Source organism: Stenotrophomonas sp. STK17_22, from assembly GCF_051983905.1.
Classification (GTDB): Bacteria; Pseudomonadota; Gammaproteobacteria; order Xanthomonadales; family Xanthomonadaceae; genus Stenotrophomonas; species Stenotrophomonas maltophilia_A.
This window is the reverse complement of sequence record NZ_CP197010.1, coordinates 4839353-4895992: the sequence shown is the minus strand read 5'-3', so window position 1 is coordinate 4895992 and position 56640 is coordinate 4839353. Positions and strand designations below refer to the sequence as shown.

General features: G+C 61.9%; 47 protein-coding genes and 4 pseudogenes (1 of these 51 running past the window's edge). 29 read left to right on the top strand and 22 right to left on the bottom strand.

Features of this window, described 5'->3' with window-relative positions; genetic code table 11:
- Window positions 1-832 precede the first annotated feature (832 nt).
- The 3 genes and pseudogenes from ACSYS9_RS22795 to ACSYS9_RS22785 all read left to right on the top strand — a co-directional run bounded on the left by ACSYS9_RS22795 (window position 833) and on the right by ACSYS9_RS22785 (window position 1741).
- Complete coding sequence (locus tag ACSYS9_RS22795; protein ID WP_071227721.1) at window positions 833-1111, top strand: helix-turn-helix domain-containing protein; 279 nt, start codon at window positions 833-835, stop codon at window positions 1109-1111.
- Window positions 1112-1285: 174 nt separating this feature from the next.
- A pseudogene (locus ACSYS9_RS22790) lies at window positions 1286-1417 on the top strand (IS3 family transposase); the annotation flags it as partial.
- Window positions 1418-1504: 87 nt separating this feature from the next.
- Entirely contained in the window at window positions 1505-1741 is a 237-nt protein-coding gene (locus tag ACSYS9_RS22785) for a hypothetical protein (RefSeq protein ID WP_143048167.1), read from the top strand.
- A 34-nt stretch (window positions 1742-1775) separates the two neighbouring features.
- Here ACSYS9_RS22785 and istB read toward each other — a convergent pair whose 3' ends face one another.
- A complete protein-coding gene (gene istB / locus ACSYS9_RS22780; protein ID WP_003097544.1) occupies window positions 1776-2567 on the bottom strand; it encodes an IS21-like element ISPa36 family helper ATPase IstB in 792 nt (263 codons plus the stop codon).
- The gene (gene istA / locus ACSYS9_RS22775) at window positions 2554-4053 is read right to left on the bottom strand and encodes an IS21-like element ISPa36 family transposase (RefSeq protein WP_003097546.1); all 1500 of its coding nucleotides are present in this window, start codon (window positions 4051-4053) and stop codon (window positions 2554-2556) included. Before istA ends, istB begins: the two co-directional genes overlap by 14 nt.
- Window positions 4054-4107: 54 nt before the next feature.
- On the opposite strand from istA, the gene ACSYS9_RS22770 reads away from it, so the two are divergent.
- Entirely contained in the window at window positions 4108-4590 is a 483-nt protein-coding gene (locus ACSYS9_RS22770) for a hypothetical protein (RefSeq protein WP_177179487.1), read from the top strand.
- A 144-nt stretch (window positions 4591-4734) separates the two neighbouring features.
- On the opposite strand, the gene ACSYS9_RS22765 is transcribed toward ACSYS9_RS22770, so the two are convergent.
- Window positions 4735-5094 (bottom strand): hypothetical protein, encoded by a 360-nt coding sequence (locus ACSYS9_RS22765; protein ID WP_071227703.1) that lies wholly within the window; start codon window positions 5092-5094, stop codon window positions 4735-4737.
- A 611-nt stretch (window positions 5095-5705) separates the two neighbouring features.
- Here ACSYS9_RS22765 and ACSYS9_RS22760 point away from each other — a divergent pair.
- The 4 genes from ACSYS9_RS22760 to ACSYS9_RS22745 all read left to right on the top strand — a co-directional run bounded on the left by ACSYS9_RS22760 (window position 5706) and on the right by ACSYS9_RS22745 (window position 11787).
- Complete coding sequence (locus tag ACSYS9_RS22760; RefSeq protein ID WP_143048166.1) at window positions 5706-7013, top strand: HEPN domain-containing protein; 1308 nt, start codon at window positions 5706-5708, stop codon at window positions 7011-7013.
- A gap of 327 nt (window positions 7014-7340) precedes the next feature.
- Window positions 7341-8501 (top strand): MBL fold metallo-hydrolase, encoded by a 1161-nt coding sequence (locus ACSYS9_RS22755; protein ID WP_071227700.1) that lies wholly within the window; start codon window positions 7341-7343, stop codon window positions 8499-8501.
- Window positions 8498-10738: a ThiF family adenylyltransferase gene (locus tag ACSYS9_RS22750; protein WP_164145931.1), complete on the top strand. Its 2241-nt coding sequence runs from the start codon at window positions 8498-8500 to the stop codon at window positions 10736-10738. Before ACSYS9_RS22755 ends, ACSYS9_RS22750 begins: the two co-directional genes overlap by 4 nt.
- 47 nt (window positions 10739-10785) lie before the next feature.
- Window positions 10786-11787, top strand: coding sequence for a patatin-like phospholipase family protein (locus ACSYS9_RS22745; protein ID WP_071227697.1), 1002 nt, complete (start codon window positions 10786-10788; stop codon window positions 11785-11787).
- Between the two features lie 116 nt (window positions 11788-11903).
- Here the strand turns inward: ACSYS9_RS22745 and ACSYS9_RS22740 are convergent.
- Window positions 11904-12929: pseudogene (locus ACSYS9_RS22740) on the bottom strand (YifB family Mg chelatase-like AAA ATPase); the annotation flags it as partial.
- 413 nt (window positions 12930-13342) lie between these two features.
- Between ACSYS9_RS22740 and ACSYS9_RS22735 the strand changes: the two are divergent.
- The 7 genes from ACSYS9_RS22735 to ACSYS9_RS22705 all read left to right on the top strand — a co-directional run bounded on the left by ACSYS9_RS22735 (window position 13343) and on the right by ACSYS9_RS22705 (window position 21717).
- Entirely contained in the window at window positions 13343-13711 is a 369-nt protein-coding gene (locus ACSYS9_RS22735; protein ID WP_440568613.1) for a hypothetical protein, read from the top strand.
- 282 nt (window positions 13712-13993) lie between these two features.
- The gene (locus tag ACSYS9_RS22730; RefSeq protein ID WP_197573011.1) at window positions 13994-14116 is read left to right on the top strand and encodes a class III lanthipeptide; all 123 of its coding nucleotides are present in this window, start codon (window positions 13994-13996) and stop codon (window positions 14114-14116) included.
- Window positions 14117-14544: 428 nt separating this feature from the next.
- Window positions 14545-14667, top strand: coding sequence for a class III lanthipeptide (locus ACSYS9_RS22725; RefSeq protein WP_197573012.1), 123 nt, complete (start codon window positions 14545-14547; stop codon window positions 14665-14667).
- Window positions 14668-14773: 106 nt separating this feature from the next.
- Window positions 14774-17515 (top strand): class III lanthionine synthetase LanKC, encoded by a 2742-nt coding sequence (gene lanKC, locus ACSYS9_RS22720; RefSeq protein ID WP_081352253.1) that lies wholly within the window; start codon window positions 14774-14776, stop codon window positions 17513-17515.
- The gene (locus ACSYS9_RS22715; protein ID WP_071227696.1) at window positions 17512-19116 is read left to right on the top strand and encodes an ABC transporter transmembrane domain-containing protein; all 1605 of its coding nucleotides are present in this window, start codon (window positions 17512-17514) and stop codon (window positions 19114-19116) included. Before lanKC ends, ACSYS9_RS22715 begins: the two co-directional genes overlap by 4 nt.
- 55 nt (window positions 19117-19171) lie before the next feature.
- Entirely contained in the window at window positions 19172-20491 is a 1320-nt protein-coding gene (locus tag ACSYS9_RS22710; RefSeq protein WP_071227695.1) for an ABC transporter permease, read from the top strand.
- 11 nt (window positions 20492-20502) lie between these two features.
- A complete protein-coding gene (locus ACSYS9_RS22705) occupies window positions 20503-21717 on the top strand; it encodes an ABC transporter permease (protein WP_071227694.1) in 1215 nt (404 codons plus the stop codon).
- A gap of 57 nt (window positions 21718-21774) precedes the next feature.
- On the opposite strand, the pseudogene ACSYS9_RS22700 reads toward ACSYS9_RS22705, so the two are convergent.
- The 4 genes and pseudogenes from ACSYS9_RS22700 to ACSYS9_RS22685 all read right to left on the bottom strand — a co-directional run.
- Window positions 21775-21987: pseudogene (locus tag ACSYS9_RS22700) on the bottom strand (magnesium chelatase domain-containing protein); the annotation flags it as partial.
- Window positions 21988-22193: 206 nt separating this feature from the next.
- Window positions 22194-24869: an XVIPCD domain-containing protein gene (locus tag ACSYS9_RS22695; protein WP_081352260.1), complete on the bottom strand. Its 2676-nt coding sequence runs from the start codon at window positions 24867-24869 to the stop codon at window positions 22194-22196.
- Window positions 24870-24910: 41 nt separating this feature from the next.
- On the bottom strand, window positions 24911-25573 hold the full coding sequence (locus ACSYS9_RS22690) for an imm11 family protein (RefSeq protein ID WP_071227692.1): 663 nt from the start codon (window positions 25571-25573) through the stop codon (window positions 24911-24913).
- 199 nt (window positions 25574-25772) lie between these two features.
- Window positions 25773-26129 (bottom strand): hypothetical protein, encoded by a 357-nt coding sequence (locus ACSYS9_RS22685; protein WP_071227691.1) that lies wholly within the window; start codon window positions 26127-26129, stop codon window positions 25773-25775.
- A gap of 641 nt (window positions 26130-26770) precedes the next feature.
- On the opposite strand from ACSYS9_RS22685, the gene ACSYS9_RS22680 reads away from it, so the two are divergent.
- The 3 genes from ACSYS9_RS22680 (at window position 26771) to ACSYS9_RS22670 (ending at window position 29856) form a co-directional block, all read left to right on the top strand.
- Complete coding sequence (locus ACSYS9_RS22680) at window positions 26771-27853, top strand: hypothetical protein (protein ID WP_143048165.1); 1083 nt, start codon at window positions 26771-26773, stop codon at window positions 27851-27853.
- Window positions 27854-28058: 205 nt separating this feature from the next.
- Complete coding sequence (locus tag ACSYS9_RS22675) at window positions 28059-29225, top strand: TIR domain-containing protein (RefSeq protein ID WP_071227690.1); 1167 nt, start codon at window positions 28059-28061, stop codon at window positions 29223-29225.
- Window positions 29226-29412: 187 nt separating this feature from the next.
- Window positions 29413-29856, top strand: coding sequence for a DUF4279 domain-containing protein (locus ACSYS9_RS22670; protein ID WP_071227689.1), 444 nt, complete (start codon window positions 29413-29415; stop codon window positions 29854-29856).
- Here ACSYS9_RS22670 and arr read toward each other — a convergent pair.
- Both arr and ubiK read right to left on the bottom strand, forming a co-directional pair.
- Complete coding sequence (gene arr / locus ACSYS9_RS22665) at window positions 29849-30283, bottom strand: NAD(+)--rifampin ADP-ribosyltransferase (RefSeq protein WP_071227688.1); 435 nt, start codon at window positions 30281-30283, stop codon at window positions 29849-29851. The genes ACSYS9_RS22670 and arr overlap by 8 nt on opposite strands.
- 125 nt (window positions 30284-30408) lie before the next feature.
- Entirely contained in the window at window positions 30409-30660 is a 252-nt protein-coding gene (ubiK, locus tag ACSYS9_RS22660; protein WP_049456468.1) for a ubiquinone biosynthesis accessory factor UbiK, read from the bottom strand.
- A gap of 155 nt (window positions 30661-30815) precedes the next feature.
- Between ubiK and ACSYS9_RS22655 the strand changes: the two genes are divergently transcribed.
- Window positions 30816-31154 (top strand): P-II family nitrogen regulator, encoded by a 339-nt coding sequence (locus ACSYS9_RS22655; protein WP_071227687.1) that lies wholly within the window; start codon window positions 30816-30818, stop codon window positions 31152-31154.
- A gap of 71 nt (window positions 31155-31225) precedes the next feature.
- Here the strand turns inward: ACSYS9_RS22655 and ACSYS9_RS22650 are convergent, their stop codons facing one another.
- Together ACSYS9_RS22650 and ACSYS9_RS22645 are read right to left on the bottom strand one after the other, a co-directional pair.
- Complete coding sequence (locus ACSYS9_RS22650; protein ID WP_228355044.1) at window positions 31226-32188, bottom strand: IS110 family transposase; 963 nt, start codon at window positions 32186-32188, stop codon at window positions 31226-31228.
- 322 nt (window positions 32189-32510) lie between these two features.
- On the bottom strand, window positions 32511-33170 hold the full coding sequence (locus ACSYS9_RS22645; protein WP_032127129.1) for an RIO1 family regulatory kinase/ATPase domain-containing protein: 660 nt from the start codon (window positions 33168-33170) through the stop codon (window positions 32511-32513).
- Between the two features lie 436 nt (window positions 33171-33606).
- Here ACSYS9_RS22645 and ACSYS9_RS22640 point away from each other — a divergent pair, with 436 nt between their 5' ends.
- On the top strand, window positions 33607-34512 hold the full coding sequence (locus ACSYS9_RS22640; RefSeq protein ID WP_029550749.1) for an aspartyl/asparaginyl beta-hydroxylase domain-containing protein: 906 nt from the start codon (window positions 33607-33609) through the stop codon (window positions 34510-34512).
- A gap of 118 nt (window positions 34513-34630) precedes the next feature.
- On the opposite strand, the gene speE is transcribed toward ACSYS9_RS22640, so the two are convergent.
- Complete coding sequence (gene speE, locus ACSYS9_RS22635) at window positions 34631-35482, bottom strand: polyamine aminopropyltransferase (RefSeq protein WP_005411371.1); 852 nt, start codon at window positions 35480-35482, stop codon at window positions 34631-34633.
- A 191-nt stretch (window positions 35483-35673) separates the two neighbouring features.
- Between speE and speA the strand changes: the two genes are divergently transcribed.
- The gene (gene speA / locus ACSYS9_RS22630) at window positions 35674-37563 is read left to right on the top strand and encodes an arginine decarboxylase (protein ID WP_012512349.1); all 1890 of its coding nucleotides are present in this window, start codon (window positions 35674-35676) and stop codon (window positions 37561-37563) included.
- 43 nt (window positions 37564-37606) lie between these two features.
- Window positions 37607-37927 carry a DUF6122 family protein gene (locus tag ACSYS9_RS22625; protein WP_005411369.1) on the top strand — a complete coding sequence of 107 codons (321 nt, stop codon included), beginning with the start codon at window positions 37607-37609 and terminating at the stop codon, window positions 37925-37927.
- Window positions 37928-38497: 570 nt separating this feature from the next.
- On the opposite strand, the gene ACSYS9_RS22620 is transcribed toward ACSYS9_RS22625, so the two are convergent.
- The 3 genes from ACSYS9_RS22620 to ACSYS9_RS22610 are packed head-to-tail and all read right to left on the bottom strand — an operon-like array spanning window position 38498 to window position 40763.
- Window positions 38498-39817 (bottom strand): sensor histidine kinase, encoded by a 1320-nt coding sequence (locus ACSYS9_RS22620; RefSeq protein WP_071227686.1) that lies wholly within the window; start codon window positions 39815-39817, stop codon window positions 38498-38500.
- Window positions 39814-40473: a response regulator transcription factor gene (locus ACSYS9_RS22615; protein WP_071227685.1), complete on the bottom strand. Its 660-nt coding sequence runs from the start codon at window positions 40471-40473 to the stop codon at window positions 39814-39816. Before ACSYS9_RS22615 ends, ACSYS9_RS22620 begins: the two co-directional genes overlap by 4 nt.
- Entirely contained in the window at window positions 40473-40763 is a 291-nt protein-coding gene (locus ACSYS9_RS22610; RefSeq protein ID WP_071227684.1) for a PepSY domain-containing protein, read from the bottom strand. The genes ACSYS9_RS22615 and ACSYS9_RS22610 overlap by 1 nt, the downstream gene beginning before the upstream one ends.
- Before the next feature lie 151 nt (window positions 40764-40914).
- Here ACSYS9_RS22610 and ACSYS9_RS22605 point away from each other — a divergent pair, with 151 nt between their 5' ends.
- A complete protein-coding gene (locus tag ACSYS9_RS22605) occupies window positions 40915-41349 on the top strand; it encodes a PepSY domain-containing protein (RefSeq protein WP_032127132.1) in 435 nt (144 codons plus the stop codon).
- Window positions 41350-41476: 127 nt separating this feature from the next.
- Here ACSYS9_RS22605 and ACSYS9_RS22600 read toward each other — a convergent pair whose 3' ends face one another.
- From ACSYS9_RS22600 to ACSYS9_RS22590, 3 genes are all read right to left on the bottom strand, one after another.
- Window positions 41477-41959 carry a hypothetical protein gene (locus ACSYS9_RS22600; RefSeq protein ID WP_049400799.1) on the bottom strand — a complete coding sequence of 161 codons (483 nt, stop codon included), beginning with the start codon at window positions 41957-41959 and terminating at the stop codon, window positions 41477-41479.
- A 126-nt stretch (window positions 41960-42085) separates the two neighbouring features.
- Window positions 42086-43291: an NAD(P)/FAD-dependent oxidoreductase gene (locus ACSYS9_RS22595; protein WP_071227683.1), complete on the bottom strand. Its 1206-nt coding sequence runs from the start codon at window positions 43289-43291 to the stop codon at window positions 42086-42088.
- A 13-nt stretch (window positions 43292-43304) separates the two neighbouring features.
- The gene (locus ACSYS9_RS22590; RefSeq protein ID WP_071227682.1) at window positions 43305-43799 is read right to left on the bottom strand and encodes a lipocalin family protein; all 495 of its coding nucleotides are present in this window, start codon (window positions 43797-43799) and stop codon (window positions 43305-43307) included.
- A 182-nt stretch (window positions 43800-43981) separates the two neighbouring features.
- On the opposite strand from ACSYS9_RS22590, the gene ACSYS9_RS22585 reads away from it, so the two are divergent.
- Both ACSYS9_RS22585 and ACSYS9_RS22580 read left to right on the top strand, forming a co-directional pair.
- The gene (locus ACSYS9_RS22585; RefSeq protein ID WP_049422925.1) at window positions 43982-44230 is read left to right on the top strand and encodes a hypothetical protein; all 249 of its coding nucleotides are present in this window, start codon (window positions 43982-43984) and stop codon (window positions 44228-44230) included.
- A gap of 87 nt (window positions 44231-44317) precedes the next feature.
- On the top strand, window positions 44318-46747 hold the full coding sequence (locus ACSYS9_RS22580; protein ID WP_071227681.1) for a DUF3772 domain-containing protein: 2430 nt from the start codon (window positions 44318-44320) through the stop codon (window positions 46745-46747).
- 687 nt (window positions 46748-47434) lie between these two features.
- Here the strand turns inward: ACSYS9_RS22580 and ACSYS9_RS22575 are convergent.
- Both ACSYS9_RS22575 and ACSYS9_RS22570 read right to left on the bottom strand, forming a co-directional pair.
- Window positions 47435-49540 carry a phosphoglycerol transferase I gene (locus tag ACSYS9_RS22575; RefSeq protein WP_071227719.1) on the bottom strand — a complete coding sequence of 702 codons (2106 nt, stop codon included), beginning with the start codon at window positions 49538-49540 and terminating at the stop codon, window positions 47435-47437.
- 244 nt (window positions 49541-49784) lie between these two features.
- A pseudogene (locus ACSYS9_RS22570) lies at window positions 49785-51431 on the bottom strand (ABC1 kinase family protein); the annotation flags it as partial.
- A gap of 207 nt (window positions 51432-51638) precedes the next feature.
- Here ACSYS9_RS22570 and ACSYS9_RS22565 point away from each other — a divergent pair.
- A complete protein-coding gene (locus ACSYS9_RS22565; RefSeq protein WP_071227679.1) occupies window positions 51639-52565 on the top strand; it encodes a DUF808 domain-containing protein in 927 nt (308 codons plus the stop codon).
- 687 nt (window positions 52566-53252) lie between these two features.
- Here the strand turns inward: ACSYS9_RS22565 and ACSYS9_RS22560 are convergent.
- Complete coding sequence (locus tag ACSYS9_RS22560) at window positions 53253-54791, bottom strand: GGDEF domain-containing protein (protein ID WP_071227678.1); 1539 nt, start codon at window positions 54789-54791, stop codon at window positions 53253-53255.
- Between the two features lie 105 nt (window positions 54792-54896).
- On the opposite strand from ACSYS9_RS22560, the gene ACSYS9_RS22555 reads away from it, so the two are divergent.
- The 3 genes from ACSYS9_RS22555 to ACSYS9_RS22545 all read left to right on the top strand — a co-directional run.
- Window positions 54897-55532: an NAD-dependent dehydratase gene (locus ACSYS9_RS22555; RefSeq protein ID WP_071227718.1), complete on the top strand. Its 636-nt coding sequence runs from the start codon at window positions 54897-54899 to the stop codon at window positions 55530-55532.
- Complete coding sequence (locus ACSYS9_RS22550) at window positions 55532-56239, top strand: helix-turn-helix transcriptional regulator (RefSeq protein WP_059035658.1); 708 nt, start codon at window positions 55532-55534, stop codon at window positions 56237-56239. Before ACSYS9_RS22555 ends, ACSYS9_RS22550 begins: the two co-directional genes overlap by 1 nt.
- A gap of 282 nt (window positions 56240-56521) precedes the next feature.
- On the top strand, window positions 56522-56640 hold the beginning of the coding sequence (locus ACSYS9_RS22545; RefSeq protein ID WP_071227677.1) for a VOC family protein. 268 nt of this gene lie beyond the right edge of the window; only the first 119 of its 387 coding nucleotides appear in the window; the start codon lies at window positions 56522-56524; the stop codon falls past the right edge of the window.

Below are 56640 nucleotides of genomic sequence, written 5' to 3'. Positions count from 1 at the left end.
GCGCGACATCGACCATCAGCGGTCGCCGCCATGCAGGGTCCGGCAGAAAGCAGTAGTCAGACTTGCTTAGCGTTCCTGATGCTTGCTTGCGAGATAGCCAATCTGCTCGACTGCGTATCTCGCGGCTCAGCACGGTCAATGCTGCGGATTCGTCGCCGCCGGTGCTTAAGAACTCACTCGCAGCTCCCCGGACTGACGACCAAAGCACGTATCGCTTGCGTCCCAAACTCAGCTCACGCCATTCTCTTTCCTGTACACATAGGATCTCCTCGGCGTGTTGAGTACGGATCCGATGCTTGCGTAGCAATGACACGAGATAGGCAGCAGCTTCGCGGTCGGAAAGCTGACGCCAGAGCCACTGTCGGTCCTGTGCTCCAAGCGAGGGGCGCCATGCTCTAAGTGCATGGGTTAGTGAACTACTCAGGTCGTCAGGCAGCTGACTGCTCTCCCGATAGCTCCAGCTAATAGGGTCGTAAAGAGATCGCCTTGTAGAGCCATTTGACGAGCTCGTCTCAGCTAGGACCCCCGCTGTCTGAAGGAACAGCAGCAAGTGCTGCGCAACTGCTGTGTCAGCGGCCACAGGTGCGGAAATCGAAGTGGAGCGCTCGAGCGCACACCACGCGCACGCGTAGAACGGCCCAAGCGATACTAGCAGCGCATCGAGGTCTGGCCACGGAGGGATGAGGGTCTGTTGGTCACGACCATAGATCACTCGATCCCCGGCAGTTCAACCGGCTCTGATGCTAGCAAGCCACCGGAAAGTCGTCTACACAATTTTCATGTAGTGCCCGGCTCGGCCATAGATTTCGTTCCGCTCCTCCAGGCGGACCTGATGGCTACCAAGACGATCTACCAAAGTGCGTACCTTCGGTTGGTCGGTCTGCTCCGCGAGCGACGTGAGTCGTTGGGTATCAGTCAAACCCGGCTAGCCGCTCATCTGGGGTGGCCTCAGCAGCGAGTCTCTTCCGTTGAGTCTGGGGCCCGACGCTTGGACGTATTGGAGTTCTGCCTCATCGCTGCTGCCTTGGGGTTCTCTCCGGCTGAGGTATCTGATCAGGTCATGAAGATGCTACAGAGCGTGCGCGGCAGCCAGATTAAGGGCCGGCACTAGCGAGCGACGGTGGCGATCGCGTCAAGCCAGATGATTCATGTGGGCTCTTTCTGGGGGTGCCACCTGTGAAGCGGAGAACCTTCTTTGGTTGAGCTGCTGCCAACGTTCGGCCTTGTCTGATCAATGACTGTTCTGGTTTGAGTTGCCTCATGGAGTACTTGCGCGGTTACGCCCAGACTGTGCGAACTGCACGAAGACAGCCGCGGCACATTGAGGGCTGGTCGCATGCGCGAAAACCTGGTTGAGGGGGGCGAAAGTGCCTGCCTGAGCCGGGTTGCGCGCCTGATGGCAGCAAAAGGCCTGCAACCTAGGAGTTAGATGACGCAAGTCCTCCGTCCAGCCGTTCAGGGCCGTTGATAGAATGCGGAACCAACATTGACGCGGGCGGCCCTCATGAATTTCACAGAAGCCATTACGATTGGAACGGTAGTATTTGCCGGAGTTTCAGCCATCGGCTCTGCGATTACAGCGGTTATCACTGCCAGTTCAATCCGAGGAACCCGGCGGGACCAGGAGAGCAAGCAGATGCTGGAGCAGGCCGTCCTTTCCTTGGAACGTGCCTATGAAGCCCTTGCCAAGGATGCCAAGCCTGTTGGCGCGCACTTAAAACTGACCCAGGCTGCGCGTTGAACTTTGACCCACCCGGTGTACGGGGCTGAGGGTATCAGTTGGTGGTCTGGGTGGTGGCCTCCTTTGCCCTGATTCTGGCTTTGGTCTTGTTGGCGGCGGTGCTGTTGCGCAGCCGCCAGGAGTCGTTGCCGGTCTCCAGGATGTGGCAGTGGTGGGTGATGCGATCCAGCAGCGCGGTGGTCATCTTGGCGTCGCCGAACACCTGACCCCATTCGGAGAAGGCCAAGTTGGTGGTGATGGCGAGGCTGGTGCGCTCGTAGAGCTTGCTGATCAGGTGGAACAGCAGCGCGCCGCCTGAGGGGGTGAACGGCAGGTAGCCCAGTTCATCGAGGATGACCAGGTCGGCATAGGTCAGGCGCAGGGCGATCTGCCCGGCCTTGCCCTGGGCCTGTTCCTTCTCCAGCGCATTGACCAGTTCGATGGTGGAGAAGAAGCGCACGCGCAGGCGATGCTGGCGCACGGCCTGGATGCCGATGGCGGTGGCCAGGTGGGTCTTGCCGGTGCCCGGTCCACCGACAAGGACGACGTTCTCGGGGGTGTGGATGAAGTCACCCTGGTGGAGTCGTTCGACCAGTGCGCGATCAACGGGACTGGCCGCGAAGTCGAACCCGAGCAGGTCACGATGGACGGGGAAACGTGCGGCCTTCATCTGGTTGGCCTGGGCACGAACCTGCCGTTCGGCGGACTCGGCCTGCAGCAGTTCGGCCATCCAGTGTTCGGGCTCCATGGTGTGCAGGCGCATCTTGGCCAGCAGTTCGGGCCACTGGCTGGCCATGCCGTGCAGCTTGAGCTGCTGCATGCGCAGCGGCAGGTCAGGCGTCGACATGATCTGCCTCCCGCAGGGCGTCGTAGCGGGCCGGATCGGACACCGGCGGATGACGCAGCGTCACTCGCGAGGCGACCGTCTCGATCGTGCGGTCCGGATGCTGCAATCGCCCCAGCACGTTGAGCACGTGGTCGGCGCGCACCAGGCCGGACTCGAGTGCCAGTTCCACCGCCACCAGTACCGCTTCGAGCCCGTGCACGGGTACGGCGGCCAGCACCTGGGCCATGGCGCGGTCGCCGTGAGGCTGGCGCAGCAACACCTGCTGCAGCTTGCGCAGCGGATCGGGCATGGACAGGAACGGCGCGCCGTCACGCAGTGCCCCCGGCTTGCGCTGGACCAGGGCGATGTAGTGCTGCCAGTCGTAGTGGACCCGATCACGCTCGAAGCTGCGCCGGTGGCGGGCGACCTCGGCCTCGCCGACCACCACGGCCAGTTCGAAGGGATACACGCGCAGGCTGGCGACGGCGTGGGCGTGTTCGCACGGCACGCTGTAGCGGTTGCGCTGGAAGCTGACCAGCGCGGTCGAACTGACCCGCACCGGCCGCTCGATGTAGCCGTCGAAGGGCGCGGGCATCGGCATCAGGTGGGGCTGTTCGTCCTCCAGAGCTTCGGCCACGGTGATGTCGGAGGCATCCGGATGCGCCTGCATCGGCCAAGCGGCGCGGCACTCGCTGGCGAGCCAGGCATTGAGGGTGTCCAGATCTGGCCAGTGGCGGGCCCCGGCCTCGATCCAGATCTGTCGGCGCCGGTCCTGCACGTTCTTCTCGACCCGCCCCTTCTCCCAACCCGCGGCGCGGTTGCAGAACTCCGCGGCGAACAGGTAGTGGCTGGTCATGGCGTGGAAGCGGGCGTTGACCCGCCGTTCCCGGTGCTGGCCGATCCCGTCCACCGCCGTCTTCATGTTGTCGTAGATGCCGCGGCGCGGCACGCCACCGAAGGCGGTAAACGCCTGGGTATGAGCATCGAACAGCATCTCGTGGCTCTGGGTGGGATAGGCCACCAACCAGAAGGCGCGGCTGCAGGCCAGCTTCACGTGGGCGAGATCCAGCGGCATCTTGGCGTGGCTGCCGACGAAGGCGTACTCGCGGCTCCAGTCGAACTGGAAGGCTTCACCCGGAGGAAAGTGCAACGGCACGAAGGCCGGGCGGCGGCTGGCGCCGCCGGCCGCCTTCCACTGGCGGATGAAGGCCGTCACCCGGGTGTAGGTGCCCGGATAGCCGATCGCCTGCAACTGCGAGAACAGCACCTTGGCGGTGCGTTGTTCCCGCCGGGGACGATGGCTGTCGGCACGCAGCCACGTCTCCAACTGGGACCGGTAGGGATCGAGCCGGGAGGGCGAGGCTCGCCTGGGATAGACCGGCTCGGACTGGCCGCTGCGCAGCCATCGCCGGATGGTATTGCGGGATAGGCCCGTGCGCTTGGCGATCTCGCGCAGCGGCAGGCCATCGCGGAAATGCATCCGCCGGATCTTGGCCAACATGACCATGGTGATCACTCCTGAAATCCCCCGAGCAAAAGATGCTCAGGATGTGGGCTTCAGGTGGGTCAGTTTTACCCGCGCATCACCGCCGAAAGTGGGTCAGTTCTGGATGCGCGCCAACATGCCAAGCCCTACAATCCACCTGAACCAGATCGCATCGCCTGGCTTAGTGCTGCACGCCTACTTACCCAGTATCAGTGGATCAAGAAACGGGTGACTTCCGTCCCGCATAAGCTTGTTCTGGAGGAACAGGAAGAACATTGGCGGCATCGCTTCTATCTACTCCTGCAGCCCCTCATTGGTGTCCGCGGAGTGGGGTACTACAGCGGCGGTCCTTCCTTGGCAGAAAAAGAAGAGCTCATTGAACCGATGTCGGCAGTGGTCATTCATACTTTTGCAAAATGGCCGGAAGGCAAAGTGGATCCGCTCGCCGCTCTTCAGCCCGATAGCATCGACCCTAATGCCGAGTTCCTCAAGGGCAACATGGGTTTGCAGCGCTACCTAGGCGGTCGCGGATTCATTAGATCCACTGGCCCGGAGTGATCCTGCTCAATGCGTCGAATCACCAGAGCGCCGTTGTGGGCATTGGCAATGGTGCGCTGGGTCTCTGCGGGAGACCCACTCTTCTTCCTGCCAACAAGGCCCGAGCAGTCAGGCTTACCAAGCGCCCGGGCTTGCCGAACGGCATCAGGAGGCCGAACCCTGCTGCTGGTGTGCCGACTCGGAAGGCTCTTCTGATTCCTCGTCAATGATCTGCTCTGAGTCGTCGGCTTCGCTATCCGAGGATGCCTCCTCCGCATCTTCTAGGTGTTTGTTCGTCGCCCTTGCGACCTCTTCCCGGCTAAGGGTCTTCTCGACCACCATTTTAAGCACGACGAGGATCTGGTCCACGACTTCGTCCTCAGTCTTCGCATCAACAAGAACCCCTCTACCCCTACCGTCCACTGTTAGCCTTGCGGACGAGCCGATCCTATGCACCCAGACTAGATAGTGGCAATTGTCCGCCAGGTCCTCGCATTCGGCCACGAACCAAAGTTCCTCTTTCATCACTACTCCTATCTGACCATTGTGTGTTGGTTGATATCGGTACGGGAATTCAGGCCTGTAGGGTGACTTGCCGCATTCCCCAGCAATGAGACGGTTGCGAGCCGAATTTGCGACGTCGGTCAACATACATCATCAATTAAAGAGGCCAGGTGCCGCTAATGTTGGTGATGCACTCCAGCAACATCAGGCATGACTGACCTCACCTTCTTCCCCGACGGCGATCAAATCTGGGTAATCGATGGCTATGTCAAACCCCACAAGGGAACTGAGTCGACCTCGGTTCTTTGTTATCTCACATCGATCCCAGCTGACATCGGCGATGATCCGTCAAAGCTGAGCAAGTCTCAGATCGCGACGATCTTTGGACGGGAGAATTCTGCCTCATTCACTACAGCTATCTTCGCGGGTTCCCTACCCAGCTACGCGGTGGGCTTCGCGTTTCAATGTGAAAGATACGTGGGATGCAAGCACTCACCTACTGTGGCCTCTCTGGCTGGATGCAGGATGAAAGAGTAAGTGTCACAGCGGCGGCATCGCAAGGATGCGGAGACGCTATAGTGAAGGTCTAAGAACTCATTCACACCATCTGACCACACGGACGCGTAGCCAACATGTCACTGAGTACAACGCCTGGAATCGACATCGGTGCGGTTGAGCGGGTCATGAGATCCGTTCTGCCCCAGTTGAAGGCGCTGCGTAAGAGAAATGAGTTGGATGAGGATGAGGAAGCCAAGCTCATCTACGCGAACCAGAAGTTGGGAGCCGCCTTCTATAAGTCGGAGTACACACGTAGTCACATAGGTTGGGAGCACGCGCTCGATTTAATCTATGCAGTGCTGAATGCTGGCGATCTCGACGATGCCCGAGCGTTTGCAACGCGGCTTGATGCTGCGCTGAAACAAACAGCGGTGCATCTCGACTATATTGCCGTCATCCCTTTAGGGTTCTTTCAGCCCATAGCTTTCGCTTCGAAGAGGCAGAGCGTTTTTCGCCCATTCCAAGTTGGTCCATTTACACTAGTGCCAGCTGCAGCCACGAGCGAAGCGCTGAACAAGCGCATCAAGATGTTTAACTCCAAAGCTGTGCCGGACGACTTATTCGAACATCAGCAACGGCAGACTGACCAGGCACTGAGCAGCAATCCTTTGTTGCTCCTGCCAACCCATGGGTCTTCGGATTCCCTACGCCATCAGACACGTGCAGCTGCTCGCCGCGTGATCGGATTAATTGAATTGTTTGGTCGAGTTTTCGGCGTAAAGAAGCCGGTGCTGGGGAAGGAGGCCACACCAAGCTATTTGTTCCTCATCAACAAGCGTACGGGGTGGCTTGATCGGGTTATGGCGATGCGCCCGTTGACTGTGTCCATTTCGCTGGAGAGAAAGCTTCTTCAAGTAATGAAGCGGCCCGACGTACCAATTGCCCTCAAGCTGCTCTCCTTGGGTGAGGAAAAAACCTTGAATGCACAGCTTAGGAACGCGCTGGAATTCTTTGGTCGAGCCGTGGGCGAGAAGGATAGCGTGGCGCGATTCATATTCTTTGTCATATCAATGGAGGCAATTTTCTCTCGCGATAAGCACGCGCCCATCAAGATTACTCTGGCTGACTACGCGTCACTACTTTGCTTTAAGGGCGAGGACCGAAGGCGCGTCCATGCGGATCTTGGAAAAATTTACGATGCTCGATCAGAAATTGTGCATACAGGTGTAACTAGCGTCAAACATACGTTGCTGATAAAAGCCGAAGCGCTAGCGGCAAGAGCGTTGTACTGTAGTTTGATGCTTGCCATTCATCTCGATGATGGTCAAGGGGATCTTCAAAATAAATTCTTCGATTTGCTCAAGGGCATGAAGATCGGTGTCGAACTCAATCCAATTAAGCTGCCCGCTTGGCAGGGCTATGGCCCGGATGCAGGCGAATAGTTGAAACGTCGAAGTGCGTGTATCTGATCGATCTTGCCGAGATGGAGCAGCTCTCAGTGACGTACCTGGGCTCGTGGCCTCGAGACACCATCCCTTCAAACAAGCCGGCGCACAATTCGACGGCTTGTTATGTTATTGATTTTAAAGGCCTCGGCCCTTCTTCTCCAAACACAAAAGAAAATTCCGCCCGGCCCTTGAAAAGAGTGATGGTCATCACAAAATAGACGCTTGGCTGAACAGAAACAGCCGGCTGCACGCGGTCTCATGCCTCGAGACGGCAGGGCGGCAATCTGAGATTGATGGATCAACTTTCAGGGGGATGTCGAGATGGCGACTAAGCACCAAGTGATTTTCTACCCGGTTGGTAACGGGGACACGACGCAGATCATTCTTGATAATGGAAAACGAGTTCTCTTCGACTTCCGTCACAAACAGTGCGCGGAAGAAGAGTCGACACCAGAGATTGATCTGAAGGCAGCTCTCAAGAAAGACCTTGCCGACGCAGGCAAGGAAAGCTTCGACGTCGTTGCATTCACCCACGCAGACAATGATCACATCGAGGGAAGCACTGACTTCTTCTGGCTGGAGCATGCAAAGGTCTATCATGGCGACGGTCGGATCAAGATCGACCAGTTGTGGGTCCCCGCAGCAATGCTCTTGGAGGAGGCCACCCAAGAACAGCAGAGCGAAGAGTTCGTGCTTCTGAGGCAAGAGGCGCGCCACCGTCTGCTGGAAGGAAAAGGCATTCTGGTCTTCTCACAGCCAGAGGCGCTGATGGAGTGGCTGGAGCCCAAGTTGGAAGCACGCGGCGAAGCATTGACGGCCCGGGATCACCTGTTTGTCGACGCTGGCACTGTCGTTCCGGGTTTCACCTTGCAAGAAGACAACGTGGAGTTCTTCTGCCACTCGCCCTTCGTCGAACATTGCGACGATGGGGACATCATCCGCAACTCAGCAGCCTTGGTGTTCAACGTGAGGCTCCAGGCAGACGGCCGCACCTACGACTACCTGGAAGTTGGTGATGCCGACTACTGCGACCTGGAGAGAATTGTCGACATTACGAAGTATCACGGCAATGAAGACCGTCTTGCCTGGGACCTCTTCAACATTCCCCATCACTGCAGCTACAAGGCACTCGGGGCAGAAAAGGGGGAGAAGGACACTGTTCCCTGCGAAAAGGTCGCTGAACTTCTCATGATGGGAAAGAAGGACTCGTACATCGTCGCTTGCTGCAAACCTGTGCCCGACATTAAAGAGTCCTACGAGCAGGTCCAGCCACCCCACATTCAAGCCCGCAGAACCTACGCGTCCTATCTTGAGAAGGTTGGTGGAAGATCCTTCCTCGTCACCATGGAAGAGCCTAACGCCAACAAGCCCAAGCCAATTGTCTTTGAGGTGGCTGCCGCAGGCGTCACATGGACGAAAGCAGCGTCGTCATTTGGCTCTGCGGCCATCGTTGCCTCCCGCCCAGCCAGGGCAGGAGCATGAGCTCGGAGTACTTTGCGCATACATTGACTGCTCTCGACGATCTAGCGGCAGTCACATCGCGTACAAGCGCGATGATCGCAGCTGTCAATGCTCACCGTGACTTCAAGCTCATTGAGGTGATGCGTAGCGCCAAGGTAGATGAGCTGGAGACCGTCTACCTAATGGTGGACGTTGAATGCCACGGTGTGCCCACCCACAATGAATACGGGCTCCGCTTTCGGGAGCGCATGCTTATACATGTACCTCAGGACGATGCGAAGGCAACGGTCGTTTGGTCAATGCGAAAGGACTTTCCGAGGCTTGCACACCAAAACAGCGTGACGTCGCAGGGCCCAGCTCAGCTCTGCTTGTATTTCGAACCGCCCCCCGTTGTCGCTCGCACCTGGACTCCTTCGTCATTTCTTGCTCGGATCCAGTGGTGGATGGAGAAGAATGCCAAGGGCGAGCTGCATCTGGCCGATCAGCCTTTGGACATGCTGTTCTTTGAGTCTCGGCATGAACTGCTGATCCCTTGGGATCTTGACCAACTGGCGGCAAGGGGGAAGCTCAGTGTCATCGCTGCAGCTGCGCGTAAGGACGATGGCTGGACACTGCGCATCGTTGATCAACTGCCTGCCAACAAGTCTCTCCACGCTACTCTGGTCAAGGTAGATCTTGAGCCCATTGAAGGCGGGATGATTGAATGGGATCCGCATACTCTCGGACAGTTGAATGAGCTTTTGGCACGGCGAGGAGCGGACCTGCTTCCGCTTGTAACAGCAGCTATCCAGGCAGCGACGCCTTCAGGCGGACTCACTCGCCAGGATGAGGTTCCGAGCACGCTTGTGCTGCTCTCTGTTCCCATCAAGCGTGCGTCGACTGGCGAGGTCGAAGGAATCACCTATCGCGCCTTCTTCCTTGATGGTGGGGCACTGAAGATCGGAACTATGCTCGGTGCCCTTATCCCGCATGACGGTCGGTACTTCAGCTCAGTTGGTGTTGTTGGAAATCAGCCGCAGGAAGGTTGGGAGTCTATCGGGCTTGATCCAGTCACCGTTCTTTGGGAGAACAGCCCTGAACGTGCACGCACCCAGTCAGGCTTCAGCGATGCAGGGCCGCAAGGCGTATTGATCGGCGTTGGATCTTTGGGAAGTGCTTTGTTGGACCTATGGGTTCGATCTGGCTGGGGTCGGTGGACTGTAGTGGATAAGGATCATGTCCGACCGCACAATCTGTCACGCCACACTGCATTCAATAGACAGATTGGGCTACCCAAGGTTCTGGCAGTCTCCGCGAATGCCAGGGAGGTCACGCGTAACGGTTCGGCTGTGACTCCTCTCGAGGAAGACGTCCTTACCAGTACATCGCCAGAGCTGGCGCAGGCCCTCAGGAGCGCAAACTTGGTCGTAGATGCAACTGCAGACCTAGGGTACCCGCGGGCGTCAGCAGTCGTGGATGATCGATCACGGCATGTGAGCGTGTTCGTAACTCCCACCGGTCGGTCGGGAGTCATGATGCTTGAGGACGTCGCCAAGGAACGGTGCTTGCGTACGATTGAAGCTCAGTACTACCGCGCCATCATCAATTCCGATTGGGGAAGGGCCCATCTTGAGGGCCATCGCGGAGCGTTTTGGAGCGGAGCATCGTGCCGTGACATCTCAATGGTCCTACCGTACTCGAGTGTGATGATTCATGCCTGTCAGTTTGCCGAGAGCATCCCAGTCCATATTGCCAACCCCCAGGCCGCCGCGTTGATCTGGCAGCGAGATTTGAGCGGTCAAACGGAAGCGATAGAGATCCCACTGTCTGATAGGCGGATACACCAAGCAGCTAATGGTCTCTGCATCTACATGGATGAAGGCCTACACGAACATCTGCATGCTCTGCGCGGCAATAGTCTTCCCAACGAGACGGGGGGCATCCTCCTTGGTTACCACGACTTCACGCAGAACCTGCTCGTCGTTGTAGATGCGCTCCCGGCGCCAGCCGACAGTAAGGGTACGCCCGCTTCGTTTGAGCGCGGCGTTGCCGGAATGCCAGAGGCTGTCGCAGAGGCACAGAACCGCACTGCTGGAATCGTTGGATACGTTGGAGAGTGGCACAGCCACCCAGACGGCTGTCCTCCAGAGCCAAGCCGAGCTGATCTTGTGCAGCTGGTCGAGCTCGCTATGGGAATGCACGAAGAAGGCCTTCCGGTAATCCAAGTCATCGTTGGAAGCCATGACATTCGTGTTGTCCAGGCGGAGGTTCAGCCTTGAAAGATCGCCAGATCGATCTAGTGCTGTCCGGTGGAGGCATCAGAGCAATGACCTTCCACTTGGGGGTCATGCGGGCGCTGGCAAGGGCTGGTTGTTTGGAGTCAGTGTCTCGGATATCCAGCGTGTCGGGAGGGAGCCTTATCACCGGACTTGTGCTGCATCGCTCTGGCATGGCATGGCCGACTTCAGAGCGGTTTCTCGAACAGATCTACCCGGCACTCCGCGATGAACTCACCTCACGCAGCCTCCAGTGGGATGCACTCCGCGAATTGTCGAGCCTCTCGAATCTCCGGTTCTTGTTGAGCCGCTCGAATCTCTTGGCAGCTGCACTGCGCCGCCGGTGGGGCATTGAGAACAGGCTTTGCGATCTTCCCGCGACACCTGATTGGTCAATCAATGGGACCAATGCTGAGAACGGACGCCGCTTTCGGTTCAAGCGTGCAGACTTGGGAGATTACCTCACGGGCTACGCAGCTGCGGGCAACTTCCCCCTGGCCAGCGCAATGGCTGTCTCGGCCGCCTTCCCAGGCGGCTTTGGTCCGCTTCGCCTCAGGGCGGACAAATTCAGGTGGAAGCGTCGAGCGAACTGGAGCGGGCCTGCACACGAAACCGTAGACTCCCAGCCGGGCTCTGTAATCCATCTCTACGACGGTGGCGTATACGACAACCTTGGACTTGAGCCCTTCTTTGATGCGGGTAGTGGAGAGCCGAAGGAGCCGAACGGCCACTTCATCCTGGTGTCAGATGCAGGAAGGCCCTTGGATATGGGCTTCAGCAAATACTCTCTGAATCCATTCCGGATCAAGCGCGTGGCCGACATCATGTCTGACCAGTCACATGCACTGAGGGTTCGCTCCTTTCACCACTACCTCTCTAAGAGTGCCAATAGGGGAGCAATGATCTACATCGGCAGTCCAACCAGTGCGGACTCTGCAGATGAGGAGGAGGCAAACTTCGTAGCGAGATTCCCAACAAGCCTTATCAAGCTCACCGCAGCCGACTTCGACAGAATTGCGATCCACGGTGAAAGGCTTACACGCTTGCTCTAGCAGAGCCCAAGGCCTCCATTTCCCTAGAATAGACCCCGTCTGCCGTGAAGAATTTGGTCGGCTCGTTCTGTCACCCCTGACGACCTAAATGCTTACATGGTGGGATTTCTCACAAAAGCCGCCACCAGTTGGAACCGCGCGGGATACTGCACGCTGCGCGCCGCACGGGCGATGCGGATGTGTCCGGACTCCAGTGGCTCGCGCAGGGTTTCCAGCGCGCTGCGGTTCCACTCTGGAAGCTCATCGAGGAAGAGGACTCCATGGTGGGCCAGCGAGATTTCACCGGGGCAGGGCGGATTGCCGCCACCCACCAGCGCCGCCGCGCTGGCGCTGTGATGTGGTGCCCGAAAAGGCCGCTGCCGCCAACGCCGCGGATCCAGCCCTTCGCCACTCACAGAGGCAATAGCGGCCAGCTGCAGCGCCTCAGTCTCTTCGGTATCCGGCAACAGGCTGGGCAGGCGCGAGGCCAACAGCGTCTTGCCGCAGCCAGGGCTGCCGATCAACAGCAGATGGTGTCCACCCGCGGCGGCAACTTCCAATGCGCGTCGTGCATGCGCCTGCCCGCGCACGTCGGCCAGATCGGGCAGCGGTAACGGCGTCGTGTCCACGCGCTCCACGGGTGGCAGCAGGCGCGGATTGCCAAGCCCCGCGCAGCATTCCAGCAGGGTACGGGCCACCCGCACATCAGCATGCTCGGCCAAAGCTGCCTCTGCGGCATTGCCCGGCGGCACCACCAGAATGCGCCCGGCTTCTGCCGCCGCAATCGCCGCCGGCAGCGCTCCGGCTACCGGCCGCAGTTCACCGGTCAGGCCAAGCTCACCCAGGAACTCGTACTGCAGCAGCGACTGCGGATCGACCTGGCCGCTGGCCGCCAGAATGCCCAGCGCAATCGCCAGGTCGTAACGCCCACCTTCCTTGGGCAGGTCGGCGGGCGCGAGGTTCAAAGTGATGCGCCGCTGCGGGAAGTCGAAGCGCGCGCAGAGCAGGGCGGCACGGACGCGCTCGCGCGATTCGCGCACACTGGTCTCGGCCAAGCCCACGATCTGAGTGACAGGAAGGCCGCCAGAGAGATGCACTTCCACCCGCACCAGCGGGGCATCGACCCCGGCGCGGGCACGGCTGTAGACCAGCGCCAGGCCCATGTGTGGTTTCCCGTTTAGAGACATTGAATAGTGCAACAGCAATCGGCGGTCAGCCATCGGGGACTGCATCAGACGCGGCTAGGAAATGCCCTAACGTTGAATGAAAGTTGTGATGGGCAACGCAGCGACGCCCGTCACTTTGGACATTGAAGCAGGCGTTGATCGAGATGTGGGAAGTTGGAGTCAGTAGTCGGGTCCCGGGCAAGCCCGAATCATCGTGTACGAACGCACAGGCGAATCTTCTTTGGTTGATGGAACATCATGGATTCGGGGAATTCCAAGTACCGGCTCTAAAGCGTTGCCTCATAGAAACGGGTCCACGTGACCAAAAGACGAGTAGCGCTAATCGTCAACCGTTGTTCCCGCCAAAGTGACGCATATGGCTGAAAATTAGATGTCCCAATGCGCGGCTGATGGGTGAATATGAAATTCAAGATCTGACCAAAACCCTTTACATCACGGTGTTTGCAAGTCTGCGAGAAAGGAATGGAGCGTCGATAGGAAGAATCAATTGTCATTTCATTGATGTCGGTGAAAGAAGAGTATCCAACACTGAGTCCATCGTGATCCGGAGAAGAACGGTAGAAATCCAAAAGTTCGATGCCTTGTTCTTATCTGCCTATCAGGGAGATTGCGACAGTAATGTCGGTGCGGCGTCTGGCAATTGGATGCCGCTGGTATGCAGTATCTCTGGCGGGCCGAAAGTAAGTCGCTCGTTCCACATGTTGAGAAATTGGTTCTCAGCCTGTGAGTCTCTAAGGATCAGTTTCCGGTTCTGGTGAGTACATGTGGAGCAATGATGTGTGCTGCCATTCCCTGCCGTTGGCGGTGCACGATGAAAATTATGAGAGGAATTTCTATGGCGAAGAAGTGATGGAGTGAGTTCAGAGGCTCAATTGCCCCATCTCCTGGGATCAGGAACATTTCTCCCCGGGGTGGTCTTATCCATCCTTCTCCGCGTACCAATCTGCGCGTCTGATCATTCAGATGCGCAGTGTGCCGCCGATTACCCAACCTTTGGCTGGGGTTGATCGGAAATTCGTAGTCAACCAAGGAGGAATGTCATGAATCGTGTACTGAATCTGCAGCGTTTGGCCTTCGATACCAATGTCAGCCTGATGGGCAATAGCTGCAGCAGCTCCACACACAGCTGCTGTGATGGCAGCGTAGAGGATCCGCGGCTGTAATAGCTGTTGCTGCATGACGTGTCGCCGCCGGCTTCCCAGGTGTCCCGGCTACACCACATGTATTGCCACACCAATCTGATCGATCTACCGCAAGGGATTCATCATCGACGCTATCGACCCAGCGACATGGCCGAGAGTGACTCATCGGCGAATCTCCTATCAGAAAGAGGATCTTTCATTGAATCGAGTTCTCAACTTGCAGAGACTGCTTGTGGAAAACACCGTGTCTGCGCTTGCCAACAGCTGTACCAGCTCCCAGCACAGCTGCTGCGCCACGCCTGTGGAAGGAGAGCGTTAACACAAGAGTCGTCAGCTGATCGTGTGATCCGCCAGCTGTCGTGAGTAAGTGCCAACTCAGGGGGCGCGCTCATCCAGGGACGATGAGCCAAGGAGAGTGACGCTACCTTGAGTCACTAAGGAGAGAAAGAATGAATCGTGTACTGAATCTGCAGCGCCTGTCTCTGGATACCTCGTTAAGCCTGATGGGCAACAGCTCTACCAGTTCGACCCATTCATGCTGCGGCCCCACGGAGGAGCAGAAACTGCAGTAGTTGACCTAAAGGAGGGCGCCGGATATCTGGCGCCCTCCCATGACAATGCCGGCTGCCAGTGCTCGGTTGGAGACTGCGGGCCGATCATCTCCAAGGATAGCGTGTGATGTCTTCCAGAAAACCTACGCTGCGCGAGCTGCGGCATGTTGACAAGGTCAACTTCATCAGCAGCGACGAGCGCTTCTACGAGCCGAACTACGAGCATTACAGGCCGAGCGATGAGCTAGTGTCGATTGTTGATCAGCTTCTAGTGGCGCATGGGCAAGGCTGGGGCATTCGCCGGATCGGAGTGTGGTCCCATGTCTTGCCACTCGCGAGGTCTGGCTCGCGGTCGCTTCCAGCTCAGGGTTGGAAGATCCATTTGTCAGCAATCGAAGATAACTGCAAGCAGATTCTTCAGCGTGTTGCTGAGCTTCTGCTTCAGCGTGATGTGGAGTTTAAGTTCGCCAACGACCGCCGCACGATGAGGATGATGACATCCAAGCGTTGGCCCCGAGGTGGATCTGGGAAGTTCATTACGGTCTACCCGCATACGGAGACTGAGTTCAAAGAACTCATCGAGCTGATGTACCAAGAGGTGGGGGCGAATGTCGGATCTTACATCCTGTCCGACAAGCGCTACAAAGACAGCCGCTGTATCTACTACCGGTACGGCGGCATCATCCAAGTGAACCGTCTGGACTTCATGGGAAGAATGATCCCGATGCTTGTTTCACCGTCAGGAGACCATGTCCCTGATCATCGGACCCCGTACTTCGAGACTCCTGAGTGGGCTCAGGACCCCTTCCCTGCCGAGGAAGAGGAAACAGGGGAGATGGTCTTGAACAACGGTCGCTACTTGATCGAGAGCGCGCTGGGCTTCTCGAACACTGGTGGAGTGTACCTGTCAAAGGACACTCTCACCGGTCGCCAAGTCGTCATCAAGGAGGCCAGGCCCCATGTGGAGCTCTATGAAAATGGCGGAGATGCAACCACCCGCCTGGAAAGAGAGATGTCGAATCTGAGCATCCTCAGTCCGCTGGGAGTCGCCCCTGCAGTCTTGGACTCGTTCTGGGATTGGGAGAATTTCTACCTCGTTGAGGAGCATTTCGATGCTCTCGACATGCGGCAGGTCATGCTCCAGTTCTCGCCGCTGATGACGGTGCGCCCAACGGTGGCAGACAGTGAGAAGTTCTATGGGATGTATCGAACGATCTTCATTAATCTCTTCAGAGTCGTTGATCTGGCGCATAGGGCAGGAATGGTTATTGGCGATCTGTCACCCCCAAATATTCTGGTTAAGAAGGAATCCCTGGAGGTGCGGTTGATTGACCTGGAAGCTGCATTCCGACCGTCTCATGGAGAATCCGACGACATCCATACACCTGGATTCAGAAGCAAGATGAAGAGCAGGACAAAGGTAAGCAGCATCGAGGATGACCTGTACGCAGTTTCGGCGATCATGATGTACTCCATGTTTCCGATCGTGGCGATGGCGTATGTCAGAGACGACCTCTTCGACAACGTCCTTCCCATTCTCGTCCAGGATATCGGCTGGGAAGGGACCCCGGTGCTCGATGTGATTCGTGGTCTCGCGCAGGGACGGATCGATCTTCGCGAGGCCGAAGAAAGGCTACAGGTAGGAGCCTCAATAGATGAGCCGTACGGTATGCGCGAGGCTTCTTCTGAGCCAGTGGAGCACTTGATAGAACGGTTGTCTAGGTTCGTTCTGATGAACTATCGACTGAATTCGAAGTACACGCTGTTTCCTTGTGACCCCTTTGCTCTCTCCACAAATGCAACTAGCTTGGGATTTGGTTCCTCCGGCGTAATCTACGCACTCACACGCGCCGGTGCCGAGGTGGCCAATGAAGTACTCGAGCGGCACTTTTCGGATGCAGGACGTCTTCATGAGGCGAACACAGCGCCCGGTGTGCTGACGGGGCTGGCGGGAATCGGATGGGCCCATTTGGCCATGGGCTACGATTCTGTCGGGCTTGGCTTCATTGACATGGCCAACAGAAGTTCAGTTTCGAAGGGCCAGATCTCGTTCTACTACGGAGCAGCCGGCATCGGAATGGCGAATCTGGCAGCCTTTCTTGCCTCGCAAGTCACGAACTATCTGGAAACTGCCTTAGAGCTCGGTCTGCAGCTGAAATCATCTGCGGTTCGTACGGAGAACGGAATCTATTGGGAGGACGACGGCGTCATTCGAGTAGGACTCGGCTATGGTCAATCCGGAGTGGCGCTTTTCTTCCTCCGGCTGTCTCAAGTGACCGGCGATTCTAAGTGGAGGGCGATAGGAGAGTTGGCACTGGCCTACGACCTGTCGAAGGGAAACGAGCTGGAGGCAGGTATCACCACGTTTGCCGCCGCACCTACTGGCCTAACCACCTACGAACCCTACGTGGAGCAGGGTACCGCAGGCATTATAAAAGTCGCCATCAGGTACGGTCTCTGGGATGTAGTTGAATCTCTGGCCTTGGATCTCTACCGCAAGTATTCCGGATTTCCGGGTCTTATTTACGGCCTTGCCGGATTGATAGACACTCTGGTAGATGCCTATGTGTATTCAGGAGATGCAAAGTACCTGAATCTGGCCAATCGCCCTTATGAGGGGCTGACCGACATCTATGTTTTTGGCGACGATGACACAGCGGCGATACCGGGAGAGAACCTGTTTCGCATTTCCTGTGACTACGCCACAGGTGTTGCTGGGGCTATCCGGGCCTTGCATCGACTGAGTTCGCCGTATCCCGATGAATTCTGTCTGGACATCTTGGACGCCCCCTTCTTGAAGGTGCAGGCAGGCCATCAGCTGGGCCCTACCCTCATGGAAGGGCCTGAGTGGGGAATAGGGCAAGAATGAGTACGCCGAGCGGCAGCACTGCGGTGGATCCTGGCCGCGGCCACACACCATGGCGTGACTTCTCGCGTTTGCTAGGCGAGAACCGGAATGAGTACGTGGCGGTGACGATCACCTCCTGTGCAATTGGTGCATTTGAAGGTCTGATACCTCCCCTCCTGATCAAGGCGATTCTTGATGAGGCGTCGTTGAGGGGCGATTTTTCGCGTTTGATGTACCTGATCCTTGGCTATCTTGCGCTAGGTGTGTCGCTCAACGTGGGTGCCTACGTGACTTCGCTTTGGCAGCAGCGATTGGACAATCGCATTGTGAGGCGAGTCAGTGAGGAACTTCTGCGCGTCTTCTACAGTGAACGCTACGAAGACTTCCTGCGAAACGGAGTGGGATACTACATTTCGCGGATCAGATCTGACGTAAAGGATGGTCTGGTACCAATGCTTGCCTTGGTCAGAGGAGTTGCAGTCAAGATCTCCATGCTTGTGGCCTTGGTCATAGCACTGCTCTACATCTCATGGAAGGCCTTCGCAGTTCTTGCCGCGATCATCCCAATTGCCACGATTGTCAGCTTGGTGGTCGGCAAACGCATCAGTGCTTTGACATCTACGGAGCGGGAAAAGGAAGCCCAGGTTCTGGTTGTCCTTGCCAGAGCTGTTGGAAGCCTGAAGATGGTGGGGACGTTCGGATTGACAAGCAAGACGTTGAGTTCGTTCGATAGAGGCATGCACGGCCTCTTGGATGCAGGCTACAGTCGATTCAAGGTGGTGCGCACACTTCAAGGCGCAAGTGATCTGACGATGGTTCTGTCGGATGTCTGCTCGATATTCGTTGGTGCGATATTTGTCTTTCAGAAGAAGATGACATTTGGTTCGTTCATTGCATTCATGAACGCATTCTGGCGTGCGGCTACAACCCTAATTGCCATCTTCAAGAACTGGGCAGATCTGAAGAGCTACGGCGCCACGGTTCATCGAGTTTCAGGGTTTCTTGAGTTGCGAAAATCGTCTGAATTTAAGTATTCAGAAAGTGTCATAGCCGATCGCTTGTCCTTTAGCTTCGGCCAAACCAGCGTTCTTCGAAATGTATCCACAGTCATTGATCGGGGGCAGAGGGTTCTCGTCACTGGTGACAACGGCTCTGGAAAGACCACACTTGCCAACATCCTCGCGAGGCACCTGCTGCCCACAGCAGGTAGTCTTTCACTGCCTGCACGAATCAGCTCATCCACTCTGCCGCTCGCATTTCCTCCTCTCGCCATAAAGGACCTTGGGGTTGACGTAGAGCTTCTGAAAACACTGGCTGTATTTTCTTCAGAGATTCTTGAGGCCTATCCTGACCAGCTGTCTGCGGGTCAGCAACAGAAGGTTGCCTTGGCCATGGCACTTAGCAAGAGGGCCGATCTCTATGTATTGGACGAGCCACTTGCGAACCTGGACGCCGGCATCCAACGTATCGCCATGGATATGATCATGACGATCACGAAAGGCAAAATACTGATAATGATCATGCACGGCGGAATCGAGTACCGAAATCTGTTTGATACAACTCTTGCGCTTGAGTCAGAGAGTGCTGGGACTATGGATGAGAACGCAGTCCAGCAGGCTTAGTCGGACCCCATGGGCCGGCGCAGAACAGGTGGGACAGCACAGGAGGGTTGCTTAGATGTTTGGCTATTACGTGAAAGTTGCGCTGCATAACGCCGCAAGGAACAAGGTCATCACTGGATTGGTGATTCTGGCGATATCGGTTGGCATCGGAGCGAGCATGACAACCCTCACAGTCATGCACATCCTGTCTGGAGACCCTCTTCCAGGCAAGAGCGGGCACATCTATTACCCTCAAGTTGATGTGAACCCAGAGTCCAAAGGACGTGAGCCCTATGATGTAATGGATTACCGCACCGCATTTGACCTATGGTCGGCCAAGCAGGCGGACAGCCAGGCGATGGTGGTATCCAATCCCGTCAAGGTTAGGTCAGAGCTTCCTAGCGGAGTACCGCTGATGATCTCTTCGATCTCAACAACTTCAGAATTCTTTACGATGTTCGACGTGCCGCTACAGTACGGGCGCGCTTGGGGTGCTGAGGATGACGCGCGTCGCAGCCGTGTCGCAGTGATCTCAGATCGACTCAACCAGCAGTTGTTCGGCGGCCGCAACAGTGTCGGTCAGAGCTTAAGAGTCAAAGATACGAATCTTCAGATCATCGGTGTTCTAGGCCCATGGCGTCCTTCCCCACTGTTCTACAAGATCAGAGGTGGGCGCTTCTCTGGTGGTGAGACATCCGGCTTCTACGGTGTAGCGGACGATGTGTTTCTTCCTCTCTCAGCTAGCCTCGAGATCAACGAGGGCGACTTCCAACCGTTTACCTGTTGGGCTACCCCAGATCGTCCTGGTGTTCTCGAGAGCTCGCCCTGTGTCGCGGTCGCGCTATGGGTAAAGTTGAGTGGTCCGGAGCGCGTTCAGGGATACGATCGCTTCCTCCGTAACTATGCAGCTGAGCAGAAGCGCCTTGGACGTATCAAGCACGACGACAACACCCGGTTGAGGTCTCTGATGGAATGGCTGGACTTCAATCAGGTAGTTCCCAGCGACGTAAAAGTGCAGACGGTTTTGGCCTTCGCGTTCCTTCTGATCTGCCTCGCAAACGTAGTCGGCTTGCTGCTTGCGAAGTTCATGAGACACGGCGGAGAGATCGGCCTGCGTCGCGCGTTGGGAGCGAGCAGAGTCGCTATCTTCACGCAGTGTCTGGTCGAGGCCGGTCTAATCGGTGCTTTGGGCGGCGTGCTTGGCTTGTTCCTAACGTTACTTGGCTTGTGGATGATACGCATCCAGCCAGTAGCATACGCAGATCTGGTGCACCTGGACATCGCAATGTTTCTGGTCACAGTCATTCTATCTTTGCTCACAAGCCTCTTGGCGGGTGCGATTCCCGCGTATCGAGCGAGTTTTATCCAGCCGGTTACCCAGCTGAAGCTGCTTTGAAGGAGTGTGCCATGCAAGTTGGAATCATCGTGGCGGCGCTGAAGAAGCACAAACTGGCCACATTCTTGATCACCATTGAGATAGCCTTAGCGTGTGCAGTTCTATGCAACGCAATCTTCATGTTCATGGAGAAGAGTCGAGCGCTCAACCTTGATAGTGGCGTTCAGGAGTCGTCACTTGGGATCGTCCAGCTCTCCGGATTCAGCGCAGAAGACGCACATGACATCAACGCCCGTGTGATGAACGCTATCCGGGCTATTCCAGGTGTGGAGGCTGTGGGCGCCATTAGTGCTGTTCCCTTTGGCGATCCTGGAGTCCGTGCCGGTGTGAACACTGACGAAGCGCTTGAGCGCTCTGGCGGTGTTCTGGATTTCTACCTTGGGGATGCTGTGGCGCTGAAGTTGCTCGGTTTGAATGTGGTGTCTGGTCGTATGCCGGAGCCGGCCGAGTATGCGCCCATCGAGCAGTACGTCCCATCCAACGCCCCGGTGCTGGTGACTCGGCAGTTAGCCGATCGCTATTGGCCGGGGCAAAGCGCAATCGGCCAAAGCATTTGGGCCATGGATACCCGATTCACGGTAATAGGTACCGTCGACCACCTTGCTGTCTCTCAACCGGGATTGGGAGAGGCATTGGGCAATGACTGGTCGCTCATCGTTCCAGCATTGGCCGGGCCTCGGCTCGCTGGCAGATACCTGGTGCGAGCCAATCCGGAAGATCTTCCGCAGATCTTTGGCCAAGTAGGGAGGGCTATATCGGCGGCTGCACCTGATGTGGTTTTTGACCATTCTGCCAGTCGCCCGGTCTCCGAACTCAGGTCAGACCACTTTCGCGGTGCCAAGGTCATGATGGGGTTGCTTGCCGCAGTGATCATTGCCCTTCTTGGGGCCACTGCATTGGGAATTGTGGGCTTGGCCAGCTATTGGGTAGAGCAGCGCCGGAAGCAGATCGGCATTCGTCGTGCTTTAGGGGCCACGCGATCGGATATTCTGCGTTACTTCCAGATCGAGAATTTTCTGATCGTCAGTCTCGGCATTGCGGTTGGACTGGTCCTTTCCTACGCGATGAATATTGGCCTAATGCGGTTCTACGAGTTGCCAAGGCTACCGGCAGCCTACTTGCCGGTGAGTGCTATAGCATTGTGGTTGCTAGGCCAAGCAGCGGTCCTGGTTCCGGCACTGAAGGCCTCAGCAATCACGCCCCTAGAGGCGATCCGCTCGCTCTGACCCATTTTAGGTGAAGCCGAGCCCGCAGCCCGACGACGCCAAGGTGCGACATGCTCGAGGCGCGATGTTCAACGTGATGCGCCGCTGCGGAAAGTCGAAGCGCGCGCAGAGCAGGGCGGCTCGCACGCGCTCGCGTGATTCGCGCACACTGGTCTCGGCCAAGCCCACGATCTGCGTGACAGGCAGGCCGCCAGAGAGATGCACTTCGACCCGCACCAGCGGGGCGTCGACCCCGGCGCGGGCACGGCTGTGGACCAGCGCCAGGCTCATGTGTGGCTTCCTGCGGAGGGATGTTTGATGGTGTGGCAGGCGCTCTGCGCAGGGATATCGGGGTTTGTTGGCGACGCAGCTAGGAGGATTCCGACAGGTGCCCGGAGCGTGCCTTGTTCCTATGCGGCGACCAGTCTCTGCAATGTGAGCGCCGGAACTCGCCCGGTATCAAGTGGATCGGCGTTGATCAGCCAGAACCGCTGCCATCAGCCCATCCGCGGTCCCTGCCGGCTCTCTTCCTGCTGCCGCTCCTGCGCTTGCGCCAGCTGCTGCGATTGCTCCCGATCCTGAGCGTCGAGGCTCCGGTTGGCCGCTGCATACTGCTGCTCCGGTGCGATCGCCAGGGCGTCCTGTGTTGGCATCTGCACCCGGTTGGCGGCGGGGTCCGAGGACGCGCCCGGCCCGGAGCGCGTCACGAACAGCGTAGTACCCGCAGCACGGGTTTCAGTGGCTTCACTCAGTGCCATGTCTACTTTGTCGCCAGGCTTGAACCCGGCGTCTGCCGCAAGCCTGTAGGCGCTGGCCAGCAGGCGGTCGCTGCTCTGGTCCCACGGCTTGTTGTTCTTTTCATCCAGCATGGCTACCGACGAGCGCAACTGCTCCAGCAGCCTGCTGCCATCCGGACGCAGGACCGAGCTTTGGTCTCGGTCTACGTCAGCGTCGTGCTGGGTGGCAGGCCTGGAGGCGTGTGGCGAAGGTGCGTCCGGTGCGACGCCCGCAGGTTGCTGCTCTTGTTCTGAGGTCGTGCGCCGCACGTGTGCCTGAGCAATCTCCTCTGGCGTGGTAACGGAAACGATCTGCATGCGCTCGTCATCCTTCCCCGCCAAGGTGGCCAGCGAGCCATCCTTCTGTACCTGCAGCATGAAGGTGCCAAAGCTGGGCACGGTGCGTGCGTGATCCTGGGCAACAGCGGCTACAGCGTCATCAATTTCTTCTGCGTTTCGCTCAATGCCGGCGCTTCGGTAGGCGTCCACCACTTGGCTGCGCAAGCCGTACTCGGTTGGCGTGGGATTGGCCCGGGCAATGTCCGCCATGGAATTCAGCTCCTGCACACCGGCCTGCTGGCTCTGACGCGTGCGATTGAGCTCCTCGATGATGCTGCCCTCGGCCGGGTTGGTGCCATACACCCAGCCCGGGGTGTGCCACTGCCCGTTGGCGTCCTGCGTGTACTTCTCGCCGTTGGAAGCGCGCAGGGGCTGCGTCTGGGGCAGCGCGTTGGTGATCACCTCCGGTACCGGCTCAATGGTGGCGAACTCGTGCCAGTTGTACTGGTTGAACGCCACCTGGTAACGGGCGGCGAGCGCCTCCGGCGTGTTCAAGGCGTTCTGGGCAATGATGCGCTGCGATTCCCGTTCCAGTTGGCCGGACTTTTCCGGGCCCACGGGCACGCTGTAGTCAAAGGGGACGCGTCCATCAATCATTGAGTGGATGGAGAGGTTCCATTCGCCGCTGTGCGGATTGCGCACGTAGTGGCGGTTGGTTTCAAACGGCTCGCGCGGCGGCGTGCTCTCGCCGCCTGCATTGAGCTTGAAGGGGTTCTGCGGCCTGGGCAGGTTGGCCATGCCCAGTGAATATGAGTCGTTGGCGGCTTTGTAGTTCAGCTCGTCCACCAGCCGGCCACCGGCGACCATCGTGATCTCGCGGTAGCTTCCGTCGGGCTGCGGTGTGCGCACGCTGCGGCTCCAGGTGCCCTCTGAATCCTCCGGGTCGCGGCTCCATTCGTTGCCACTGCGGTCCACCTGGGTGTAAACGGCTTTCTTGTCCTGGTACTGGGCCCAGTACTCACCGGTGAAGCCGCCGGCCACGCCGCCCAGCAGTCCGGTAGCCAGCGCACCTGGCCCGGTCCACGAGCCGGTAACGACTCCGTACCCTGCGCCCAACAGGAAGCCGCCGCCAAAGCCGCCCGCGGTGCGCCCCACGAAGTGGGTGGCCGCAGATTTTGCGCCGGCGTCGTTGCCCTCGCTGCGCAATTCGGCCACGCGGTGGCCGGTGATGGCGAAGTCCACGGCCAGTGCGGCGACACCCGCGGCCCCGAGTACGCGGGCGCCGGTAATCTGTCCGCGCGCGGCGGCAGCTTCGGCGGCACCTTCTGCAGCGCCCGCTCGCCCTGCAGAGCCAGCCAGTTCCGGGGCCGTGCTTGCCGGGCCAGGGCGCACGATGGTCAGTGGCATCTCCGGGTTGAACGCAGTGCGTATGCGGGCAGCGGTGTGCTCGGTCAGCTGCAGGCGACCGCCCTGGTTGGCCTCCTGAATCGCGGTGCCCATCGATGCGCGGCCACCCCAGCGCTCGCTCAGGGTCGAGTTGCCGGGTTCGTCGATGGCATCCAGCGCCGCCTTCACATTGGCTTCGGACTGGGTGACAGCGCGCCAGCGCAACTCGGAGGGGTTGAGGGTCTTCAGTTCCGCAATCTGCGCGGCGTGGGTGCGCTGGTAGCCGTCCAGATCGGAGAAGAAGGTGCGGATCTTGGCGTTGGCTTCCGCCGCGGTCATGTTCTCGGGCGTGTTGGTGACCAGGTCGCCGTTGAGGATGCCGGCGCGAAGGGTGTATTCCAGGTTCTGGATGCGGGCACCCATACGCTCGACGGCGGCAGCGCGCACATCCGGCGGAGAATCCTTCGCCAGCAGGGTTCGGCCATCGTAGGTTTCCGTGAGGTCGTCGAGAACGAACTTCAGTTGATCCGTGTACGCACTCAACGGGCCGCCTGAGTGTGGCGAAATACCCAGGCGGGTTGCCAGCGCGGGGTTCGCGGGCAGGTTGAGAATGTTGTCGGGTCCGTGGAGCGTGAAATGACCACTCCTGGCAAGCGACTTCAGCAGTTGGCTTTGCTCGAACGCATTCTGTTCGATCAGATGGTGTCCCTGAAAAACCGGCGTGTCGGCCATGCGCACCACCTCGTTCAAGAATCCGTTTGAAGGAGCTCGTCTTAGAGATCGGCTACATCACGCAGCCGTACGCCGGAGAAGTTGGCCGCAGCCAATGCATCAAACATCGCGCGGTCGCAGATGGGCGGTGCGCCCATTCGATCCTGGCGGAAGATATGGGCATCGCCCACAACGTCCTGTTTGAACACCAGGCTGGCTCCTCCAACGAGGCTGTAAAGCTTCTCGTCCTCGCCGGTCTGATAATTGTGATCGAGCTTGATCCTCACGCGGGAAGCGGCTTCATCCAGGGCATCGAGCCTGCGCAGCACATTGCCCAGGTAGTACCGAGGGCCGGGGCTGCCGTCGGCAAGGCTGAAGTCGCAGGCCACAAAGGCAAACGCTTCGGGGTCCATCCGTTCAAACAGCTGCTTCAACGGTTCCGACACAATCCAGATGCCAGCGAGCTCTTCCAGATCGCGTGGCATTGCTCCCTTCTGGGGCACATGAATCAGGTGGGGGCGCTCCGGATACTGACCTGGCGTTCCATCAGGACGCGAGACGACATTCATCCCTGGATCGATCAGCTTCTCTTCGTTGGCGATCTCTATGCCTGGAACCCTGCTGTTGCCCAGGAGGCCGGCGTCGATCAGGAAGAATTCGCCCTTGTGAGATGCGGCTTCGGCTGAAACTTCAGTGGCGGTCGATTCGGTCACGGGGGCGTCCATCTATGGATGCGGGGGCAGAACGGGAAGGCCGTTGGACCGATGCTAGCTGGGCTTCAGTGCAGCCACAAGTTGTGTCAAACGGTGCCCGAAGTGCTCGATTCGGGTGAATCCTGGGAAAGTTCGGAACAATGCAGAAGAGCGCGCTGCGATTCATTCGTCACTCCGCACACAGACAGAAAACGCCGCGCCATACGCGCGCTCAGTCCTTGGGTCGCATCCGCTCGTGGATGAAGGCGGTCAGCGCGAGATCGGCCATCACCAGCCCCTCCATCACCCGGTCGCCGACGTACTGCTCCGGCTCGCCGTTCTGGCGCGTGCGCTCGGCCGCCAGCAGGATCTCCTGCACGATGCGTTGGCCGGTGAGCGCGCAGTCGGCGTCGGACAACTGCATCTGCCGGCTGCGCAGGTGATGCCGCTCGGGCCAAGGCTGTCCGTCGGCCGCAGCGCCCGCGCCGATGGCGTGCAGGATGGAGATGAGGCTGTTTGGGTCCGGGGCCGGAGCGGCTGAGGGCGCTTCCTGGATCGGGCGCGGGGGAGGGGAGTGCGGCGTGGTCATGGCGGGCTCCGTGCATGCAAGCGGAAGCCGCCACCTATAAAGGTGGCGGACAGGGCGTGGCTCGAAAACCGGTGTGTGATGATCGCCGGCGGGCACGAGGCCCCCACGCCCCGCCCGCCATAGCCGGCAGACGGATTGCCAGCCGGTACCACGCAAGGTGATACCGGCTGGCAAGCGCAAACTTCATCACAACAACGGGTTTTCGAGTCCCGACCACCGATGCACGGTGGCGCAGTAACGATTACCTGCTGTTGTGCGGAATGCCAAGGGGTAGGGTCAATGCCGCCAAAACCCGAGACGTTTTTGGCATTGTCGCATAAGGGGCGGAGCTACGAGAGACCCTGGGGGATAAGGGCTTTGGTGCTTGTGGCGTTTCGTAGGTGAGTTCTTCTGAAGGAGCATTCGGGACATGGCAATTGCGACATTGCTTCACTGGCGAGAATGCTTGGAGGTCCATGCGACGGAACCGGAGAATGCTGGAAGCTGGTAAAGAGGGGGGGGGGCGGGACGATGTCTGCTTCCGGTCGAACGCGGACATTCGTTTCGGGCGAGCAGCTTGCCATCAAGCTAGCATCCACTTCCGAGCCAAGCATACTGCGTCCATGTAGCATTGCCTCCCATCTGAACATGGATATGAGCCCATGAGTGGGAATGGATTCGAGCATGATGCATCAAGCTTTAGCGAAGCGCGCATGGCTCTCGAGCGGGAGCGCGCCCTTCTCAATAATGCAATTGAACGGCGTAGCAGAACTAATCGTCTGTATCAAGTTGTCACCGTCGCTACATTTGGCGCGCTGATAGCGGCAAATTTACTGGGTACTTACGCAGAAATCGTTAAGCAGAACATCGGAATTATTGACTGGCTTCGATCCGCTGCACCGACCAGCCTCGCGGGGACAATTGGCTCCCTGGCCGTCGCGGTTATTGCCCTCTTGTTCGCCACTTACACATACTTAGACGCTTCCGCGCAGGCGAAGGCGCGGCGAGCTGTCAGACTAGCCACGGCCGTGTTCTCCCAATCTGAGCAGGATTCATTCACTCCACCTGCAGTTCCAAGTCATGGTCACTTTGGTGCTGCAGGTCAGGATTCCTCTGCTTCAGCGGCGCGCCTGCGGCCAACCCAGCATGAGATTGCTGACATAGCCAATCAAGTATCAACAGAACTATTGTCCCGTTCTACCGAAGCAGATTCAATCAGGCAGATTCGTACTCTCTACGAAACGGCCCAGGAGCGGTTGAACGCAGAGATCATTGCTCTTAATAGACGCGCTCTGCTCAATCTGATCATTGGCAGTTTCGTGACCGTTCTTGCTGCATTAGTGCTGGTCTATGTTGCGGTGTCTGATCCTTTGCGAGACATCCTGGCCACAGGGACCACTCGACAACTGAGATGGTTTGAATTGGCCGCTCATTACGTTCCTCGTCTTGGCATTGTGATTTTCCTCGAGGTCTTCGCATTCTTTTTTCTTCGGCTTTACAAGAACACTCTGGCAGAGGTGCGCCTATATCAACTCGACTTGACTCGAGTGAGTACGCAAGCTGTCGCCGTCGAACTTGTTTTCACATCGAGCGATGGCGCTGAACGAGCTGCCACGGCAGCTGCGCTGATCAATGTCGAATGGCGGGGGCCAAGAGCACCGGATAGTCCAAGTCGCGGGCTAGACCCGAAGCTTGTGGGAGAGCTTGCAAGCATTGCAGCGAAGATGGCCAGCAAATCGGTGTAACTGGTGGAACGTGCCAACGCTAAGCACCAGTTCAGCGGAACGTCCGCCATCGAGTTATTCGATGCAGCAGCTGGTACTGTTAGTCGTAGATCCACTAAGCTTCGTGAAGAAAATTTGCCGGTTGATTCGTTTTCGGTGCTGCGCCCCCGCTGGCGAGTCGATTGATTGAATTGCTCAACAGAAGTATCAGCAAAGGAATCTAGAAATGCTTAGAGTCTTCATTAGCTATGCGTCCGACGATAGAGAGCGAGTGCTCCCGTACTTTGAAAGATTGAGGCAGCAGGGGTTTTCTCCTTGGATAGATCAGCTAATTCTTCCTGGGCAGAGCTGGGAGCTTGAGATAACGAGAAACTTCAAGTCTGCTAACGCCATCATCATCTTCATGAGCGCTAGGAGCGTCACCAAGCGCGGGTTCGTCCAGCGAGAAGCGAAGGACGCGCTGGAGCTCATGCGGAACAAGTTGCACGGGGACATTTTCATCATTCCCGTTCTACTAGAAGATTGCGAAGTTCCTGACCAAATATCGGACAACTATCAGCACATTGACCTCAACGTCGAGGGGGCTTGGGATCAGGTTGTCGCGTCCCTGAAGCTGGCAGCGCAGCAACAAAGTGTGGACCTTGCCGACGGAGCAACGCATGGTCCCTTCAAGGTGTTTACGGAGGAGGTCAAGGAAGAGTGGAAGGGTAGGCCTGGTCACGACATCGAAGTTTCGTATCCACGGTTCGAGTCCGAGACCCATCAAGACGCTGCAAGAGAGCTGAGTCAGCTCTTCGCTGGCCGCGCTGCACGGACTCTGATTCACGCGAGGCAGCGGCCTTGGGAGCAGAACCCTGAATTCTTCGAAGAAGGAGCGGGGAATGCATTCAACGGGCGTTGGGATCACTTTTCAATTGAGTTAGTGAACGATGAAGTTCTCAGTCTTCATTACTCAGTCGGTTGGTATGGAGCCGGCGCGGCGCATCCCAATACTCACTTCGAATCCTACAACTTCTACATCAATGGCAGAGTCACTACGATGGAGTTGTCCGCCCTTTTCACTGACTCTGACGAAGCCTTGAAGAGGATAAGTGCTGCCTGCATTCAGCAATTGTCGAAGGAGTACTGGGAGAGAACTGCGGAGCTTCCAGAGCAGTCAGACATTGAATCATTCAGATCTGGCGCGGGTGAGGAGTGGGAGAATTTCCAGGTATTCACGATCTCTCGTAACGGCTTGAGGTTCCTGTTTCATCCTTACCAAGTCCATGCCTACGCGATGGGTTCATGGGGGGCGGAGGTGTCTTTCTATGATCTCTTGGATCTTCTGCCCGCTGATGGAATTCACGTAAAGCTTGGGCACAAGTCACTAGCCGCCGCAAAGACTTTGGACTAGTTAGTTAATGATCTTGCGTAGCGCGCTGAGACGTTGATCCAAGTACTTATAGGCATTATCTCAGGGGGATATGGGAATTTATTGGAATACTGGCGGAAATCCAGGAAGATGCGCGCTGCGTGGCGAAAGCGGATATCGACGAGGTGGACGGGTTGAAAAATATTCCTGAAAGGACAACTGAACTCGGATGGCAACATTCGATCATTCCCTGGTAACCCTCCGATTCTTCGGGGACGACCTCCTGCCCGAAGAAGTCAGTGCCTTGCTCGGAGCGACTCCAACCGCATCGCATCACAAGGGCCAAGAACTCAGAGGCAACCAATCAGGCACCGTGCGTATCGCCAGGACCGGCAGCTGGCAACTTGATGCGGAGCGTCGTGAGCCTGAAGATCTGGACGCTCAGATCTTCGAGATCCTCGATCAACTCACCGACGATCTCGCCGTATGGCAGTCATTGGCACGCTTCCGGCCTGATCTGTTCTGCGGTCTCTTCATGGGCAGCAACGGTGGTGTCTTGCTTTCGCCTCGCGCGCTGCTCGCCCTTGGTCAACGCGGCATTGAGCTCGGGCTGGACATCTATGAAGCCGATGAAGAAGTGCGCAACGCTCCATGCCCAGAGGTCATCAATTGATGATCTCCCCACTCCCCGAAGCAACAAACGCCCTCAACTGCCGAACGAATTCCGCGTCGTAGGCTTCCCACTCCACAATCTCCCCAACCACCCGCAACGGCTGCGCACTCCGATACGACCGCGTTGGGTTCCCGGGAAACTTCTTGTTGGTCACGTTCGGATCGTCCTCGAACGGCCCGGTCGGCGCCACCACATACACACGCGGTCGCCCTTCACCGCGGGCCATCTCCGCAGCCAGCCCGGCGCCCTTGGCAATCGTGGTGAAGTAGATGTGGTTCATCACCACGCTGTCGCGATAGTTGGACCGAAAGCCCGCGCTCAGCAGTTCGCCCACCGCCAGGTCAGCGCGGGTGCCGTGATAGAACGGCCCGACGACCTGGTCGCAGGTGTCATGCGAAACGGGTGTCCATTCGGTGTCCTGCGCCATCGGCACTGCCCCTGCGTGTCCTGCCGGATCGACAGGCCGGCGAGTCTAGGGCGCCCGGTGGGCCTTGCTGCAAGCCCCCATCCGGGAAATACTCTGTAGTGGGAGGCGCGGTGCGCCTCCTTTTTTCATTCTGCGGCGCCGCGCCCTTCCAGTTCGCGCACGGCCGTTTCCAGCGCGTCCAGCTTTTCGCGGGTCTTCAGCAGCACGGCGCGCTGCACTTCGAACTCCTCGCGGGTGACCAGGTCGAGCTTGGCCAGGCCGGCCTGCAGTGCGCTCTTGAAGGTGGCCTGCAGTTCCTCGCGCGATTCGCGCAGGCCCGGCGGCACCAGGTCGCTGAGGCGACGGGCGAGGTCATCGATGTGGTTCAGGTCGATCATGGGGTGCTCCGTGGGGGTGGGCCCGTGCATCCGGCGCGGGCAGGCCATTCGGGCACAAGGATACTGCTGGCACCCATCGCCCGGACAGGCGGCAGCGGCTTCGCACGGGCCGCGTTCAGGCGCTATCCTCCACGCCGGAAGACAGGAGATAGACGATGAAGATGGTCATGGCGGTGATCAAGCCGTTCAAGCTCGACGACGTGCGCGAAGCGCTGGCCGAGCGTGGGGTTACCGGGATCACGGTGACGGAAGTGAAGGGCTTTGGTCGCCAGAAGGGCCATACCGAGCTGTACCGCGGCGCGGAGTATGTGGTCGATTTCCTGCCGAAGGTAAAGCTGGAAGTGGCAGTGACCGATGACCAGGTTGAGGCCGTGGTTGAGGCCATCGTGAAGGCCGCCGGCACCGGCAAGATTGGTGACGGCAAGGTGTTCGTGTACGACCTGGGCAGCGTGATGCGTATTCGTACCGGTGAGCTGGACGCGGACGCGTTGTAACCCGTTCGGCGGGATGTTGTAGAGCCGATGCTCGGCTAGCTCTTTGTAGAGTCGAGATCCTATGTTCGTGGTCAAGCCTGCTGGAAGCAGGCTTGACCCACCTTCAGCATGGCCGGATCGAAGTCCCGGCCGCTTTTGAAGACACCCCAGGCGATCCTGGCCAGCTTTCTGGCCAGGATGTTGAAGACGGCGGTGCTGGGGTGACCGCGTTTTGACAGCTCGTCGTAGAGCGGTTGCCCCTGGCGACACCGCTTGAGCCCCATTGCGGCCATGTAGAGCATCTGGCGCAGCACTGGCGCGCCCTGTTTGGACAGCCGACGCCGTCCCGTTCTGCCGCCAGACTCGTTAGGCCGGGGATCCAGGCCCGTGCAGGCGATCCACGCGTTGGCGTTGGCCAACGGCCAGCGCGTCATGTAGTAAATCAGGTGAGCGGCGACGGCAGGGCCGATACCAGGGATGGTCAACAGGCGCTTGTAGAGCGCGCCATGCTCTCCATCGCGACCCAAGCGCTGCAGTTCGCTTTCCAGCTCGGACAGCGTCCCAGCCAGAGCGCAGAACAGATCTGACAGCTCCCCGGGGGCACTTTTGCTTACCCCGAAGGATTGCTCCAGGCGCGCGCGTGTCTTTACCAGCGTCTGCCGCTTGCGCAGCAAATCGTGCATCTGCTGCTGCTCATCGGTACGCGGTACGTATTCACGCAGGCGATCGTTCTCCTTCTTCACGTACCGGGCGATCGCTTCGGCGTCCATGGCGTCCGTCTTGCCACGCGAGCCCGTCGCCCGGCCGTAGTGCTTGATCAGACGTGGATTGATCACATAGACAACGTGGCCTGCCTGGCCAGCCATCCGAGCCAACAACTCGTAGTACCGCCCCGTCGCCTCCATGCCAATCCGGCATCGCTGGGGCAAGGTGTTGAGCCACTGGGCTATGCCGGCCCGGGTGTTGGCGATCCTGTCGCCGGCCTTGCGGTCGGCCACTGCCGGTACGAACTCCTTGGAGTCCACGTCCACGCCAATATCGAGAGAATCAGACATTTGTACGGCTCCCAGCTATCTTTAAGGGGCTGGGGTGGTACCGCACCGACGTTAGCTTGCCTACATCGACGATCCCCTTTGGGGGCCGTACGATCCTTTATCGACGTTCGTGTGCGGGATGGGGATCGCTCGACTCGTCTGTCGGCTAGTATCCGCAGATGCATGCTTGACGGTCCCTCCACCCTGGCTCCTACATACCGCGTAGGAGCCGGGAGGAACATACAAGCTTGCTCGACTGCTCTGCGCTTCAGTCGAGCAAGCTCGACTCTACAAAGAGCGGTAAAGCGGTCGAGCAAGCTCGATCCCTATCAAAGCAAAGCGCTTACCGCCGCTTCGCCCACTTGTAGAACCGCTTCCAGCCCTGCCGCACAGCCGCTACCCAACCCGGGTCGGCCACCAGTGCGGCCTGCGCGGCACTTGGCGCCTGGCCGGTTACGCGCTGGCGGATCTTCAGCAGGTTCTTCATGTCGCTGCGGCGCATCTGCCGGCTCAGCGGGTTGCGGCGCAGCCAACGTGGGGCCCGCCAGGCCGAGGTGAAGTCCAGCAGCACCGGTACGCCGCTGCTGACCACCACGTTGGTGCCATGCAGGTCGTTGTGTGTGATGCCGGCGGCGTGCAGGCGGCTGAGCGCGTGCTGCAGCTGCTCGAATACTTCATTGCCAACGGCCTGTGCGGTGCTCAGGGTCTGGCCGGGAATGAACTCCATGCCCAGCGCCAGGCCACCGAGGGTGCCGAGCAGCGCGGGGGCATGCTTCCAGCCGCCGAGGCGCTGCAGCATGCGGGCCTCACGGCGCACCATCAGCCGCGCGATCAGTGAAACGGGAGTTCCGCGGTAGCGGGAATAGTCCTTGATGACCGCCTCGCGCCCGTCCAGGCAGGTACGGTAGACGTCGGGGGCCAGGAAGCGTTCGCCGCGCTTGAGCAGCAGCGGGGTGGCGGCGTCATCGCCGCAGGAGGAGGGGGGGAGAGCAGGAAGATACATGTCGGGGTCTCGGACGACCCGGTGGGTGGCGCAAAGCGTCAAGCGAACCGGTGTTACAGGGAGTTACTAAGTTTTCGTTAATTTTAGTACTCGCCAGTTCGCTATTCCACGATTTGTCGGAGAAATGTCGGGGTCGTGGCTGGAACAGTTCGTCGCGCCCAATCGGACAATTCTGTCTCACTTGGCCGGTGGTTCTTTCAGAATCAATAGGTTGCATTTCGCTCTGCTTCCTTCATCCGCGGCCCGCTGAACGTCACGCACGTCCAGCTTGACCCCGACGCACGGCCTGCCGACCATAAGCTGTTAATTCGCGACATCGGCGGCCGCCCCTTCCTGGCACGTCCCCGTCCCCTGCCGCGGTCCCCACCGGTGCTGGCCGTCCGGCCGTGCATCGCCCTGATTCCCGTTCCGGCTGCGGCTGGAGGAAAGTGTTTTGATCATCAAAATCGTCATTGCAGCGCTGTTCGTCGCCTGCGTGCTGTACATCCACTTCCGTGGCAAGGTCCGCGCGCGCTGGTCGCGCCAGCTGCTGGACCACTCCAGTTTCATGGCCCCGATCAACGTGGTCATGTACATGTTCTCGAAGGTGCCGACCACGCCGTTCCTGGACCCGGCCAAGGAATTCCCGCAGCTGGAGCCGCTGCGCCAGAACTGGCAGATGATCCGCGACGAGGCGCTGGCGCTGCGCGATGCACAGAAGATCGCCGCCTCCAGCACGTTCAACGATGCCGGCTTCAACTCGTTCTTCCGCCGTGGCTGGAAGCGCTTCTACCTGAAGTGGTATGGCCCGTCGCACCCGTCGGCGAAGGCAATGTGCCCGAAGACAACGGCGCTGCTGGAGTCGCTGCCGGACGTGCGTGCGGCGATGTTCGCGCAGCTGCCGTCGGGCAGCGAGCTGCGCCCGCACCGCGACCCGTTCGCCGGTTCGCTGCGCCTGCATCTGGGCCTGGCCACGCCGAACAATGACGGCTGCTACATCGAAGTGGACGGCATCAAGAAGAGCTGGCGCGATGGCGAGTGGATGATGTTCGACGAGACCTACATCCACCATGCGCATAACGAGACGCCCGATGATCGCGTGATCCTGTTCTGTGACATCGCCCGCCCGCTGCGCTTCGGCCTGCCGGGCCTGTTCAACCGCGCGGTGGCGGCCACGCTGCTGGCCGGTGGTGCCTCGCCGAACCTGCCGGGTGACCCGACCGGTGGCGTCAACAAGGCCTTTGGCAGCGTCTACAAGGTGCGCCTGAAGGCCAAGGCACTGCGTGAGCGCAGCGTGGTGGCTTACCAGGTCATCAAGTGGGGCCTGGTGGTGGCGGTGATCGCCGGTATCTGGGCGCTTTGATCGTTACATGAGGTTGCCGGCCAGCGGCCGGCACTACCGGAACATGAAAAAACCCGCGCTGTCGCCAGCGCGGGTTTTTCTTTTGCATCGTTGGGTGCCGACCGTTGGTCGGCACGCATTACTTCAATGCAGCCTGCACGAACGGCGGGGTCACCAGCACGCCGGTGTGCAGCGCGGCGGTGTAGTACAGGGTGTTGAAGGTCTTGGCAGCCGAGTCGGCCTGGCGGAAGTCGAAGCTGCTGTCGCCCTTGCGCGCCATGGTCACGCTCCACCAGCCGGTGGGGTAGCACGGCTGCGGGAACGGCAGGGTCTTGAACGAGCCGAAGCCGGCCTTGCCCATCTCGGTGCGCATTTCGTTGATCAGCTCCAGCTGCATCAGCGGCGACTCGGACTGCTGCACCAGGATGCCGTCGTCCTTCAGGGCCTTGAAGCAGCTCTCGTAGAAGGCCTTGTTGAACAGGCCTTCACCCGGGCCGACCGGGTCGGTCGAATCGACGATCACCACGTCCACGCTGCCGGCCGGGCAGTTGGCCATGTAGGCCACGCCGTCGTCGAACAGCAGCTCGGCGCGGGCGTCGTCGTTGGAGTCGCACAGTTCCGGGAAGTGCTTGCGCGCCATCACCGTGACCTGCTCGTCGATGTCGCACTGGGTCACGCTCTCCACGCCGGTGTGCTTGAGCACTTCGCGCAGGGTGCCGCAGTCGCCGCCACCGATGATCACCACGCGCTTGGGCGCGGCGTGGGTGAACAGCACCGGGTGGCTGATCATCTCGTGGTAGAAGAAGTTGTCCTTGCTGGTCAGCATGATGGCCCCGTCGATGGTCATCAGGTTGCCCCAGTCGGTGGTCTGGAAGATCTCGATCTTCTGGAACGGCGACTGCACCTCGTCCAGCTTGCCGGTAATGCGGTAGCCGATGGCCGAGCCGGTGCGCTCGAAGTGTTCGATGTACCAGTTGTTGCTGTCAGTCATTGGAAAACAGTCCTGTTCGGAGGGGTGGAGCCGGGCTGGCGGGCGGGGCCGCGTGGCACAGATGCCACATCCGGACGGATCGGCCCGTTCAGGTTGGAACCTGTCACGGGCGCGGGCGCGCATGATAACGAACCTGTGGGCATATAGGCGTTATCATGCCCCCCCTTTTATTGCCAACAAGGCCGACTGAAATGACCGATTGGTCCCTCGACCAAGCCCGCAAGACCTACTCGATCCCGCATTGGGCGGACGGTTACTTCGACGTGGATCAGGCCGGGCACATGGTGGTGAGACCGACCGGGGCGGACGGCCCGGTGGTGTCGCTGCCCAAGGTGGTCGATGCGGCGCGCGCGGCCGGTGCCAAGCTGCCGCTGCTGGTGCGCTTCCCGGACATCCTCGGCCAGCGCCTGGGCAAGCTGCAGGCGGCCTTCGGCCAGGCCCAGCAGGACTGGGAGTACAGCGGTGGCTACACCGCCGTGTACCCGATCAAGGTCAACCAGACCCGTGGCGTGGCCGGCACCCTGGCCAGCCACCACGGCGAAGGCTTCGGCCTGGAAGCAGGCAGCAAGCCCGAGCTGATGGCCGTGCTGGCGCTGTCGCGCCCGGGTGGCCTGATCGTCTGCAACGGATACAAGGACCGCGAGTACATCCGCCTGGCCCTGATCGGCCGCAAGCTGGGCCTGCAGACCTTCATCGTCATCGAGAAGCCGTCCGAGCTGAAGCTGGTGCTGGAAGAGTCCAAGGCGCTGGACGTGAAGCCGGGCCTGGGCGTGCGCATGCGCCTGGCCTCGCTGGGCGCCGGCAAGTGGCAGAACAGCGGTGGCGACAAGGCCAAGTTCGGCCTGTCCCCGCGCCAGCTGCTGGACCTGTGGAAGTCGCTGCGTGACACCGAGTACGCCGACTGCCTGAACCTGCTGCACTTCCACATGGGTTCGCAGATCTCCAACGTGCGCGACATCGCCAACGGCATGCGCGAAGCCACCCGCTACTTCGTGGAGCTGTCGCGCCTGGGCGCGAAGATCACCCACGTCGATGTGGGCGGTGGCCTGGGCGTGGACTATGAAGGCACCCGTTCGCGCAGCTTCTGCTCGATCAACTACGGCCTGCATTCCTACGCCAGCAACATCGTGCAGCCGCTGGCCAATGCCTGCGAAGAGTTCGGCCTGACCCCGCCGCGCATCGTTACCGAGTGCGGCCGCGCGATGACCGCGCACCACGCGGTGCTGATCGCCAACGTGTCGGAGGTGGAAGAGGCGCAGGAAGGCCGCGTGCCGGACCAGCACGACGACGAGCCGGCGGCGATCCGCCACCTGCGCGAGATCCACGACGAGCTGGACGTGCGTCCGGCGGTGGAACTGTTCCAGGAAGCACAGCACTTCCACGCCGAAGGCCTGGCCAGCTACGCGCTGGGCCAGATCGACCTGCCGCAGCGTGCGCGCATCGACGATCTGTTCTACGCCATCGCCCATGGCGTGCGTGCGCGCCTGAGCTATGACGAGAAGAGCCATCGCCCGGTGCTGGACGAACTGAACGAGCGCCTGGTCGACAAGTATTTCGTCAACTTCAGCGTGTTCGAATCGATCCCGGACGTGTGGGCGATCGACCAGGTGTTCCCGATCGTGCCGATCGAGCGCCTGGACGAAACCCCGGACCGCCGCGGCATCATCGCCGACATGACCTGCGACTCGGACGGCATGGTGGAAACCTATGTCGAGAACGAGAGCCTGGACAGCTCGCTGCCGCTGCACAAGATGAAGCCGGGCGAGAGCTACCGCATCGGCTTCTTCATGGTTGGCGCCTACCAGGAAATCCTGGGCGACATCCACAACCTTTTCGGCGATACCGATGCGGTGGAAGTGCTGGCCGATGCCGATGGCTATGCCATCACCCAGCAGCGCCGTGGTGACACCACCGACGTGATGCTGGATTACGTGGGTTACCGCCTGGACGAACTGCGCGCCACCTATGCGCAGCGCGTGGCCGAGGCGCAGCTGTCGCCGGAACGTGCGCAGGAGCTGTCGGAGGCGCTGGAAGCCGGCCTGACCGGTTACACCTACCTGTCCGACGAACCGCTGGTCTGAGGTCAACGGGAACGCCGGGCACGGCCCGGCGCTACCGGCCCCGATGAGCGCGCGCGCGATCTTCCACCTGTTCCTGCATGCCGCCGTGCCAGCCCTGCTGGCATGGCTGTTCTGGCGCAAGCGCTTCGCCTCGGCGTGGCTGCTGATGCTGCTGGGCTGGATCATCGATCTGGACCATCTGCTGGCCGATCCGATCTATGCACCGAACCGCTGCAGCATCGGGTTCCACCCGCTGCACACCGCACCGGCGATTGCGGTCTATGCCGGGCTGTGCGTGCCGAAGAAAACGCGGTTGTTCGGTATCGGTTTGATCATCCACATCGTGCTGGACGCGATTGATTGCTGGTGGATGCATCACCGTTGATGCTGGGTGCGTGTCGGCCAAGGTCGACACCTACCGGGGGCGCGATGGCCGAGGGAACTGATGCACTGCTTTGGTAGATGCCGACCTTGGTCGGCGCTTTTGATGCGTGTCGACCAAGGTCGATACCTACCGGAAGCACGGCGACCGGTAGGGTTGGCGCTTGGTAGAGCCGGCCGTTGGGTTGGCCAAGGTCGACACCTACCGGATGCACGATGGCCGACGGAACCGATGCACTGCTTTGGTAGATGCCGACCTTGGTCGGCGCTTTTGATGCGTGTCGACCAAGGTCGACACCTACCGGGTCCACGGCGAACGGCGTTCCCGGTGATCACGTGGTTGCCGGCCAGCGGCCGGCACTACCCGCCGTTGGGTTGGCCAAGGTCGACACCTACCGGGTGCACGATGGCCGACGGAACCGATGCACTGCTTTGGTAGATGCCGACCTTGGTCGGCGCTTTTGATGCGTGTCGACCAAGGTCGACACCTACCGGATGCACGGCGAACGGTGTTCCCGTTGATCACGTGGTTGCCGGCCAGCGGCCGGCACTACCCGCCGTCAGGTTGGCCGCCTCACGCCACCGGCAACCACAACGTCGCACGCAGGCCGGGCTGCGCATTTTCCAGCGCCACGCGTCCGCCATAACTGGCGGCGATATCCCCGACAATCGCCAACCCCAGCCCACTGCTGCCCTCGCGCTCATCCAGCCGCACGCCGCGCTGGGTGACCCGTTCCAGGGCGTCCGCAGCCAGGCCAGGGCCGTCGTCACGTACTTCGATGCGCAACTGGCCGTCGTCGGGTTCCGCGCTGACGTGGACCTGCTGCCGTGCCCAACGTCCGGCGTTGTCCAGCAGATTGCCCAGCATTTCCTCCAGGTCCGCACCGGCACCGGCGAACTGCAGCGCCGGATCGATACCAGCCGCCGTGAACGTGATGCCACGTTCGCCATGCACGCGTGCCATCAGCCGGCACATCGCCTGTGCGACGGCCGCCACGTCGGTGCGCTGGCGATGGTCGGCAGCCAGTCCTGCAGCCAGGTAACGGTCGACACTGGCCTGCATACGCGCACTCTGCTCGCGTACGGTGGCGCGCCAGTCCGCGCCGTCGCCGTCGGCCTCAGTGGCCAGCACGCTCAGCGGGGTTTTCAGCGCATGCGCCAGATCCTGTGCACTGGTGCGCGCGCGCGCGACCATGCGTTGCTGATGCTCCAGCAACGCGTTGAGCTCCTCGCCCAGCGGTGCGACCTCCGCACCCAACCTCCGTGTATCGATGCGCTGCGCGTCGCCGCGCCGCACCCGTTCCAGCTGTGCACCGAGGCGATGCAATGGACGCAATCCGAAGTGCACCTGGCTGGCCAGCACCGCCAGCCACGCCGCGACCAACACACCCAGCGCGATGGCAGTACGCTGGCGGAACGCGGCAACGTCTGCATCCAGCGCGCTGCGATCGGTGGCAACCACGGCCACGAACGGTTCGCTGGCGCGCGGCAGGCGCACCTGCTGCACGCGTGCACGCAGGGATTGCTGCAGCGGTCCGGGCAGATTGCGCGTGGCCGGCCCGGCAGCCGGCGCCGGCAGGGTTTCATCCCACAGCGAGCGCGACTGCAGCAGCACGCGGCCATCGGCACCGGCGATCTGCCAATAGGCCCCGGAGAACACGCGCTGGAAGCGTGCGTCATTGGGCTCCTGGCGCAGGCGCAGCTGTCCTTCCGGGTCCACTTCGGCCTGCGCCAGCAGGGTCAGCATGTCCTGCTGCAGTTCGTGATCGAGGCGGTCGCGCGCGCTGCGCTTGAACAGTTCGCCCAGCAGCGCACTGGCCAGCAGCGAGACCAGCAGCAGGCCGACGCCACCCGCCAGCAGCAGGCGCCGCCGCAACGACGGTTGCCGGTTCATGGCGCGGCCAGCCGCCAGCCCTGGCCGCGCACGGTCTGGATCAGGTCGCTGCCGAGCTTGCGGCGCACGCGTCCGAGCAGCACGTCCAGTGCGTTGGAATCCGGGTCATGGCCGCCGTCGAACACCTGTTCGCCCAGCCGATCCCGGCCGATCACCTGCCCGCTGTGGTGGATGAAATAGCTGAGCAGGCGGAACTCCTGCGGACTGAGGGGCAGCGCCTGCCCATCCAGCTCGAAGCGGCCGGCGTTGACGTCCAGCTGCAGCGGGCCGCAGTGCAGGCGCGGGCTGGCGTGGCCGTGGCTGCGGCGGATCAGGGCGCGCAGGCGCAGCACCAGTTCGTCGGCCTGGAACGGCTTGGTGAGATAGTCATCGGCACCGGCATCGAACCCAGCCAGCTTGTCGTGCCAGCGCCCGCGTGCGGTCAGCACCAGCACCGGAAAGCTGCGGCCGTTGCCGCGCCAGCGCTCGATCACGCTCAGTCCGTCCAATCCGGGCAGGCCCAGGTCGACGATGGCGGCCTGCAGGTCTTCGATCTGACCGATCTCCTCGGCCTGGCGGCCGTCGGCAACCACGTGCACCACGTAGCCCGCCTGCTCCAGCAGGGGCAGCAGGCGCTGTGCCAGCGCGGCATCGTCTTCGGCCAACAGGATGCGCATCAGTCGTCGAGCTCCGTCTTCAGCAGCTTTCCGCTGCGCGCATCATAGTCCAGCTCCACTACCACGCCGTCGCCGCGCAGAATCTCCACTTCGTAGACACCGTCGTCCAGCTCCACTTCCAGCAGCTGGCCCGGAAAGCGCTTGAGCGCATCGCGCACCACGCTTTCCAACGGTACGTAGCGGCCCTGCTGCACGGCGCGGCGCGCGACCTGCTGCGCCGGGTCCTGTGCCGGCGCGGCGGTGGTCGGGGCGCTGGCCAGGGCCAGCAGCAGGGGCAGGGTGGAGAGCATCGGGGCGCAGGGCGGGCTGTAGGAACAGGCGTGAGTGTGCCGGGGCTGACTAACAGCTGGCTAACAGTGCCGGCTAAGGAGCTGTTAACCACGGGGCGCATTGTGGCGTTGCCGGGATGGTCCGGCCACGAACACGAACAGGAGAACCCCCATGTTGAAGTCGCTCACCCTCGCCACTGTTGCTCTGCTGGCCATCGCACCGGCCGCACAGGCTGCACCGCTGGGCATGGCCCAGGTCGAACAGACCCTGCGCAAGGCCGGCTACACCCAGATCCATGAGATCGAACGCGATGATGGCCTGTGGGAGGCTGACGTGAGCCGCGCCGATGGCCGCTTCAGCGAGGTCTACGTTGACCCCAAGACCGGCGAGATCTTCGACGAGCACAGCGGCCGCGCGCTGTTGACCACCGAGCAGGTGCTGGCACGGGCACAGGCGCATGGCCTGCGCGAGATCCATTCGCTGGAACGCGATGGTGCGACCTGGTCGCTGGAAGCCCGCAATGCCCGCAACCAGAAGGTGGACGTGCGCCTGAGCGGCTATGACGGCCGCATCCTGCACAGCGAGCGCGATGGCTGGCTGGATTGATGCAGGCTCTGGTAGATGCCGACCTTGGCCGGCACACGAGGAGAAAGCGTGTCGACCAAGGTCGACACCTACCAAGCGTACGCAGCGGTAGCGGCCGACCCTGGTCGGCCCAGGCCCGACGCGGCGCTTACCAGCCAAACGGCGGCGGGTAATCCCAGTAGCCCGGGCCGCGGCCGTAGTAGCCGCCGTACGGGCCGTAGAAGCCCGGGCCCTTGCCTTCGCTCACGTGGATGTTGACGTTGACCCCGTGGGTCTTGCCCTCATCGGTGGTGTAGTTCTTGCTCAGGTTCAGCGTGGCGGCGTTGTAGTGGCTGTTGCCACCGTTCTTGGAATAGCCGATGCCGGTGGTGAAGCTGCCGGACACTTTGACCTTGTCGTCGGTGACGTCGGCGATCTTCGCGTCGTCGTGCACGCGCGGGCCGCTCTTGTCACCGTAGTACGTGCCCGGCGGGTCCTGCTGCAGGGCCGGGTCGTTGAGGTAGCGCATCGGCGCCTGCGGCAGCGTCAGGTCCAGGCCGGCGGCCTGCGGCGCGGTGGCGCCAGCGGCGGACTGGGCCAGCACGGTTCCCGGCAGGGCCAGGCACAGCAGCAGGGTCAGGGGGCGGATCATGACGGCGCTCCAGCGGACAGGTGGCCACGCAACACGCGGCGGTACAGGCCGACGCTAGCAGGGGTTGCTTGAATGATGCCTGTCGGCGCCGGATTGGGGTAGAGCCAGGCCATGCCTGGCTGCAGGTCACAACCGCCCGAACCCGAACAGCCCTTCCAGCGCATGCCTGCGCCGCTCGATCCGGGCCCGCAGCAGCTGGGCGCCGATCATCGAATAAGTGATGCCGTTGCCGCCGTAGGCCATGGCGAAATGCACCCGTGGCCCCCACTGATCGTGCGGGCCGAAGAAAGGCAGGCCGTCGGCGGTTTCGGCGAAGGTGCCGGCCCAGGAGAAGGCGGGCACCGGATCCAGCCGCGGGAACCAGTGCTGGAGCTGTTTCATCAGCTTGTCGGCCTTGCGCTCTACGCGCCGATCGCGGCGGGCGGGAATGTCGATGGCGTCGTCCAGCCCCCCCACGAGCAGGCGGCGGTCGCCGGTGGCGCGCAGGTACAGGTACGGGCGTGCGCTCTCCCACACCATCGTGTTGCGCAGGCGGCCGAGCACGTCCGCATCGATCGGGTCGGTGATGAAGGCGTAGCTGCTGCGGTTACGTGCGACGCGCTGCTGCAGCCACGTCTGGTTGGCGTAGCCCATTGCCAGCACCACATGGCGGGCGTGAATCGTGGCGCCGCCCTCGGTGAGGGCGCTCACGCCGCGTGCGGAGGGAGTGAGCGTGTGCAGCACCGTGCGATCATGCACCTGGCCGCCGCGCCGGCGCACGCGCTGCAGCAACCCATAGGTCAGGCGATAGGGATCGACCCGCGCCGCCTGGCGCGTGAGCAGGGCACCGCCGGCGTCCACGTCGAAGCGCTTCCGCAGTGCCTCCGGGCCCAGCCAGCGGGCATCCAGGCCGATTCCGCGCCGTGCCTCACCTTCGGCCATCAGGCGCGGCACGTCGCGATGGCGGCTGGCCAGGTACAGGCTGTCCATGCGCTGGAAGTCGACATCCAGCCCGCGTGCCACATCGCCCAGTGCCGGAATCGCCTCCGCACAGGCCCGGTAAGCCAGCGCGGCGGCGTCTTGGCCATAGCGCTCGGTCAGTTCCAGCAGGTGGGTATCGATCTCGTACTGCAACAGGGCGGTGCTGGCAGCGGTGCTGCCCCAGCCGATGTCACGCTGCTCGATCACCGCCACGTCGTGGCCATGCCGGGACAGTTCGTCGGCAATCAGCGCACCGGTGATGCCGCCACCGACCACCAGTACGTCGCAGCGCAGGTCCTTTTCCAATGGCGGAAACGCCTGGATCAATCCATTGCGTACCGCCCACCAGGGGTAACCGCTCTTCAGGTCCATCGCCGTGTGCTGCTCAGGCGGTAGGACGGCCGGTATGCGGGGTCTGGATCAGTTCGGACAGATCGAAGCCCTGCAGGCGGGCGGCCGCCAGATAATGGTCCTGCACGGTAGCGTCCAGCTGCGGTTCGCGGGCCAGCAGCCACAGGTACTTGCGATCGGGGCTGCCGACCAGTGCCACGCTGTAGTCCGGCGCGACCTGGATCACCCAGTAATCGCCCTTGGCGAACGGCAACCAGCGCAGGCCCTTGGGCAGGAAGCTCACTTCCAGGCGCGCGCTGTCGTTGTCGACGGCGCAGGCCTCGCCGGTGGCTTCCTCGATCTCGCCGTCCATACGGCAGCGGTTGGTGACGCCGACGTTGCCGTTGTCGAGCAGGGTGTAGTGCGCCGACACGTCGGTGCAGCCTTCCGGTTCATGGCGCATCGGCAGGCGTGCGATCTCGTACCAGGTACCCAGGTAGCGGGGCAGCTTGAGGTCGGCAACGGTCTTCAGCGGCGGGTGCTCGGTCATCGGCAGTCGTGGCAGGGGTGGGCCTCCACGATGCCGATGGCCTTGCCATGGGCGGGTGAAGCCGGGGCGATGGCCGTGTCCAGAACGTTCCGTCGCCCCGGCGGAGCGCCCGTTGTCACCGGCGTGGCGGTATCCTGCTGCCAGCGCCGTGTTTTCCTGATCCAACCGAGGTGGAGGTGCCGATGTACCAGGTGATCCTGTTGAAGAGTGAATCCGCGTTCGCACGCGAACAGTGGCCGCAGGTCGATGACCTGGTCGACTACGAAGGCGTGGCCTACAGCCTGCGTGCCGGCCCGCGCCAGCCGCTGCCGACCGACCACGACTGGCACCCGGTGGCGGTATATGCGCCCGATGAGATTACCGAGGAAGAGTTCCAGGACTGGTACGCGCTGCAGCAGCCGGCCGTGGAAGAGCTGCGGCTGAAGTACTGATGCTCGACGTTGCCAGGGCCGCCCATACGCCCTTGACCGCCTCTGCCGTATAGTCGCGCGCAGGCGCGGTGGTCCGCGCGAACCGGTGTGGCTGGCTTGTCTTCTTTCCTGCGATCGATCCGTGCACGGGGCCCTTGGCTGGCCCTGCTGCTGTGCAGCGCCTTCCTGCTGTCCGCGCCGGTGCTGGCGCAGGATGATGCGCCCACGCCGAAGCAGCAGCTGGCAGGTATCGATGCGAAGCTGAAGGAGGTCGACCGCAAGCGTGGTGATGCGGCCGCCATCGAGACGCTGGCGATGCTGTCCGAGAATGCCTCGCAGGTACGGCGTGACGCCGAGGCGCTGGAAAAGGAGTTGCAGCCACAGCTCGTCCGCCTCGACGAACAGCTGGCGCAGTTGGGCACGCCTGCCGAGGGCACCACCGAGCCGCCCGAACTGGCGGCGCAACGGCGCAGCATCAACAAACAACGCGACGGACTGGCCGCGTCGGTAGCGCAGGCCAAGACCAGTGCCGTGCGCGCCCAGCAGCTGGCGACCGACATCGACCAGCAGCGCGCCGCGCAACGTACCGAAGAACTGGGGCAGAAGGTTGCCTCGCCGTTGTCGCCCGCGCTGTGGAGCAAGGTTGCCGAACGCCTGCCGATCGATATCGCACGCGTCGCGCCGTTGGCCGAGCAGGGGCGCGATACCTTCGTCGCCGGCATCCGGGCCAATGGCTGGGGCACGCCGTTGCTGGGCCTGGTGGCCGCGCTGGTGATGATGTTCCCGCTGCGGCTGTGGCTGCGCAGGCTGGGGCGGCGCTTTGCGGAGTCCGAGCGCGCGCCGGACGGTCGCCTGCGCCGGTCCGGCCTGGCCATGTGGCTGCTGCTGGTGGGCACGCTGCTGCCTGGCTATGCGGTGGTTGTGCTGATGGCAGCGCTTGATGCGATCGATGCCATCGCGCCGCGCCTGCAGGTGGTGGCCGACGGGCTGGAGACCGCAACGTTCCGCGCTGCGTTCATTGCGGCACTCAGCGCCTGCATGCTGGTTCCCAAGCGGCCGTCGTGGCGGTTGCTGAATCTGGATGACACCGCCGCGCTCAAGCTGCGCAAGTACGCGTGGGGCGCGGCGGCGCTTGCCTGGCTGAGCACGGTGCTGGTGGCCCTCGATCAGGCCACGCGTACCAGCGACGTCACCACGGTGGCGTTGGATGGCCTGATTGCGCTGACCTATCTCGGCCTGATCATGGCCATGCTGGTGACGCTGGCGCGCCTGCATCGCCGGCAGACCGCCGAGGCCGAGGCCAAGCTGGAGGCGCAGGCGGATGGCGTGGGCGCGGCCACACCGGTGCGCCGCAGCAGCTGGCTGGTATTGGCACGCGTGGCGGGCAACGTCGCGGTAGTAGCGGCCATCATCGCCACCCTGCTGGGCTACCTGAACTTCGCCAAGTTCGTGAACCAGCAGCTGATCGGCGGCAGCATCGTGGTGCTGGCGGCGACCCTGCTGTTCAAATTCGTCGATGACCTGAGCACGTGGATGCTCAACGCCGACAGCAAAGTGGGCCAGACCATCCTGCTCAGTACCGGCCTGAGCGTGTCGCGGCTGGAGCAGGCCGGCGTGCTGCTGTCGGCGGTTCTGCGTACCGTGGTCGTGCTGCTCACGCTGCTTGCCCTGGTGGCGCCGTTCGGCAACATCGGCGCAGTAGTGGAGCGATTCACTTCACTGTTCACGACCGGATTCGATATCGGTGGCACCAAGCTGGCACCGGCGGGGATCGTGATGGCAGTACTGGCGCTGCTGGCCGGCCTGGCGATCACCCAGCTGGTGCAGCGCTGGCTGACCGACACCTATCTGCCCAAGACCGAACTGGACCTGGGCGCACGCAATTCGGTCAGTACGGTTGCCCGCTACGTCGGCATCATCATCGCGGTGATCTGGGCGTTGAGCGCGATGGGCCTGCAGCTGAGCAAACTGGCACTGCTGGTCAGCGCGCTGTCGGTGGGTATTGGTTTCGGCCTGCAGGTGATCACACAGAACTTCGTCTCCGGCCTGATCCTGCTGGCCGAGCGTCCGGTGAAGATCGGCGACTGGGTGAAGCTGGGCGACCAGGAGGGCGACATCCGCCGCATCAGCCTGCGTTCGACCGAGATCCAGGTAGGCGACAAGTCGACGTTGATCGTGCCCAACTCCGAGTTGGTCACCAAGACCGTGCGCAACATGACGATGGGCAACAACCAGGGTCGCATCCAGATCCAGTTCGCGGTGCCGCCCAGCACCGATGTCGGCAGCCTGCGTCAGGCGCTGCTGGATGCGTACACCGCGCACACCAACGTGCTGAAGCAGCCGGCCCCGACGGTCTACATCGACAGCATTGCCGGTGGCCAGATCACCATCAACAGCTTCGCGTACGTGGCCAGCCCGCGGCAGGTGTATGCCACCCGCAGCGATCTGTACTTCAGCCTGCTGCAGATCCTGGCGGAGCGGAACATTCCGCTGTCGACCCCGACCGACATCCACATCACCCGCGATCCGCAGGAGTAGGGGGTTCTTTGCAGGGCTGCGCCCTGCACCCGCTACGAGCCGGAGCAAAGGCAACAGCAACAGCGTGCATTCCGTGGGATGGCGGGGCGATGTCGGAGTGTGGGGGCGCCGTAAATCCGTCCATGGAGGCTTGGCAGCCGCATCCATGCGGCTGACACCCCGCACTCCGACACCGCCCCACCTCTGACAGATTCCTGCGGCTGTCGGTAGGTGTCGACCTTGGTCGACACGTCTGTCGGATATCGAAATCAATCTGGGGTCAGATCCGTTTTCCTCCGGAAAACGGATCTGACCCCATCGGCATGTCCAACAGACCGCAGCTAACTGTCGAAGGCGGAGTGGGTCCGGTTGCGGGGGCGTGAGCCGCATGGGTCGGGCGCATGCGCCCGACGGGTTGGGCAGGACGCCCAACCCCGGTCTTGCCGTGTGCGCAGGACAGCGCACACGAGCAAGCGGCGACCGAGCTTACATGGGTGAGGGCGCTTTGCTTGCGAAGCATTGCTTCGCAAGCGCCCGAACGCACAGCCGCCAGCGGCTGGGCCGGGCCCCGGAGGGGGACTTGCAGCGTCCCCCGCAACCGGATCCACCTCGCCATCCCACGGAATGCCCGCTGTTGTTGTTGCTTCTGAGGTTGCCGGCCAGCGGCCGGCACTACCACGGGTGCAGGGCGCAGCCCTGCAAAGAACCCTATCCTCGCGGTCGGCTGCGGGATGGCACCAGTGCGAATGTGTCCACCGCCAGCTTCTCGGCGTGGTTCAACCACGCACGGATCTCCAGATCATCCACTTCGTGGTCCAGACCGAAGGACACGTTGATCTTGCCGTTGGCATCGGGCTGCACCCACTGCTGCGCCAGTACCACCTTGCGCTGCGAGGACACCGCCTCGATCCAGAAGCCGCGATCCGGGCGCGTGCTCGCCACCAGCTGCAGCATGTACTGGCCGGCACGGGTACGGCGGCCCTTCTGCGTAATCATGTGCGCCTGGCGCACGCTCGGGCGCGGGCCCTGGAACGCGTCCAGCGGTGCATCCACGGCGATGCCGCCACGCAGGTCGTTGTCGCGGTACAGCTTGATGCCGTTGTCGCGGTTGACCAGCAGGGCGCACCAGTCACCGTCGGCCGAGCCGTCCTCGAACGCGGTGCAGCGGTCGACGTAGGCCAGGGTGTTGTCCGGGTTGGCATCGTCGAACTGGCGTGAGGTGTTTTCCAGGTACACGGACTTCAGACTCCAGTCCTTGTCGTACTCCAGCAACACCGGTGGCTGCACGTGCTGCAGGCCGACCACCACCTGGTCATCGCCGTCGATCTTCAGCTCGCGGGTCGGTTCGCCCAGCCACAGTGAACGCGCGAAGGCCAGGTACTGCGGATAGTCACGGCCGCCGTCGCGCTGGGTGGCCACGCTGGCGCTGGGCGCGCGCTGGGCATCGATCAGCGAACGGCCGAAGCCCATCGTCTTCAGGTTCGGGTCCAGCAGGCTGAGCAGGGTCGCACCCGAATCCAGGGTGGTGCCGGCATCGGCGCTGAGCTGCTGCGGGGCAATGCCATCCCCCAGGAACAGCAGCAGGTTCTCGCGCTTCTGCCGGGTCAGAATGTGGGTCAGATCGTTGGGCATCGCCAGGTGGTCGGAGGCGATCACGATCAGCGTGTCCTTGCCGTACGGGCTGGCCTGGATGCGTTGCACCAGCTGCGAAATCAGCCGGTCGCTGCACTTGAGCGCGTTGAGCATGTTGATGTTGCCGTACTGGCTCTGGTAGCGCTCGCCCTTGCACGACACCGGCAGGTGGCCCGCTGGATGGTGGGTATCCATGGTCAGCGTGGTCAGCATGAACGGTGAGCCGGCGCGCGAGAGCTGTTCAAAGCGCTGGTAGGCGGTGTCCAGCAGCACGTCGTCGTGCACGCCCCAGGCCGAGTAGTGGATGCGACCGATCTTCTTCTGCTGCTTGAACCACGCCAGGTCGTGCACTTCGTCGAAGCCGTGGCTGGCCAGGAACTGGCCCTTGCCGGCGAACTGGCCGTTGGCGCCACCCAGGTAATGGTTGGTGTAGCCCTGCTGCTTCAGGTAATCGCCCAGGCACACGGCCTTGGGCAGGAAGCTGCCCATGCGGTCCATGCTGTTCTCATCGCCCTGCGAGGTGGTCAGCGGCACGCCGCACATCGACGACACCAGGCCAGCGATGGTCCAGCCGCTGCCCTCGGCCGAGGCCAGGTTGCGCACGTCCAGTGACTCGGACGCCAGGCGGTTGAGGTTGGGCATCAGGCCGGGGAAAACGCTCTCGTCCAGGTAGGTGCGTTCCAGGCTCTCGCCGTAGATCCAGACGATGTTGCGCGGGCGCTGCAGCGGCTGCGTGGGCACCTGGTACTCGGGGGCGATGCGTGCGAAGTCGACGGGGCGCAATTGCTGGTACAGGCGTTGGCCGTCGCGGGCCAGCGGGCTGATGATGATCGTGGCCACCCATACTGCAGCGAAGCCGGCGAACCAGGCGCCGCCGTGGCCGGGCCGGCGCCAGCGCTTCACCCGTGTGGCGAACAGCGGCAGCAGCGAGACCAGCGCCAGCACGATGAAGCCGGCGATGTAGCCCTTGAAATCGGAAACCCCGGCGCCTTCCATGTCGGCGCCGAGGTGGTACAGGGTGGCGGCATTGAGCCCATCACCGGACAGCTTGTCGATCAACCACCACGTGCTGAGCATGAGCAGCAGCAGCGAGAACGCACCAGCCTTCCACCACACCCACTTGTCGGACGCGAGGAACAACCAGCACAGCAGCAACAACGACAGCAGCAGTATCCAGAGCATAGGCAGCTTCGGCAGTGACGGGGTGGTGGTGATGGACGTCGTACCGACGCGTGTCCATCCGACCGACGCTGCCACAAGCACATGCATATGACAGGCCGATGACCCGATAGTGCATGCACGAACCTGACTGAAATGTTTGTTGAAATAACACGCGCGCAATTGCGCTCAGAAGGTAAAACGAGCGTGAAGGGCTTCGTTGGATTACATTAAAAACCGCATGAATACGGCGGTTTTCGCTGATGCGCTAGCGATGCCCGCGTTCTTCGCGTGCCCGCGCACGACGGTCGAACAGCAATGCACTGGTCACGATGCCAAGGCCGAGCACCACGCCGATGAACAGCAGAATCAGCGCAATGAGCGGGTAGCCGAACAGGTGCCAGCCGGTGTCGATCTTCATCATCATCGCCGCAGCCATGATCAATGCGGCACTGATGATGCCGGCCGCCACGCGGTTGGCGATCTTCTGCAGGTTCTCCATCAATCGCGATTCTTCCAGCCCGGTCACCTTCATCTGCAGGCGGTTCTCGGCCAGCAGCGCCATGATGTCCGACAGCTTGCGCGGCCCATCGCGCAGCAGCTGCTGCAGCTCCATCGCCTCGCTGGCGATGTTGGCGGCAGACAGCGATTTCTTCAGGCGCGCACGCATCACGTGCTGCAGCTGGCGCTCGACGATGCGGCGGGTTTCCAGCTCGGGTGCCAGCAGCCGGCACACGGTTTCCAGGTTGAGCAGGGCTTTGCCCAGCAGGCTCAGTTCCGGCGGGGTGCGCAGGCCGCAGGCGGTAGCGATGCGCACCATGTCCAGCACCACGCGGCCTTCGGAGAAGCTGCCACTGGCCGCATAGCGTGCGATCAGCTGGCCGGTCTCGCGCAGGTAGCGTTCTTCGTCGAACGCCTCCAGCCGCGTGCTGATGCTGATCAGGTCGTCGGCCACTTCTTCGCCGCGGCCATCGACGGCAGCGAACAGGATCTTCAGCAGCCGCTCGCGCAGGCGTGGCGGCATGTGCGCGACCATGCCCAGGTCGAAGATCGCCAGCCGGCCATCGGGCATCACCCGCAGATTGCCCGGGTGTGGATCCGCATGGATCTCGCCGTGCACGAAGATCTGGTCCAGGTAGCCGCGTATCAGCGCCGCCGCCAGCGGGTCCATCGACTGCTCGGTGCGGCGCACATCGGGAATCGCATCCACGCGCACGCCGGTGGCCAGTTCCATGGTCAGCACGCGCTGGCTGCTGTAATCCCACAGCGGCTGTGGAATCCACAGGCGCCGGAATGGCTTCAGGTGCCGGCCGAAACGGGCCAGGTTCTCGGCCTCGGCGTGGTAGTCCAGCTCCTGCATCAGGGTCTTGGCGAACTCGTTGAGCCAGTCGCGCAGGCGCACGCGACGGCCCACCTGGGTCAGGTGGTCGGCGGCCAGCGCGAAGCTGCGCAGTGCCTCCAGGTCCGAGCGCAGCTGCGCGGCGACCTCGGGTTTCTGCACCTTCACCGCCACCTGGCGGCCATCGTGCAGCACCGCGCGATGCACCTGCGCGATCGAGGCACAGCCCAATGGCTCGGGATCGAACGCGGCGAACAGCTTGTTCACCGGCGCGCCCAGCTCCTGTTCGACGATGGCATGGATGCGCTCGACCGGAATCTCGGCCACCTTTTCCTGCATGCGCTCCAGCGCCGTGGCGAACTCCACCGGCACCATGTCCGGGCGGGTGGACAGCATCTGGCCCAGCTTGACGAAGGTCGGCCCCAAGGCCTCCAGGTCGCTGACGAACTGTTCCGGGTTGCCATCGGCGGGCACGTCGGCCTGGTTGCTGGCGACGTCCAGGTTCATGCCCGAGAACACGCCCGAATGGCGGTAGCGCATCAGCAGGCGCAGGATCTGGCTGCGCCGGTTCATGCCTTTGACCAGCGGGGGATTGCCATTGGCGGTGGGCGGATTGCTCAAGCGGAACTCCCATGCGGCAAGGACGGTAGTGCCGGGCGCTGGCCGGCAATGTCCGGATTCGGCAGTGTCGCCGGGGGGAGGTGGGCATGCGGTGAACCCCGCGGCTATCGCAGAGACCGGCGGATCGGTCAGAATCGGCGCATTCCCTCTCTTGGACGCCCCATGGCCGGTGCCAGCCTGTTCGCCCTGCTCGACGATATCGCCTCCCTGCTCGACGATGTCTCGGTGCTGACCAAGGTCGCCGCGAAGAAGACCGCCGGTGTGCTGGGCGACGATCTGGCGCTGAACGCGCAGCAGGTCACCGGGGTCAACGCCAACCGCGAGCTGCCAGTGGTGTGGGCGGTGGCCAAGGGCTCGCTGGTCAACAAGGTGATCCTGGTGCCGGCGGCCCTGGCGATCAGTGCGTTGGAAGCCTGGCTGCGCAGCCGCGGCTGGAACGTGCCGCTGATCGTGCCGCTGATGATGATCGGCGGTGCCTTCCTGTGCTTCGAAGGCGTGGAGAAGCTGGCGCATCGCTTCCTGCATTCGGCTGACGACGATGCCGAGCATCAGGCCGAGCGGCGCAAGGCGCTGGCCGATACCCAGGTGGACATGGTGGCGTGGGAGAAGGACAAGGTAAAAGGCGCGATCCGTACCGACTTCATCCTTTCGGCCGAGATCATCGTGCTCACCCTGGGCGTGGTCGCCACTGCGTCGTTCACCAACCAGATCCTCACGCTGAGCGTGGTCGCACTGGCGATGACCGTTTTCGTCTACGGACTGGTGGCGGGCATCGTCAAGCTCGATGACGTTGGGCTGTACCTTTCGCGCAAGGGCGGTGCCATTGCCGCCTTCGGTCGAGGTCTGGTGGCGTCGGCGCCGTGGCTGATGAAGTTCCTGTCGGTGGCTGGCACCATCGCCATGTTCCTGGTCGGCGGCGGCATCCTGGTGCACAACGTGCCGGCGCTGCACCACGCGGTGCAGGCGCTGGGCGGCGAAGGGCAGTGGGGCTGGCTGATCAGTGCTGCGGCCAACATGGTGGTCGGCATCATTGCCGGCGCCATCGTGCTGGCGGCGGTGACCGGGTTCCAGAAGCTGCGCGGGAAGTAGGCGCCGGCCCATTGCCCGGTAGAGGCCGACCTCGGTCGGCGCATTGTTTCCGCGTGTGCCAACCAAGGTTGGCACCTACCGAAGCGCTGTCCTTGGCGTTGGTAGAGGCCGACCTTGGTCGGCGCTTTGTTTCCGCGTGTGCCAACCAAGGTTGGCACCTACCAAAGCGCTGTCCCTTGCGTTGGTAGAGGCCGACCTTGGTCGGCGCTTTGCCCCGGCGTGTGCCAACCAAGGTTGGCACCTACCAAAGCGCTGTCCTTTGCGTTGGTAGAGGCCGACCTTGGTCGGCGCTTTGTTCCGGCGTGTGCCAACCAAGGTTGGCACCTACCAAAGCGCTGTCCCTTGCGTTGGTAGAGGCCGACCTTGGTCGGCGCTTTGTTCCGGCGTGAGCCAACCAAGGTTGGCACCTACCGAAGCGATGTCCTTGGCGTTGGTAGAGGCCGACCTTGGTCGGCGCATTGTTCCGGCGTGAGCCAACCAAGGTTGGCACCTACCGAAGCGCTGTCCTTGGCGTTGGTAGAGGCCGACTTTGGTCGGCGCTTTGTTCCGGCGTGTGCCAACCAAGGTTGGCACCTACCAAAGCGCTGTCCCTTGCGTTGGTAGAGGCCGACCTTGGTCGGCGCTTTGTTTCTGCTCGTGCCAACCAAGGTTGGCACCTACTGAAGCGGTTTGCGGTGGGCCGGACGATCAACCCGCCTGCACCCGGTTCTTGCCCTGCCGCTTGGCCGCATACAGCGCGTCATCGGCGCGCCGCAGCAGGGTCTCGGTATCGTCGCCGGGCTGCCACTGCGCCAGCCCGGCGCTGAAATGCACCGGCACGCGCTGGTCCTGCACGGTCAGCACGCGGTGTGCCAGTGAACGCTGCAGGCGCTGCACGGTGGCCATGCTGTCGGCGCCATGGGTCTCCGGCAGCACCAGCACGAACTCGTCGCCACCCAGCCGCGCGATGCCATCGGTGGCGCGCAGCAGCAGCTTGCAGACGGCCACCAGGTGCTGCAGCAGTGCATCGCCACCGGCATGGCCATGTGCATCATTGGTCTGGTGGAAATCATCCAGATCGATCATCGCCACGCCCAACGGCGAGTTGTTGCGCGCGGCGCGCGCCAGCTCGCGCTGCAGCAGTTCGTCCAGGCCACGGCGGTTCAGCGCCTGGGTCAGTGGATCGATGCGCGCCAGGTCACCGGCGGCGCGCAGTTCCTGCTCCAGCTCGGCAATGCGTTGCTCTGCACGTTCCACTTCCTGCCGCGCGTTGGCCAGGTGATCGCGGGCCTGCGCGGCCTGCTGCTGCACCTTGCCGGTGTCGCGCATCACGTCCTGCAGCAACTGGTTGAGGTCGGCGATGCTACGCGCCTCGCGCAGCTGCAGTGCGTAGCTGCCGATGCGGTCGTGGTATTCGCCGGTGCTGGTGGCCATGCCATCCATGCGCTCGATGAACTCGCCCATCAACCCGCGCATCGCCGCCTTCGAATCGTCGATGCCCTGGCGCAGCAGGCCCTGCTTGTAGATCACTTCGCGCAGTTCGGCGCGGGTGCGCTCGACCGCCTCAGCTTCCAACGGCCCGTCCAGCAGCTGGCGTACTGCGGCGATCTGGCCCTGCAGCCAGCTGCGGTCATCCAGCAGCTCGCTCACGTTCTCCAGCAGCAGCGCGAACAGCTCAAGCAGCAGCGCCTGCTGCTCCTGCCAGCTCTCGGCACGCACGCCGACCTGGTGGCCGAGTTCGCGCACGCCCTGTTCGATCGGTTCCAGTGCCGTGCCCGGTTGCCACTGGCGCAGGCGCGTGGCCAATGCCTGTGCCTGCTCGCGCAGGTCCGGATCGTGCTGCAGCAGGGCCACCACCGCGCCGCCCAGCAGCAGGCGCAGCTGCTCGGACAGGCGCAGGCTTTCCGGCTGCCCGTCCGGCGAATGCTGTTCGATGGTGCGGATGTACTTGTCGATCAGCTGCCGCATTGCGCGCCCATAGCGCGGCCAATCGGCGCTGGCCTGCGCCGACTGCAGGCGGTCGCCCATGTCGCCCAGTTCGCCGGGCAGGGTGGCCATGCCATTGGCGAACGCGGCCAGCAGCGGCTCCGGTGCGTCGGCCCCGGCGAACAGCTGCTGCAGGGCCACGCCACCGCCACCCTGCAGCACCACGCGGTCGCCCAGCCCATCGTCCACCACCGCGCGCACGCGTGCCGGCGGCCCAAGGGCGGTACCGGGGGCAGGGCGGTGGTCGGGCTGGTCCGTCATGGAGCAAATCCTGGGGCTGGCAGGGACTGGTTCCAGCATATCGGCGCGGCCGCCGACGGCTTGAACGGCTAGGATGGGCGACAGGATGCCGCAGTGGAGGTGGTGATGCGCGTGATGTTGCTGGGGGCGACCGGGCTGGTCGGTGGGCTGACCCTGCGCAGGCTGCTGGACGACCCGCGCTGCAGCGCCGTGATCGCTCCGGCCCGCCGCCCGTTGGGCGTGACCCACCGGAAGCTGGCGAACCCGGTGCTGGCCTTCGATGCGCTGCCCGCCGTGCCTGGGTGGGCGCGCGTGGATGCGGTCATCTGCGCGCTGGGCAGCACCATCGCCCAGGCCGGCAGCCGCGAGGCTTTCCATCGCATCGACCATGATTACCCGTTGGCGTTCGCCCGCCTGGCACAGGCACAGGGTGCGCAGACCTATGCGCTGAATTCCGCGGCCGGCGCCAACCCGCAGTCGTCGATCTTCTACAGTCGGGTGAAGGGCGAGCTGGAGCGTGACCTGCGTGCGCTGGCCTTCGCTTCGCTGACGCTGGTACGCCCGGGGTTGATCGGGGGCGAGCGCAACGAGGTGCGTCGTGGCGAGCGCCTGGCGCTGATGGTGTTGGGTGCTTTGGGGCCGCTGTTGCCACGGGCGTGGCGGATCAACCCGGCGAGCGAGATCGCCAAGGCACTGGTCGAGTCCGCGCTGGCCCCGCAGCCGGGTGAGCACGTGGTGGCATCGAGCGCACTGGTCGGCTGATGTCGCGTGCGCTGCGCCTGACCCAGTTGCTGCAGCTGCTGCGCCGCCATCGGCGGCCGGTGGCCGGGCAGACGCTGGCCGAAGCGCTGGGCATCAGCCTGCGCACGTTGTACCGCGATATCGAGACCCTGCGTGAGCAGGGCGCTGACCTGCGTGGCGAGGCCGGCGTTGGCTACCAGCTGGCGCCGAGCGACACCCTGCCACCGATGACCCTGCCACCGGCCGAGATCGACGCGCTGGTGCTGGGCCTGCGCTGGGTTGCGGCCCGTACCGAACCCGCGTTGGCCGAAGCCGCACGCGATGCCCTGGCGCGTATCGCGCATGTGTTGCCCGCAGCGCGGCGCGAGGCCTTGCGTGACAGTGGCCTGCGGGTGGGCCCTTCGCGTGCGGCGGCCAAGGTTCCCCCGGCTCGTCTGCAGGCCGTGCGAGAGGCTGTCGGTTCACAGCAGCGCCTGAAGTTCGGCTACGAGGACGCGCACGGCCAGCGCAGCGAGCGCATCGTCTGGCCGTTCGCGCTGGGCTACTTCGATGAGGTGCCGATGCTGGCGGCGTGGTGCGAGCGCCGCGAGGATTTCCGCCATTTCCGTCTGGACCGCATCCGCCAGGCGCGTGTGCTGGAGGATCACTACCTCGTGCCACGCGCCACCCTGCTGCGACGCTGGCAGAAGGCGCAGGGCATCGCGCCGGACTGGCTGGATCGTTCGTAGCGTCGAGCGTGCTCGACCGCTTCCGCGCTTTGCTTCCGGCTGCTGGGGAGGGGGCCTTCGCTCTTTGCTCCTGGTAGGGGTCGAGCTTGCTCGACCGCCTTTGATCTTCGCGAACAGCAGTCGAGCAAGCTCGACCTCTACCAGGGCAAGGGCAACAGCAGTCGAGCAAGCTCGACATCTACCAGGGCTGGGGCAACAGCAGTCGATCACGCTCGACGCTACTGACAGAATCTGTCAGCAGGGCCGTACCACCATGAGCGCTCCCAACAACGGAGCTTCCCCATGTTCACGCCCAGCACCCTGCTGCAGTACGTGCGCGACGTCGCCGCCAGCGCCACCTTCTACAGCGGCATTCTCGGCAGACCGCCGATCGAGCAGTCGCCCGGTTTCGCCCTGTTCCT

Bases quoted from the DNA above. Each gene is read 5' to 3' on its own strand.
- ACSYS9_RS22795 (WP_071227721.1), top strand. From the start codon at position 833: ATGGCTACCAAGACGATCTACCAAAGTGCGTACCTTCGGTTGGTCGGT.
- ACSYS9_RS22785 (WP_143048167.1), top strand. From the start codon at position 1,505: ATGAATTTCACAGAAGCCATTACGATTGGAACGGTAGTATTTGCCGGA.
- istB (WP_003097544.1), bottom strand. From the start codon at position 2,567: ATGTCGACGCCTGACCTGCCGCTGCGCATGCAGCAGCTCAAGCTGCAC.
- istA (WP_003097546.1), bottom strand. From the start codon at position 4,053: ATGGTCATGTTGGCCAAGATCCGGCGGATGCATTTCCGCGATGGCCTG.
- ACSYS9_RS22765 (WP_071227703.1), bottom strand. From the start codon at position 5,094: ATGAAAGAGGAACTTTGGTTCGTGGCCGAATGCGAGGACCTGGCGGAC.
- ACSYS9_RS22760 (WP_143048166.1), top strand. From the start codon at position 5,706: ATGTCACTGAGTACAACGCCTGGAATCGACATCGGTGCGGTTGAGCGG.
- ACSYS9_RS22755 (WP_071227700.1), top strand. From the start codon at position 7,341: ATGGCGACTAAGCACCAAGTGATTTTCTACCCGGTTGGTAACGGGGAC.
- ACSYS9_RS22750 (WP_164145931.1), top strand. From the start codon at position 8,498: ATGAGCTCGGAGTACTTTGCGCATACATTGACTGCTCTCGACGATCTA.
- ACSYS9_RS22745 (WP_071227697.1), top strand. From the start codon at position 10,786: ATGACCTTCCACTTGGGGGTCATGCGGGCGCTGGCAAGGGCTGGTTGT.
- ACSYS9_RS22735 (WP_440568613.1), top strand. From the start codon at position 13,343: ATGGGTGAATATGAAATTCAAGATCTGACCAAAACCCTTTACATCACG.
- ACSYS9_RS22730 (WP_197573011.1), top strand. From the start codon at position 13,994: ATGAATCGTGTACTGAATCTGCAGCGTTTGGCCTTCGATACCAATGTC.
- ACSYS9_RS22725 (WP_197573012.1), top strand. From the start codon at position 14,545: ATGAATCGTGTACTGAATCTGCAGCGCCTGTCTCTGGATACCTCGTTA.
- lanKC (WP_081352253.1), top strand. From the start codon at position 14,774: ATGTCTTCCAGAAAACCTACGCTGCGCGAGCTGCGGCATGTTGACAAG.
- ACSYS9_RS22715 (WP_071227696.1), top strand. From the start codon at position 17,512: ATGAGTACGCCGAGCGGCAGCACTGCGGTGGATCCTGGCCGCGGCCAC.
- ACSYS9_RS22710 (WP_071227695.1), top strand. From the start codon at position 19,172: ATGTTTGGCTATTACGTGAAAGTTGCGCTGCATAACGCCGCAAGGAAC.
- ACSYS9_RS22705 (WP_071227694.1), top strand. From the start codon at position 20,503: ATGCAAGTTGGAATCATCGTGGCGGCGCTGAAGAAGCACAAACTGGCC.
- ACSYS9_RS22695 (WP_081352260.1), bottom strand. From the start codon at position 24,869: ATGGCCGACACGCCGGTTTTTCAGGGACACCATCTGATCGAACAGAAT.
- ACSYS9_RS22690 (WP_071227692.1), bottom strand. From the start codon at position 25,573: ATGGACGCCCCCGTGACCGAATCGACCGCCACTGAAGTTTCAGCCGAA.
- ACSYS9_RS22685 (WP_071227691.1), bottom strand. From the start codon at position 26,129: ATGACCACGCCGCACTCCCCTCCCCCGCGCCCGATCCAGGAAGCGCCC.
- ACSYS9_RS22680 (WP_143048165.1), top strand. From the start codon at position 26,771: ATGAGTGGGAATGGATTCGAGCATGATGCATCAAGCTTTAGCGAAGCG.
- ACSYS9_RS22675 (WP_071227690.1), top strand. From the start codon at position 28,059: ATGCTTAGAGTCTTCATTAGCTATGCGTCCGACGATAGAGAGCGAGTG.
- ACSYS9_RS22670 (WP_071227689.1), top strand. From the start codon at position 29,413: ATGGCAACATTCGATCATTCCCTGGTAACCCTCCGATTCTTCGGGGAC.
- arr (WP_071227688.1), bottom strand. From the start codon at position 30,283: ATGGCGCAGGACACCGAATGGACACCCGTTTCGCATGACACCTGCGAC.
- ubiK (WP_049456468.1), bottom strand. From the start codon at position 30,660: ATGATCGACCTGAACCACATCGATGACCTCGCCCGTCGCCTCAGCGAC.
- ACSYS9_RS22655 (WP_071227687.1), top strand. From the start codon at position 30,816: ATGAAGATGGTCATGGCGGTGATCAAGCCGTTCAAGCTCGACGACGTG.
- ACSYS9_RS22650 (WP_228355044.1), bottom strand. From the start codon at position 32,188: ATGTCTGATTCTCTCGATATTGGCGTGGACGTGGACTCCAAGGAGTTC.
- ACSYS9_RS22645 (WP_032127129.1), bottom strand. From the start codon at position 33,170: ATGTATCTTCCTGCTCTCCCCCCCTCCTCCTGCGGCGATGACGCCGCC.
- speE (WP_005411371.1), bottom strand. From the start codon at position 35,482: ATGACTGACAGCAACAACTGGTACATCGAACACTTCGAGCGCACCGGC.
- speA (WP_012512349.1), top strand. From the start codon at position 35,674: ATGACCGATTGGTCCCTCGACCAAGCCCGCAAGACCTACTCGATCCCG.
- ACSYS9_RS22625 (WP_005411369.1), top strand. From the start codon at position 37,607: ATGAGCGCGCGCGCGATCTTCCACCTGTTCCTGCATGCCGCCGTGCCA.
- ACSYS9_RS22620 (WP_071227686.1), bottom strand. From the start codon at position 39,817: ATGAACCGGCAACCGTCGTTGCGGCGGCGCCTGCTGCTGGCGGGTGGC.
- ACSYS9_RS22615 (WP_071227685.1), bottom strand. From the start codon at position 40,473: ATGCGCATCCTGTTGGCCGAAGACGATGCCGCGCTGGCACAGCGCCTG.
- ACSYS9_RS22610 (WP_071227684.1), bottom strand. From the start codon at position 40,763: ATGCTCTCCACCCTGCCCCTGCTGCTGGCCCTGGCCAGCGCCCCGACC.
- ACSYS9_RS22605 (WP_032127132.1), top strand. From the start codon at position 40,915: ATGTTGAAGTCGCTCACCCTCGCCACTGTTGCTCTGCTGGCCATCGCA.
- ACSYS9_RS22600 (WP_049400799.1), bottom strand. From the start codon at position 41,959: ATGATCCGCCCCCTGACCCTGCTGCTGTGCCTGGCCCTGCCGGGAACC.
- ACSYS9_RS22595 (WP_071227683.1), bottom strand. From the start codon at position 43,291: ATGGACCTGAAGAGCGGTTACCCCTGGTGGGCGGTACGCAATGGATTG.
- ACSYS9_RS22590 (WP_071227682.1), bottom strand. From the start codon at position 43,799: ATGACCGAGCACCCGCCGCTGAAGACCGTTGCCGACCTCAAGCTGCCC.
- ACSYS9_RS22585 (WP_049422925.1), top strand. From the start codon at position 43,982: ATGTACCAGGTGATCCTGTTGAAGAGTGAATCCGCGTTCGCACGCGAA.
- ACSYS9_RS22575 (WP_071227719.1), bottom strand. From the start codon at position 49,540: ATGCTCTGGATACTGCTGCTGTCGTTGTTGCTGCTGTGCTGGTTGTTC.
- ACSYS9_RS22565 (WP_071227679.1), top strand. From the start codon at position 51,639: ATGGCCGGTGCCAGCCTGTTCGCCCTGCTCGACGATATCGCCTCCCTG.
- ACSYS9_RS22560 (WP_071227678.1), bottom strand. From the start codon at position 54,791: ATGACGGACCAGCCCGACCACCGCCCTGCCCCCGGTACCGCCCTTGGG.
- ACSYS9_RS22555 (WP_071227718.1), top strand. From the start codon at position 54,897: ATGCGCGTGATGTTGCTGGGGGCGACCGGGCTGGTCGGTGGGCTGACC.
- ACSYS9_RS22550 (WP_059035658.1), top strand. From the start codon at position 55,532: ATGTCGCGTGCGCTGCGCCTGACCCAGTTGCTGCAGCTGCTGCGCCGC.